At 71.6% G+C, this 49,362-nt stretch carries 47 protein-coding genes (1 of these 47 running past the window's edge); 6 read left to right on the top strand and 41 right to left on the bottom strand.

Annotated features, from left to right (window positions below; all coding sequences use genetic code 11):
• From ACZ51S_RS24465 to pyrR, 13 genes are all read right to left on the bottom strand, one after another.
• Positions 1-320: S-adenosylmethionine synthetase N-terminal domain-containing protein (locus tag ACZ51S_RS24465; RefSeq protein ID WP_468961966.1), on the bottom strand; the 320-nt coding region annotated here is incomplete at its 3' end.
• A gap of 196 nt (positions 321-516) precedes the next feature.
• Positions 517-1,755 carry a bifunctional phosphopantothenoylcysteine decarboxylase/phosphopantothenate--cysteine ligase CoaBC gene (gene coaBC / locus ACZ51S_RS24460; RefSeq protein WP_468804477.1) on the bottom strand — a complete coding sequence of 413 codons (1,239 nt, stop codon included), beginning with the start codon at positions 1,753-1,755 and terminating at the stop codon, positions 517-519.
• 97 nt (positions 1,756-1,852) lie between these two features.
• The gene (rpoZ, locus tag ACZ51S_RS24455) at positions 1,853-2,125 is read right to left on the bottom strand and encodes a DNA-directed RNA polymerase subunit omega (RefSeq protein WP_004948662.1); all 273 of its coding nucleotides are present in this window, start codon (positions 2,123-2,125) and stop codon (positions 1,853-1,855) included.
• A gap of 42 nt (positions 2,126-2,167) precedes the next feature.
• Positions 2,168-2,731 (bottom strand): guanylate kinase, encoded by a 564-nt coding sequence (gmk, locus tag ACZ51S_RS24450; RefSeq protein WP_266578270.1) that lies wholly within the window; start codon positions 2,729-2,731, stop codon positions 2,168-2,170.
• Positions 2,732-2,792: 61 nt separating this feature from the next.
• On the bottom strand, positions 2,793-3,116 hold the full coding sequence (locus tag ACZ51S_RS24445) for an integration host factor (protein WP_361607391.1): 324 nt from the start codon (positions 3,114-3,116) through the stop codon (positions 2,793-2,795).
• 282 nt (positions 3,117-3,398) lie between these two features.
• Entirely contained in the window at positions 3,399-4,241 is an 843-nt protein-coding gene (gene pyrF, locus ACZ51S_RS24440; protein WP_468477025.1) for an orotidine-5'-phosphate decarboxylase, read from the bottom strand.
• Positions 4,238-5,347 (bottom strand): quinone-dependent dihydroorotate dehydrogenase, encoded by a 1,110-nt coding sequence (locus tag ACZ51S_RS24435; RefSeq protein WP_468961965.1) that lies wholly within the window; start codon positions 5,345-5,347, stop codon positions 4,238-4,240. Before ACZ51S_RS24435 ends, pyrF begins: the two co-directional genes overlap by 4 nt.
• An 87-nt stretch (positions 5,348-5,434) precedes the next feature.
• Positions 5,435-8,743 carry a carbamoyl-phosphate synthase large subunit gene (gene carB / locus ACZ51S_RS24430; RefSeq protein ID WP_468961963.1) on the bottom strand — a complete coding sequence of 1,103 codons (3,309 nt, stop codon included), beginning with the start codon at positions 8,741-8,743 and terminating at the stop codon, positions 5,435-5,437.
• Positions 8,736-9,878, bottom strand: a complete 1,143-nt coding sequence (carA, locus tag ACZ51S_RS24425) for a glutamine-hydrolyzing carbamoyl-phosphate synthase small subunit (protein WP_468477028.1) — start codon at positions 9,876-9,878, stop codon at positions 8,736-8,738. Before carA ends, carB begins: the two co-directional genes overlap by 8 nt.
• Positions 9,875-10,456 (bottom strand): PH-like domain-containing protein, encoded by a 582-nt coding sequence (locus ACZ51S_RS24420; protein WP_468477029.1) that lies wholly within the window; start codon positions 10,454-10,456, stop codon positions 9,875-9,877. Before ACZ51S_RS24420 ends, carA begins: the two co-directional genes overlap by 4 nt.
• Positions 10,453-11,739 (bottom strand): dihydroorotase, encoded by a 1,287-nt coding sequence (locus tag ACZ51S_RS24415; protein ID WP_468961961.1) that lies wholly within the window; start codon positions 11,737-11,739, stop codon positions 10,453-10,455. Before ACZ51S_RS24415 ends, ACZ51S_RS24420 begins: the two co-directional genes overlap by 4 nt.
• A 2-nt stretch (positions 11,740-11,741) precedes the next feature.
• Entirely contained in the window at positions 11,742-12,731 is a 990-nt protein-coding gene (locus ACZ51S_RS24410; RefSeq protein ID WP_468961959.1) for an aspartate carbamoyltransferase catalytic subunit, read from the bottom strand.
• 109 nt (positions 12,732-12,840) lie between these two features.
• Complete coding sequence (gene pyrR, locus ACZ51S_RS24405) at positions 12,841-13,428, bottom strand: bifunctional pyr operon transcriptional regulator/uracil phosphoribosyltransferase PyrR (protein ID WP_468477031.1); 588 nt, start codon at positions 13,426-13,428, stop codon at positions 12,841-12,843.
• 249 nt (positions 13,429-13,677) lie between these two features.
• Between pyrR and bldD the strand changes: the two genes are divergently transcribed.
• The gene (bldD, locus tag ACZ51S_RS24400; RefSeq protein WP_007263032.1) at positions 13,678-14,178 is read left to right on the top strand and encodes a transcriptional regulator BldD; all 501 of its coding nucleotides are present in this window, start codon (positions 13,678-13,680) and stop codon (positions 14,176-14,178) included.
• 215 nt (positions 14,179-14,393) lie between these two features.
• Here the strand turns inward: bldD and nusB are convergent, their stop codons facing one another.
• The 14 genes from nusB to ACZ51S_RS24330 all read right to left on the bottom strand — a co-directional run bounded on the left by nusB (position 14,394) and on the right by ACZ51S_RS24330 (position 27,534).
• Positions 14,394-14,825: a transcription antitermination factor NusB gene (nusB, locus tag ACZ51S_RS24395; RefSeq protein WP_388944520.1), complete on the bottom strand. Its 432-nt coding sequence runs from the start codon at positions 14,823-14,825 to the stop codon at positions 14,394-14,396.
• Between the two features lie 2 nt (positions 14,826-14,827).
• Positions 14,828-15,394 (bottom strand): elongation factor P, encoded by a 567-nt coding sequence (efp, locus tag ACZ51S_RS24390; RefSeq protein ID WP_352215843.1) that lies wholly within the window; start codon positions 15,392-15,394, stop codon positions 14,828-14,830.
• 59 nt (positions 15,395-15,453) lie between these two features.
• Positions 15,454-16,560 (bottom strand): M24 family metallopeptidase, encoded by a 1,107-nt coding sequence (locus ACZ51S_RS24385; protein WP_468476326.1) that lies wholly within the window; start codon positions 16,558-16,560, stop codon positions 15,454-15,456.
• A gap of 94 nt (positions 16,561-16,654) precedes the next feature.
• The gene (locus tag ACZ51S_RS24380; protein WP_388944513.1) at positions 16,655-17,389 is read right to left on the bottom strand and encodes an AAA family ATPase; all 735 of its coding nucleotides are present in this window, start codon (positions 17,387-17,389) and stop codon (positions 16,655-16,657) included.
• 46 nt (positions 17,390-17,435) lie between these two features.
• The gene (aroQ, locus tag ACZ51S_RS24375; protein ID WP_362463026.1) at positions 17,436-17,876 is read right to left on the bottom strand and encodes a type II 3-dehydroquinate dehydratase; all 441 of its coding nucleotides are present in this window, start codon (positions 17,874-17,876) and stop codon (positions 17,436-17,438) included.
• A complete protein-coding gene (aroB, locus tag ACZ51S_RS24370; protein ID WP_388944507.1) occupies positions 17,873-18,964 on the bottom strand; it encodes a 3-dehydroquinate synthase in 1,092 nt (363 codons plus the stop codon). Before aroB ends, aroQ begins: the two co-directional genes overlap by 4 nt.
• Positions 18,961-19,479, bottom strand: coding sequence for a shikimate kinase (locus ACZ51S_RS24365; protein ID WP_468961957.1), 519 nt, complete (start codon positions 19,477-19,479; stop codon positions 18,961-18,963). Before ACZ51S_RS24365 ends, aroB begins: the two co-directional genes overlap by 4 nt.
• Positions 19,476-20,660 carry a chorismate synthase gene (aroC, locus tag ACZ51S_RS24360; RefSeq protein ID WP_467891557.1) on the bottom strand — a complete coding sequence of 395 codons (1,185 nt, stop codon included), beginning with the start codon at positions 20,658-20,660 and terminating at the stop codon, positions 19,476-19,478. The genes ACZ51S_RS24365 and aroC overlap by 4 nt, the downstream gene beginning before the upstream one ends.
• 235 nt (positions 20,661-20,895) lie before the next feature.
• Complete coding sequence (locus tag ACZ51S_RS24355) at positions 20,896-21,723, bottom strand: shikimate dehydrogenase (protein ID WP_468804462.1); 828 nt, start codon at positions 21,721-21,723, stop codon at positions 20,896-20,898.
• 7 nt (positions 21,724-21,730) lie between these two features.
• Positions 21,731-23,464 (bottom strand): endolytic transglycosylase MltG, encoded by a 1,734-nt coding sequence (gene mltG, locus ACZ51S_RS24350; protein ID WP_468961955.1) that lies wholly within the window; start codon positions 23,462-23,464, stop codon positions 21,731-21,733.
• 128 nt (positions 23,465-23,592) lie between these two features.
• Positions 23,593-24,063, bottom strand: a complete 471-nt coding sequence (ruvX, locus tag ACZ51S_RS24345; protein ID WP_388944493.1) for a Holliday junction resolvase RuvX — start codon at positions 24,061-24,063, stop codon at positions 23,593-23,595.
• Positions 24,064-24,065: 2 nt separating this feature from the next.
• Positions 24,066-26,735 (bottom strand): alanine--tRNA ligase, encoded by a 2,670-nt coding sequence (gene alaS / locus ACZ51S_RS24340; RefSeq protein ID WP_468476329.1) that lies wholly within the window; start codon positions 26,733-26,735, stop codon positions 24,066-24,068.
• Complete coding sequence (locus tag ACZ51S_RS24335; RefSeq protein WP_388944487.1) at positions 26,735-27,097, bottom strand: DUF6167 family protein; 363 nt, start codon at positions 27,095-27,097, stop codon at positions 26,735-26,737. Before ACZ51S_RS24335 ends, alaS begins: the two co-directional genes overlap by 1 nt.
• A gap of 8 nt (positions 27,098-27,105) precedes the next feature.
• The gene (locus ACZ51S_RS24330) at positions 27,106-27,534 is read right to left on the bottom strand and encodes a DUF948 domain-containing protein (protein WP_388944484.1); all 429 of its coding nucleotides are present in this window, start codon (positions 27,532-27,534) and stop codon (positions 27,106-27,108) included.
• A gap of 163 nt (positions 27,535-27,697) precedes the next feature.
• Here ACZ51S_RS24330 and ACZ51S_RS24325 point away from each other — a divergent pair, with 163 nt between their 5' ends.
• Positions 27,698-29,860, top strand: a complete 2,163-nt coding sequence (locus ACZ51S_RS24325; protein ID WP_468961953.1) for an ATP-binding protein — start codon at positions 27,698-27,700, stop codon at positions 29,858-29,860.
• Positions 29,861-29,877: 17 nt separating this feature from the next.
• Here ACZ51S_RS24325 and rpsD read toward each other — a convergent pair whose 3' ends face one another.
• A complete protein-coding gene (gene rpsD / locus ACZ51S_RS24320; RefSeq protein WP_007263048.1) occupies positions 29,878-30,489 on the bottom strand; it encodes a 30S ribosomal protein S4 in 612 nt (203 codons plus the stop codon).
• Between the two features lie 55 nt (positions 30,490-30,544).
• Here rpsD and ACZ51S_RS24315 point away from each other — a divergent pair, with 55 nt between their 5' ends.
• The gene (locus ACZ51S_RS24315; RefSeq protein WP_468476332.1) at positions 30,545-31,444 is read left to right on the top strand and encodes a DUF2470 domain-containing protein; all 900 of its coding nucleotides are present in this window, start codon (positions 30,545-30,547) and stop codon (positions 31,442-31,444) included.
• Between the two features lie 2 nt (positions 31,445-31,446).
• Here ACZ51S_RS24315 and ACZ51S_RS24310 read toward each other — a convergent pair whose 3' ends face one another.
• From ACZ51S_RS24310 to ACZ51S_RS24295, 4 genes are all read right to left on the bottom strand, one after another.
• The gene (locus ACZ51S_RS24310) at positions 31,447-32,811 is read right to left on the bottom strand and encodes a replication-associated recombination protein A (protein WP_468476333.1); all 1,365 of its coding nucleotides are present in this window, start codon (positions 32,809-32,811) and stop codon (positions 31,447-31,449) included.
• A 40-nt stretch (positions 32,812-32,851) separates the two neighbouring features.
• A complete protein-coding gene (locus tag ACZ51S_RS24305; RefSeq protein ID WP_388944470.1) occupies positions 32,852-33,466 on the bottom strand; it encodes a vitamin K epoxide reductase family protein in 615 nt (204 codons plus the stop codon).
• Positions 33,467-33,623: 157 nt separating this feature from the next.
• Positions 33,624-34,883 carry a histidine--tRNA ligase gene (gene hisS / locus ACZ51S_RS24300; RefSeq protein WP_468961951.1) on the bottom strand — a complete coding sequence of 420 codons (1,260 nt, stop codon included), beginning with the start codon at positions 34,881-34,883 and terminating at the stop codon, positions 33,624-33,626.
• Positions 34,884-34,891: 8 nt separating this feature from the next.
• A complete protein-coding gene (locus ACZ51S_RS24295) occupies positions 34,892-35,602 on the bottom strand; it encodes an MBL fold metallo-hydrolase (protein ID WP_467891583.1) in 711 nt (236 codons plus the stop codon).
• 152 nt (positions 35,603-35,754) lie between these two features.
• Between ACZ51S_RS24295 and ACZ51S_RS24290 the strand changes: the two genes are divergently transcribed.
• The 3 genes from ACZ51S_RS24290 (at position 35,755) to ACZ51S_RS24280 (ending at position 39,450) form a co-directional block, all read left to right on the top strand.
• Positions 35,755-36,537 (top strand): peptidylprolyl isomerase, encoded by a 783-nt coding sequence (locus tag ACZ51S_RS24290; RefSeq protein WP_388944461.1) that lies wholly within the window; start codon positions 35,755-35,757, stop codon positions 36,535-36,537.
• A gap of 186 nt (positions 36,538-36,723) precedes the next feature.
• Complete coding sequence (locus tag ACZ51S_RS24285; RefSeq protein WP_468803363.1) at positions 36,724-37,953, top strand: DUF349 domain-containing protein; 1,230 nt, start codon at positions 36,724-36,726, stop codon at positions 37,951-37,953.
• Positions 37,954-38,205: 252 nt separating this feature from the next.
• On the top strand, positions 38,206-39,450 hold the full coding sequence (locus ACZ51S_RS24280; RefSeq protein WP_468476337.1) for a glycosyltransferase family 39 protein: 1,245 nt from the start codon (positions 38,206-38,208) through the stop codon (positions 39,448-39,450).
• A gap of 77 nt (positions 39,451-39,527) precedes the next feature.
• On the opposite strand, the gene ACZ51S_RS24275 is transcribed toward ACZ51S_RS24280, so the two are convergent.
• From ACZ51S_RS24275 to ACZ51S_RS24235, 9 genes are all read right to left on the bottom strand, one after another.
• The gene (locus ACZ51S_RS24275) at positions 39,528-41,951 is read right to left on the bottom strand and encodes a RelA/SpoT family protein (protein WP_388944453.1); all 2,424 of its coding nucleotides are present in this window, start codon (positions 41,949-41,951) and stop codon (positions 39,528-39,530) included.
• Positions 41,952-42,183: 232 nt separating this feature from the next.
• On the bottom strand, positions 42,184-42,738 hold the full coding sequence (locus tag ACZ51S_RS24270; RefSeq protein WP_468476338.1) for an adenine phosphoribosyltransferase: 555 nt from the start codon (positions 42,736-42,738) through the stop codon (positions 42,184-42,186).
• Positions 42,735-43,793 carry a protein translocase subunit SecF gene (secF, locus tag ACZ51S_RS24265; RefSeq protein WP_388944448.1) on the bottom strand — a complete coding sequence of 353 codons (1,059 nt, stop codon included), beginning with the start codon at positions 43,791-43,793 and terminating at the stop codon, positions 42,735-42,737. The genes ACZ51S_RS24270 and secF overlap by 4 nt, the downstream gene beginning before the upstream one ends.
• Before the next feature lie 3 nt (positions 43,794-43,796).
• Positions 43,797-45,608 carry a protein translocase subunit SecD gene (gene secD / locus ACZ51S_RS24260; RefSeq protein ID WP_468476339.1) on the bottom strand — a complete coding sequence of 604 codons (1,812 nt, stop codon included), beginning with the start codon at positions 45,606-45,608 and terminating at the stop codon, positions 43,797-43,799.
• A 150-nt stretch (positions 45,609-45,758) separates the two neighbouring features.
• Positions 45,759-46,202: a preprotein translocase subunit YajC gene (yajC, locus tag ACZ51S_RS24255; protein ID WP_388944442.1), complete on the bottom strand. Its 444-nt coding sequence runs from the start codon at positions 46,200-46,202 to the stop codon at positions 45,759-45,761.
• Between the two features lie 164 nt (positions 46,203-46,366).
• On the bottom strand, positions 46,367-47,443 hold the full coding sequence (gene ruvB, locus ACZ51S_RS24250) for a Holliday junction branch migration DNA helicase RuvB (protein ID WP_467891602.1): 1,077 nt from the start codon (positions 47,441-47,443) through the stop codon (positions 46,367-46,369).
• 148 nt (positions 47,444-47,591) lie between these two features.
• The gene (ruvA, locus tag ACZ51S_RS24245; RefSeq protein WP_388944436.1) at positions 47,592-48,215 is read right to left on the bottom strand and encodes a Holliday junction branch migration protein RuvA; all 624 of its coding nucleotides are present in this window, start codon (positions 48,213-48,215) and stop codon (positions 47,592-47,594) included.
• On the bottom strand, positions 48,212-48,820 hold the full coding sequence (ruvC, locus tag ACZ51S_RS24240) for a crossover junction endodeoxyribonuclease RuvC (RefSeq protein ID WP_468961948.1): 609 nt from the start codon (positions 48,818-48,820) through the stop codon (positions 48,212-48,214). The genes ruvA and ruvC overlap by 4 nt, the downstream gene beginning before the upstream one ends.
• A 128-nt stretch (positions 48,821-48,948) precedes the next feature.
• Positions 48,949-49,362, bottom strand: the 3' portion of a protein-coding gene (locus ACZ51S_RS24235) for a YebC/PmpR family DNA-binding transcriptional regulator (protein ID WP_125817794.1). 339 nt of this gene lie beyond the right edge of the window; only the last 414 of its 753 coding nucleotides appear in the window; its start codon lies beyond the right edge, outside the window — the gene reads right to left on this strand; it ends in the stop codon at positions 48,949-48,951.

Raw genomic sequence — 49,362 nt, 5'->3', positions numbered from 1 at the left:
ACACCCTGCGCGATGTCCGGGGACTGCGCGCCGATGGACACCGACACGCCGCAGGAGGCTCCGTCGAAGCCCTTCTCGGACGAGTCGTAGCCGATCTCGAGGATCTTGTCGCGGACGAGCTGGGCGATCGGCGCGTAGGCCTTGGTCGTCACCTCGCCCGCGATGTGCACGAGACCGGTGGTGATGAGAGTCTCCACGGCCACACGCGAGGTCGGGTCCTCGGTGAGGAGCGCGTCGAGGATCGTGTCGCTGATCTGGTCAGCGATCTTGTCGGGGTGACCCTCGGTCACGGACTCGGAGGTGAACAGGCGACGGGACACAACGCTCCCTGGGGTTGCAGCGGCTGCTGGCTGATCATTTGGCGGAACCACACCGGGGGCTGCGCCCGATCACGTTCCAAGTGTGCAGTTTATCGGTCGCCACCGTTCGCCGGACCACCCGTCTCGCCCTATGGGAGCCGTGTGACCTGCGGCACTCCATTCTGACGTACGGATCTACCGGCGAGAAGGGAAACGCTCAGGCACGGTGGAGGTCACGCCGGGGCGCGAGCCTCGGGGCGACCTGGTCCCAGATGGCGTCCGCCAGAGCTTCCTTCGGACCATGGGGCACGGCAGTCTCCGTCCCGTCCGAAGCGAGGATGACGGCCTCGTTCTCCTCGGAACCGAAGGTCTTGGTCTCGCCCACCTCGTTGACCACGAGGAGGTCGCACCCCTTGCGCCGGAGTTTGGCCCGGCCGTTCGCGAGCACGTCGTCCGTCTCGGCGGCGAAGCCCACGACGATCTGGCCCTCCCGGGCCCGCTCGGCGGAGATCTCCGCGAGGACGTCGGGGTTCCGTACGAGGGCCACGGGCTCGGGGTCCTGCCCGTCCTGCTTCTTGATCTTGCCGTCGGCGTACCGGGCCGGCCGGAAGTCTGCCACGGCCGCGGCCATCACCACGGCGTCGGCGTCCGCGGCGGCCTTGAGCACCGCCTCGCGCAGCTGGAGGGCCGTGCCCACCCGTACGACGTCCACCCCGGCGGGGTCGGGCAGCGCGGTGTTGGCGGCCACCAGGGTGACCCGGGCGCCGCGCGCGGCGGCGGTGCGGGCGAGGGCGTAGCCCTGCTTGCCGGAGGAGCGGTTGCCGAGGAAGCGCACCGGGTCCAGGGGCTCGCGGGTGCCGCCGGCGCTGACGACCACGTGCCGCCCGGCGAGGTCGGGCCCGGCCGCGCCGCGGGTGCGGTGCCCGCGCAGGACGTGACGGCAGACCTCGAAGATCTCGTCCGGGTCGGGCAGCCGGCCCTTGCCGGTGTCCTTGCCGGTCAGCCGGCCGACGGCGGGCTCGATGACGACGGCACCGCGCCGGCGCAGCGTGGCGACGTTCTCCTGGGTGGCGGGGTGCTCCCACATCTCGGTGTGCATCGCGGGCGCGAAGACCACCGGGCAGCGGGCGGTGAGCAGGGTGTTCGTGAGGAGGTCGTCGGCCAGCCCGTGGGCGGCCTTGGCCAGCATGTCGGCGGTGGCCGGGGCGACGACGACGAGGTCGGCCTCCTGGCCGATGCGCACGTGGGGCACCTCGTGGACGGTCTCCCAGACCTCCGTGGAGGCCGGGTTCCCGGAGAGCGCGGCCCAGGTGGCCTCGCCGACGAAGTTCAGGGACGCCGCGGTCGGCACCACCCGTACGTCGTGCCCGGACTCGGTCAGCCGGCGCAGCAGCTCGCAGGCCTTGTAGGCGGCGATCCCGCCGCTGACGCCCAGCACGACCTTCGGCTTGTCCACCACGCACTCCCCTTGACGATTCGCGTACGACACCTATGACACACCACAGGCCCGGCAGATGTTCTGCCGGGCCTGTGGTGAAGGAATTCTCGCTGCCCTACTGGGCCGGGGCCTCGATGGCCTCGGAGGTCAGCAGACCCGCGTTGATCTCGCGCAGCGCGATCGAAAGCGGCTTCTCGTGGACGTGGGTGTCCACCAGGGGGCCGACGTACTCGAGCAGGCCCTCACCGAGCTGCGAGTAGTACGCGTTGATCTGACGCGCACGCTTGGCCGCGTAGATCACGAGGCTGTACTTCGAGTCCGTGGCCTCGAGCAGCTCGTCGATCGGCGGGTTGATGATGCCCTCGGGCGCGGTGATGGAAGAGGACACGCTCTACCTTCCGAAGATGGGTGAAGATCGAAACAAATTCGATCAAACAACTTTCATCAAGGCTAGCAGCTCACGTGCCACGTCCTCGACGGAGGTGTTCACCAGGGTGGTGTCGAACTCGGACTCGGCAGCGAGTTCGATCTTGGCGCTCTCCAGCCGGCGCTCGATGACCTCGGGCGACTCGGTGCCGCGGCCGGTGAGGCGGCGGACCAGTTCGTCCCAGCTCGGCGGGGCCAGGAAGACCAGCTGCGCGTCGGGCTTGGACTCGCGGACGAGCCGGGCGCCCTGCAGGTCGATCTCCAGCAGTACCGGTTCGCCGTTGTCCAGGCGTTCCAGTACCGCGCCGCGCGGTGTGCCGTAGCGGTTGCCCGCGAACTCGGCCCACTCCAGCAGCTCGCCGTTGGCGATCAGCTTGTCGAACTCGTCGTCGTTGACGAAGAAGTAGTGGACTCCGTGTCGCTCACCGGGCCGCGGCTTGCGGGTGGTGGCCGACACCGAGAGCCATACCTCGGGGTGGACCTTGCGCATATGCGCGACGACCGTGCTCTTGCCGACCCCCGAGGGGCCGGAGAGCACGGTCAGCCGCGGACGAACCTCTGCTGCCATAGAGCGATTATCCAGGTTCTCGGGACTGCCTGAGAACGCCGGGAGCACTTCGGGCAGCGCCTCAGGCGCTGCTACCGCCGAACTCGCGCTCCAGAGAGGCGATCTGGTTGGAGCCGAGACCTCGGACACGCCGGGACTCGGAGATGCCGAGGCGCTCCATGATCTGCTTGGCGCGGACCTTGCCGACGCCGGGCAGCGACTCGAGAAGGGCGGAGACCTTCATCTTTCCGATGACGTCGTTCTCCTGACCCGTCTTGATGACGTCGTGGAGGGAGGCGCCGGAGTGCTTGAGTCGATTCTTCACCTCGGCCCGCTCCCGGCGAGCCGCGGCGGCCTTTTCGAGCGCTGCTGCGCGCTGTTCAGGGGTAAGGGGCGGAAGAGCCACGCCTACGTCACCTCGGATGTCGAACTGTCGGATACGGACGGCGGGGAGCCCGTGGGCACCACGCCGGGTGAGGTCCCGAACAGCGATGGAATTCGCTCGCTGCTCGTTCACCCTGGTCGGAGACTAGCGGCCAAGGCCGCTCCAGTCAGCGAGAACGGACGAAAAGTCCTGGTCAGCCTCCACTGAACCGTACATCACGGACATACCACCCTGGTTTTGTCCGGGGAAAGACGTTCGAATTTCGAGATCCCGTGTCACGCGTCCGGTCCCGTACCCCGGGGATCAGCCCGCGACGGCCTCCCGCACCTCCTCGGCGAAGCGCTTCGCCGAGGCGCGCAGGGCGGCGGCGTCCGGACCGTGCTTCAGGACCCCGCGGGAGACGTTCGGGACCACGTTGGCGACGGCGGAGCCGAAGACCGCCGGGAGGTCCGCCGCGGTCGCGCCCTGCGCGCCGATGCCCGGGGCCAGCAGCGGGCCGTTGATGTCCAGGTCGAAGGAGGACAGGTCGCCCAGCGTGGCACCGACCACCGCGCCGAAGGAGCCCATGGGCTCGGCGCCCGCGTTCTCCGCCGCCAGGTGGGCCAGCATGGTCGCGCCGATCGAACGGCCGTCCTCGCGGACCGCGCGCTGGACCTCCGCGCCCTCCGGGTTGGAGGTCAGGGCCAGGACGAAGAGGCCGGCGCCCGAGCGTCGGGCCAGCTCCACGGCCGGGGCGAGCGAGCCGTAGCCGAGGTATGGGGAGACCGTCAGGGCGTCCGAGAACAGCGGGGAGGCGGGGTCCAGGAAGGCGGAGGCGTACGCGGCCATCGTGGAGCCGATGTCACCGCGCTTGGCGTCCATGACCACCAGGGTCCCGGCGGCCCGGGCGTCCGCGACGGTCCGCTCCAGCACCGCGACGCCCTTCGAGCCGAAGCGCTCGAAGAAGGCGGCCTGCGGCTTGAAGACGGCGACGGACTCGGCCAGGGCCTCGACGACCGTGCGGGAGAACCGCTCCAGACCGGCGATGTCGTCCCCCAGGCCCCAGGAGGCCAGCAGGGCGGCGTGCGGGTCGATCCCCACGCACAGGGGGCCCCGGGAGTCCATGGCGGCGCGCAGCCGGGTTCCGAAGGGGGTCACAGGGCTCACAGCGCGGCCTTTCGGGTCTCCGCACCCACGGCTTCGGCCAGGGTCGCGTACGGGCTGGCGGCCAGGCGCGCGGCCAGGCCCTTGTGGATGGCGCGGGCGTAGAACGGGCCCTCGTAGACGAAGGCGCTGTAGCCCTGGATCAGGGTGGCTCCCGCCAGGATCCGCTGCCAGGCGTCCTCGGCGTTCTCGATGCCCCCGACGCCCACCAGGACCAGGCGGTCGCCGACGCGCGCGTACAGGCGGCGCAGGACCTCCAGGGAGCGCTCCTTGACCGGGGCGCCGGACAGCCCGCCGGTCTCCTTGACCAGGGCGGGGTCGGACTTCAGGCCGAGGCCCTCGCGGGCGATGGTGGTGTTGGTGGCGATGATGCCGTCCAGACCCAGCTCCAGGGCGAGGTCGGCGACCGCGTCGACGTCCTCGTCCGCGAGGTCGGGGGCGATCTTGACCAGCAGCGGCACCCGGCGGTCGGTGACCGCGCGGTCGGCGGCTTCCCGCACCGCGGTCAGCAGCGGCCGCAGGGACTCCGTGGCCTGGAGGTTGCGCAGGCCCGGGGTGTTCGGCGAGGAGACGTTGACGACCAGGTAGTCCGCGTGGCGGGCCAGGCGCTCGGTGGAGACCACGTAGTCGGCGGCCGCCTCGGCCTCCGGAACCACCTTGGTCTTGCCGATGTTGACGCCCACGACCGTCCGGAAGACCGGGTTGCGGGCGCCGAGGCGGGCGGCGACGGCGGCCGAGCCCTCGTTGTTGAAGCCCATGCGGTTGATCAGCGCCCGGTCGGGGACCAGGCGGAAGAGGCGCTTCTTGGGGTTGCCGGGCTGCGCCTGGCCGGTGACGGTGCCGATCTCGATGTGGTCGAAGCCGAGCATCGCCATGCCGTCGATGGCGACGGCGTTCTTGTCGAAGCCGGCCGCGAGCCCGAAGGGGCCGTGCATCCGCAGACCGAGCGCCTCCGTGCGCAGGGACGCATAACGGGGCGCCAGGACGGCCGCGACGAAGGTGCGCAGCACCGGGACGCGGGCGGCGAGGCGGATCCACCGGAAGGCCGTGTAATGGGCCCGCTCGGGGTCCATCCGCTTGAAGACCAGGTTGAAGAACAGTTTGTACATCGTCCGAAAAGTCCCTTCTGCGCTCAAGAAGAGGGGGACACCCGGCGCGGTTCGCGCGTCCGGTGTCCCCCTCTCCGCTACGGGCTGCTAGTCGCGGGCGGCGTTCAGGTGCTCCGCGTGCTCCTGGAGGGAGCGCACGCCGACGTCACCGCGGCTGAGCGCGTCGATGCCCTGCACGGCGGCGGCGAGCGCCTGGACCGTGGTCAGGCACGGGACGCTGCGCGCCACGGCGGCCGTACGGATCTCGTATCCGTCGAGGCGGCCGCCGGTGCCGTACGGGGTGTTGACGATCAGGTCGACCTGGCCGTCGTGGATCAGCTGGACGATGGTCTTCTCGCCGTCCGGGCCCTCGCCCTCGCTGAGCTTGCGCACCACGGTGGCGTTGATGCCGTTGCGGCGCAGCACCTCGGCGGTGCCGGAGGTGGCGAGCAGCTCGAAGCCGTGGGCGACGAGCTCGCGGGCCGGGAAGATCATCGAGCGCTTGTCGCGGTTGGCGACGGAGATGAACGCGCGGCCCTTGGTCGGCAGCGGGCCGTAGGCGCCGGCCTGCGACTTGGCGTAGGCCGTGCCGAAGACCGTGTCGATGCCCATGACCTCGCCGGTGGAGCGCATCTCCGGACCGAGGACGGTGTCCACGCCGCGGCCGTGGATGTCGCGGAAGCGCGACCACGGCATGACGGCTTCCTTGACGGAGATCGGCGCGTCCAGCGGCAGGGTGCCGCCGTCGCCGGTCTTGGGCAGCATGCCCTCGGCGCGCAGTTCGGCGATGGTGGCGCCGAGCGAGATGCGGGCGGCGGCCTTGGCGAGCGGGACGGCGGTCGCCTTCGAGGTGAAGGGGACGGTCCGGGAGGCGCGGGGGTTGGCCTCCAGGACGTAGAGGATGTCGCCCGCCATCGCGAACTGGATGTTGATCAGGCCGCGGACGCCGACGCCCTTGGCGATGGCCTCGGTGGAGGCGCGCAGGCGCTTGATGTCGAAGCCGCCGAGGGTGATCGGGGGCAGGGCGCAGGCCGAGTCGCCGGAGTGGATGCCGGCCTCCTCGATGTGCTCCATGACGCCGCCGAGGTAGAGCTCGGTGCCGTCGTAGAGGGCGTCGACGTCGATCTCGATCGCGTCGTCGAGGAAGCGGTCGACCAGCACGGGACGGGTCGGGGAGATCTCGGTGGACTCCGCGATGTACGACTCCAGGCGGGTCTCGTCGTAGACGATCTCCATGCCCCGGCCGCCGAGCACGTAGGACGGGCGGACCAGGACCGGGTAGCCGATCTCGTCGGCGATCGCCTTGGCCCCCGCGAAGGTGGTGGCGGTGCCGTGCTTGGGCGCGGGCAGGCCCGCGTCGGCGAGGACCTGGCCGAAGGCGCCGCGGTCCTCGGCGGCGTGGATGGCCTCCGGGGAGGTGCCGACGACCGGGACGCCGTTGTCCTTGAGCGCCTGGGCGAGGCCCAGCGGGGTCTGGCCGCCGAGCTGGACGACCACACCGGCGATCGGTCCGGCCAGCGACTCGGCGTGGACGATCTCCAGCACGTCCTCGAGCGTCAGCGGCTCGAAGTACAGGCGGTCGGAGGTGTCGTAGTCCGTCGAGACGGTCTCGGGGTTGCAGTTGACCATCACGGTCTCGTAGCCGGCCTCGCTGAGGGCGAAGGAGGCGTGGACGCAGGAGTAGTCGAACTCGATGCCCTGGCCGATGCGGTTCGGGCCGGAGCCCAGGATGATCACCGCGGGCTTCTCGCGCGGGGCGACCTCGGACTCCTCGTCGTAGGAGGAGTAGAAGTACGGGGTCTTCGCGGCGAACTCGGCGGCGCAGGTGTCGACCGTCTTGTAGACCGGGCGGACGCCCAGCGCGTGGCGGACCTCGCGGACGACGTCCTCGCGCAGGCCGCGGATCTCCGCGATCTGGGCGTCGGAGAAGCCGTGGCGCTTGGCCTCGGCGAGCAGCTCGGGGTCGAGCTTCTCGGCGGCGGCGAGGTCGTCCGCGATCTCCTTGATCAGGAAGAGCTGGTCGACGAACCAGGGGTCGATCTTCGTGGACTCGAAGACCTCTTCCTGGGTGGCGCCGGCGCGGATGGCCTGCATGACGGTGTTGATGCGGCCGTCGGTCGGGCGGACCGCGGTGGCCAGCAGCTCCTCCTTGTCGCCGGGCTCGCCGACGAAGGTGAACTGGGAGCCCTTCTTCTCGAGGGAGCGCAGGGCCTTCTGGAGGGCCTCGGTGAAGTTGCGGCCGATGGCCATGGCCTCGCCCACCGACTTCATGGTGGTGGTGAGGGTGGCGTCGGCGGCCGGGAACTTCTCGAAGGCGAAGCGCGGGGCCTTCACGACGACGTAGTCGAGGGTCGGCTCGAAGGAGGCCGGGGTCTTCTCGGTGATGTCGTTCGGGACCTCGTCCAGCGTGTAGCCGATGGCCAGCTTCGCGGCGATCTTGGCGATCGGGAAGCCGGTGGCCTTCGAGGCGAGCGCGGAGGAGCGGGAGACGCGCGGGTTCATCTCGATGACGATGACGCGGCCGTCGTCCGGGTTGATCGCGAACTGGATGTTGCAGCCGCCGGTGTCGACGCCGACCTCGCGGATGATCGCGATGCCGATGTCGCGCAGCCGCTGGTACTCGCGGTCGGTGAGCGTCATCGCCGGGGCGACGGTGATCGAGTCACCGGTGTGCACGCCCATCGGGTCGAAGTTCTCGATGGAGCAGACGACGACCACGTTGTCCTTGGTGTCGCGCATCAGCTCCAGCTCGTACTCCTTCCAGCCGAGGATGGACTCCTCCAGGAGCACCTCGGTGGTCGGGGAGAGCGTGAGGCCCTGGCCGGCGATGCGGCGCAGCTCCTCCTCGTCGTGGGCGAAGCCGGAGCCGGCGCCGCCCATGGTGAAGGAGGGGCGCACGACGACGGGGTAGCCGCCGAGGGTGTCGACGCCCTTGAGGACGTCGTCCATCGAGTGGCAGATCACCGAACGGGCGGACTCGCCGTAGCCGATCTTGCCCTTGACGGCCTCGACGACGCCCTTGAAGAGGTCGCGGTCCTCGCCCTTGTTGATGGCCTCGACGTTGGCGCCGATGAGCTCGACGCCGTACTTCTCCAGCACCCCCTGCTCGTGCATGGAGATGGCCGTGTTGAGCGCGGTCTGGCCGCCGAGGGTCGGGAGCAGCGCGTCGGGGCGCTCCTTCGCGATGATCTTCTCGACGAACTCGGGGGTGATCGGCTCGACGTACGTGGCGTCGGCGATCTCCGGGTCGGTCATGATCGTCGCGGGGTTGGAGTTGACCAGGATGACCCTCAGGCCCTCGGCCTTGAGGATGCGGCAGGCCTGGGTGCCGGAGTAGTCGAACTCGGCGGCCTGGCCGATGACGATCGGGCCGGAGCCGATGACCAGGACGGACTGGATATCGGTGCGCTTAGGCACGCTCGGCCTCCATCAGAGATACGAAGCGGTCGAAGAGGTACGCGGCGTCGTGCGGGCCGGCGGCCGCCTCGGGGTGGTACTGGACGGAGAAGGCCGGCTGGTCGAGCAGCTGGAGGCCTTCCACGACGTTGTCGTTCAGGCAGACGTGGGAGACCTCGGCGCGGCCGTAGGCGGTCTCGGACACCTGGTCGAGGGGCGCGTCGACGGCGAAGCCGTGGTTGTGCGCGGTGATCTCGACCTTGCCGGTGGTGCGGTCCTGGACCGGCTGGTTGATGCCGCGGTGGCCGTACTTCAGCTTGTAGGTGCCGAAGCCGAGGGCGCGGCCGAGGATCTGGTTGCCGAAGCAGATGCCGAAGAGCGGGGTCTTGCGGGCGAGGACGCCCTGCATGACGGAGACCGCGTGGTCGGCGGTGGCCGGGTCGCCGGGGCCGTTGGAAAAGAACACGCCGTCCGGGGAGACGGCGTAGACGTCCTCGACGGTGGCGGTGGCGGGGAGCACGTGCACCTCGATGCCGCGCTCGGCCATCCGGTGCGGGGTCATGCCCTTGATGCCGAGGTCCACCGCGGCGACGGTGAACTTCTTCTCGCCGATGGCGGGGACGACGTACGTCTCCTTGGTGGCGACCTCGGCGGAGAGGTCGGCGCCCTTCATCTGCGGGGCTTCCAGGACGCGGGCCAGCAGGGCCGCGTCGTCGGCGACGGCCTCGCCCGAGAAGATGCCGACGCGCATGGCGCCGCGCTCGCGCAGGTGTCGGGTCAGGGCGCGGGTGTCGATGCCGGAGATCCCGACGACGCCCTGCCCGGCCAGCTCCTCGTCCAGCGAACGCCGGGAGCGCCAGTTGGAGGGGACGCGCGCGGGGTCGCGTACGACGTAGCCGGACACCCAGATGCGGGAGGACTCGGGGTCCTCGTCGTTCACACCGGTGTTGCCCACGTGGGGGGCGGTCATCACGACGACCTGCCGGTGGTACGACGGGTCGGTCAGGGTCTCCTGGTAGCCGGTCATGCCGGTGGAGAACACGGCCTCGCCGAAGGTCTCCCCCACGGCGCCGTAGGCGCGGCCGCGGAAGATCCGACCGTCCTCCAGGACGAGTACGGCGGGAGCTTTGGCTGCTCCCCTGGTGGAGGTCGTCATCGTTCGGCGCCTTCCGTCGTGGTGGTTGAGTTCATGAGGTTGATCGCTTCGACCCAGGCGGCGTGCTCGGCGGCCCGGTCGGAGCGGAATCCGGAGTCGATCAGCTTGTCGCCGTGCGCCCAGGTGACGACGAGCAGGCCGCCCTCGGTGAGTACCTTGCCCGCGATTCCCTTGTCGAGGCGGGCGCCGCGCAGCTGCGCGGCCGGTACGAAGAAGTCGGTTGCCCCCGGACGGACCACGTCCAGGCCCGCGTCGGTGAGGGTGAGCTCGACCCGGCTGCGGACTCCGAGCCCGTGGGCGACGATCCGGTCGAGCCACTGCCCGGCGGTGGTGGACCCGTGGTACCGGCCGGTCAGGGCCAGCCGGTGCTCGGGAAGACCGCCGGGGGTGGCGGGCAGCTCCGGCAGATCGCTCTGCAGGGCGCCGCGCCATTTCCAGCCCTGCCGCATCAGCCAGTACACGAACGCGATGAAGACGAGCAGGCCGAGCACCCACGCCAGGCGGGGGCCCCAGTCCGTCACCTCCGCCGACTGTCGTTCGGCGGCCTCGGCGGCCAGTTGGATCACTGCAGGTGTCACGCCAGTTTCCCGTCCACGACCGTTGCCCGGCCCCGCAGGAAGGTGTGAGTGACGCGTCCCGGCAGCTCACGGCCCTCGTAAGGCGTGTTGCGGCTGCGGGAGGCGAAGAGTGCGGGGTCCACGACACCACGGTACGAGGTATCGACCAAGGTCAGGTTCGCGGGTTCACCTGCCGAGACGGGCCGGCCGTGCCCCGCGAGGCCGCCGATGCGCGCCGGGGCGTGCGACATCCGCTCCGCGACGCCCGTCCAGTCGAGCAGTCCGGTCTCCACCATCGTCTGCTGGACGACGGAGAGCGCGGTCTCCAGGCCCACCATGCCCATGGCGGCGGCGGCCCACTCGCAGTCCTTGTCCTCGTGCGGGTGCGGGGCGTGGTCCGTGGCGACGATGTCGATCGTGCCGTCGGCGAGCGCCTCGCGCAGGGCCATCACGTCGCGCTCGGTGCGCAGCGGCGGGTTGACCTTGTAGACCGGGTTGTACGAGCGCACGAGCTCGTCGGTGAGGAGCAGGTGGTGCGGGGTGACCTCGGCGGTGACGTCGATGCCGCGGGACTTGGCCCAGCGGACGATCTCGACGGAGCCGGCGGTGGAGAGGTGGCAGATGTGCACGCGGGAGCCGACGTGCTCGGCGAGCAGCACGTCGCGGGCGATGATCGACTCCTCGGCGACGGCCGGCCAGCCGCCGAGTCCCAGCTCGGCCGAGACGATGCCCTCGTTCATCTGGGCGCCCTCGGTGAGGCGGGGCTCCTGGGCGTGCTGGGCGACGACGCCGCCGAAGGCCTTCACGTACTCCAGGGCGCGGCGCATGATCACGGCGTCGTCCACGCACTTGCCGTCGTCGGAGAAGACGGTGACGCGGGCGGCGGACTCGTGCATGGCGCCCAGCTCGGAGAGCTTCTTGCCCTCCAGGCCGACGGTGACGGCGCCGATGGGCTGTACGTCGCAGTAGCCGGACTCCTTGCCCAGGCGCCACACCTGCTCGACGACGCCGGCGGTGTCGGCGACGGGGAAGGTGTTGGCCATGGCGAAGACGGCCGTGTAGCCGCCGGAGGCGGCCGCGCGGGTGCCGGTGAGGACGGTCTCGGAGTCCTCGCGGCCGGGCTCGCGCAGGTGGGTGTGGAGGTCGACGAGGCCCGGGAGGAGGACCTGACCCTCGGCCTCGATGAGCTGGGCGCCCTCGACGGACAGCCCGGTGCCGACCTCGGCGATGGTCTCGCCGTCGATCAGGACGTCCTGCGCCTCGCCGCCGAGGACCTTCGCGCCGCGGATAAGGATCTTGCTCATGGTTACTTGTTCTCCTCGGTACGGGCGGCGGCGGGGGTGGTGACGGCGGGCTCGGAGCCTCCGAGCAGCAGGTACAGGACGGCCATGCGGATCGAGACGCCGTTGGCGACCTGCTCGACGACCGTGCAGCGGTCGGAGTCGGCGACCTCGGCGGTGATCTCCATGCCGCGGACCATGGGGCCGGGGTGCATCACGATGGCGTGCTCCGGCATCCGGGCCATCCGGGCGGCGTCCAGCCCGTAGCGGCGCGAGTACTCGCGCTCGGTCGGGAAGAAGGCGGCGTTCATCCGCTCACGCTGCACACGCAGCATCATGACCGCGTCCGACTTCGGCAGCACCTCGTTGAGGCTGTACGAGATCTCGCAGGGCCAGTTCTCGACGCCGACCGGCACCAGGGTCGGCGGGGCCACCAGGGTGACCTCGGCGCCGAGGGTGTGCAGCAGGTCGACGTTGGAGCGGGCCACGCGGCTGTGCAGGACGTCGCCGACGAGGGTGATCCGGCGGCCGTCCAGGCCCTTGCCGAGCCCCGCGTCGCGGCCGACCAGGCGGCGGCGCATGGTGAACGCGTCGAGGAGGGCCTGGGTGGGGTGCTGGTGGGTGCCGTCGCCGGCGTTGATCACCGGGGCGTCGATCCAGCCGGAGTTCGCGAGCCGGTAGGGGGCGCCGGAGGCGTGGTGGCGGATGACCACGGCGTCCACGCCCATGGCGGCCAGGGTCTGGGCCGTGTCCTTGAGGGACTCGCCCTTGGAGACGCTGGAGCCCTTCGCGGCGAAGTTGATGACGTCGGCGGAGAGGCGCTTCTCGGCTGCTTCGAAGGAGATCCGGGTACGGGTCGAGTCCTCGAAGAACAGGTTGCAGATGGTGAGGCCGCGCAGGGTGGGCAGCTTCTTGATCGGCCGGTCGGCGACGCGGGCCATCTCCTCGGCGGTGTCGAGGATCAGGATGGCGTCGTCGCGCGTGAGGTCGGCGGCCGAGATGAGGTGGCGCTTCATCTGGGTGCTCCGTAAGTCGGGAGGGCAGGCAGGCGGGGCTGACGGTGGTGCGGCAGGGCAGGGCAGGGCTCGGCGCGGGCTCCCGCGAGGGGTCCCGTACGCGCGGGGGTTACTGCCCTGCTGCCCGGGCGGTCCGCTGGCCGAGCAGCACGGCGTCGCGGCCGTCCTCCTCCTGGAGCTGGACCCTGACGGTCTCGCGCAGCGAGGTGGGCAGGTTCTTGCCCACGTAGTCGGCGCGGATCGGGAGTTCGCGGTGACCGCGGTCGACGAGGACCGCGAGCTGGACGGCGCGGGGGCGGCCGATGTCGCCGAGCGCGTCGAGGGCCGCCCGGATGGTGCGGCCGGAGAAGAGGACGTCGTCGAGGAGGACCACCAGGCGGCCGTCGATGCCGTCGCCCGGGATCTCGGTGCGGCCGATCGCCCGGGCGGGCTTCAGGCGCAGGTCGTCGCGGTACATGGTGATGTCGAGGGAGCCGACCGGGATCTTCGTCCCGGTGATCTCCTCCAGCTTGGCGGCCAGCCGGCGGGCCAGGTACACACCGCGGGTGGGAATGCCGAGGAGCACCACGTCGTCGGCGCCCTTGGCGCGTTCGACGATCTCGTGGGCGATACGCGTCAGGACCCGGGCGATGTCCTGCGCCTCCAGAACGGGGCGCATCTCTTCATCGGCCGAGACCTGGGAAGTCGTGCTGTCCATGAAAAGGACCTCCTTCTCCGCCTCACGGGACGGACCTTAAAGGACGTCTGATGTACGCCGACCACGGTACCAGGGGCGGGCGCCCGGCTCCGCACCGGACCCCGGTGATCCCGCTCGTAAGTGGGCGGGGAAGAGCATTCGGCTTGACGCATCCACGTAACGCTGCGTAACCTCACAGTGAGTTACCAGCCGCGCGGCGGAGCCGCATGGTCTCCATGTAGTCACAGCGTCACAGCGTCCGGGAGCGTTATGTCCAGCGAATACGCCAAACAGCTCGGGGCCAAGCTCCGCGCCATCCGCACCCAGCAGGGCCTCTCCCTCCATGGTGTCGAGGAGAAGTCGCAGGGCCGTTGGAAGGCCGTGGTGGTCGGTTCCTACGAGCGCGGGGACCGCGCCGTGACCGTCCAGCGCCTCGCCGAGCTGGCGGACTTCTACGGGGTTCCGGTCCAGGAACTGCTGCCGGGCACGACCCCCGGCGGTGCGGCCGAGCCGCCGCCGAAGCTGCGCCTCGACCTGGAGCGCCTGGCGGGCGTCCCCGCCGAGAAGGCCGGCCCGCTCCAGCGCTACGCCGCGACCATCCAGAGCCAGCGCGGCGACTACAACGGCAAGGTGCTGTCGATCCGCCAGGACGACCTGCGCACCCTGGCCGTCATCTACGACCAGTCCCCCTCGGTCCTGACCGAGCAGCTCATCAGCTGGGGCGTCCTCGACGCCGACGCGCGTCGCGCCGTGGCCCACGAGGACATCTAGTCCCGGGGGCCGTCCCGGCCCAGCAGAAACGTTACCGGCGGGTGCCGGCGCCCCAGGGCGCCGGCACCCGCCGGTTTTTTCATCGGCCGGGCGGCGGCAGGCGCGGCGGAGGGCGGTGCCGGGCCCGGTGCCGCACGCGGCCGGCCGCAAAAACGGCGGAGGGCCCGGGGCGCTCAGCGCGCCGCGGGCCCTCCGCTCAGCCGTCCGCCCCGGGGTTACTCGCCCCGGCGCAGGCTCGGCTTCAGGTCCTTGAAGCGGGCCAGCAGGCCGTTCACGAACGCGGGCGAGTCGTCCGTGGAGAACTCCTTGGCCAGCTGCACGGCCTCGTCGATCGCCACGGCGTCCGGGGTCTCGTCGACCCAGATCAGCTCGAAGGCGCCCAGCCGCAGGATGTTCCGGTCGACGACCGGCATGCGGTCGAGCTCCCAGTCCACGGCGTAGGTGACGATCAGGTCGTCGATGCGGTTCACCTTGTCGGCGTAGCCCTCGACGAGGTCCATCGTGAAGGCGTTGACCGGCGGCTGCCGGTCGTCGGACCGCGCGTGGCGGATCCAGTCCGCGAGGACCTCGCGCACGGACACGCCGCGCTGGTCGGCCTCGAAGAGGATCTGGAAGGCGCGCTTGCGCGCGTTGCTCCGGGCAGCCACGGTTAGCTGTTCACCCGGCCGAGGTAGTCGGAGGTGCGGGTGTCGACCTTGACCTTCTCGCCGGTGTTGACGAAGAGCGGGACCTGGATCTCGTGGCCGGTCTCCAGGCGGGCCGGCTTGGTGCCGCCGGTGGAGCGGTCGCCCTGGACGCCCGGGTCGGTGTGCTCGATGACCAGCTCGACGGCGGCCGGGAGCTCGACGTAGAGGACCGAGCCCTCGTGCTGGGCGACGGAGGCGGTGAAGCCCTCGATGAGGAAGTTGGCGGCGTCGCCGACGGCCTTCTTGTCGACCATCAGCTGGTCGTAGGTCTGCATGTCCATGAAGACGAAGTACTCGCCGTCCATGTACGAGAACTGCATGTCACGCCGGTCGATCGTGGCGGTCTCGACCTTCGTGCCGGCGTTGAAGGTCTTGTCGACGACCTTGCCGGAGAGCACGTGCTTGAGCTTGGTGCGCACGAAGGCCGGGCCCTTGCCGGGCTTGACGTGCTGGAACTCGACGACGGACCAGAGCTGGTCACCGTCGAGCTTGAGCACCATGCCGTTCTTGAGGTCGTTCGTGGAAGCCACGGTTGCGGAATCTCCTGCACTGGAAGACCACGGATGCGCGCACGGTCCGGCGTCGCGGACTAGAGCGCGAGCAGCTCCTTGGTCGTAATGGTGAGTAGCTCGGGACCGCCGTCCGCCTCGGGGCGCACGACGAGCGTGTCATCGATCCGGACACCTCCCCGGCCGGGGAGGTGAACCCCCGGTTCGACGGTGACCGGCACGCAAGCGTCCAGTTTACCCATTGCCGTAGGTGCAAGCTGCGGGTCCTCGTCGATTTCGAGACCGACCCCGTGCCCCATCCACCCGGCGAGGGCCTCACCGTGCCCCGCCGAGTCCAGTACGGACCGTGCCGCGTGGTCCACGTCGCGGTACGCGGCCCCCGGCACCAGGGCCTGCCGGCCCGCCCGCTGGGCGGCGAAGACCAGGTCGTACAGCTCGATCTGCCAGTCGGCGGGAGTGGTGCCGATCACGAAGGTGCGGCCGATCTCGCAGCGGTAGCCGCGGTAGCCGGCGCCGAGGCAGACCGAGAGGAAGTCGCCCTCCTCCACCCTCCGGTCCGAGGGCCGGTGCCGGGAGCGGCCCGAGTGGGGGCCGGTGCCGACGGACGTCGGGAACGCCGGGCCGTCCGCGCCGTGGTCGACGAGGCGGCGCTCCAGCTCCAGGGCCAGGTGGCGTTCGGTCCGGCCCACGAGGATCGACTCCAGCAGCTCGCCGAGGGCCTGGTCGGCGATCTCGGCGGCGATCCGCAGGCAGGCGATCTCCTCCTCGTCCTTCACCAGCCGCTGCTGCTCCACGGCCGAACCGAGGTCGGCCAGCCGCAGCCGGGGCGCGACCGAGTGCAGGGCCCGGTGCCGGGCGACGGTCAGGTGGTGCTCCTCGACGGCGAGGGAGTCGGCCCGGACGGAGGCGGCCAGATCGGCGGCGGCCACGGCCGGATCGGCTCCGGGCGCGGGCAGGACGGACACGCGCAGGCCCTCGTCGAGCCGTCCCTCGTCCACCTCCCCGGTGGGCGCCCCGGGGCAGAACAGCACGTCCTCGGCGGGCCCGACCAGCATGACGGCGCCAAGCGGGGACGCCCCGGCGAGGTAGCGGACGTTCGCTGGACGCGTGACCAGTGCGGCGGCATTGCCCGCGGCGGCGCAGCGCTCGCGGAGCAGGCCCCTGCGGGCCGCGTACACGTCTGACATGTCTTCGAGCCTACGAGCGCCACGCGCATCCGGCCCGGCGAGCGCGGCCGGACGGGGCCGGGTCCACGCCCACGGCCGCGGCGCCGCGGCGGCGCTACCAGCGGGGCGGGCTCGTCATCGCCCGGGCGAGGGCCTCGTCCAGGGCCCGCGCGGTGCCCTCGACGTCGAGGTGGGAGTTGTCGATGATCGGCAGCCCGGAGCCGTACCAGCCGGCCATCCGGCCGTGGATGCGGGCGACCTCCTCGTCGGAGAGCCGGCGGTTGCCGGAGCGGGCCGCGTTGCGGTCGAGGACCACGTCCAGCCCGGGCAGCAGGACGACCGGCAGCAGCGCCGGCCCCACGTGCCGTTTCCAGCCGCCCAGGCCGACCACGGGCCGGTCGGGGAAGACCGCGTCGTCGAGGATGCAGGAGATGCCGTTGGCCAGGAAGTTGCGGGCGGCGAAGCCGCAGGTGCGGCGGGCGAGGCGGTACTGGGCCTCGGAGTGCTCGTTCCAGCCGGCCTGCGGGTCGGCGAAGCCCGAGCAGACCCATTCGCGGACGTCGTCCAGGCTGATGTGCGCGGTCGGCACCGGGCGGGTGCCCGCCCAGTGCCGGGCCACGGTCGTCTTGCCGGCCCCGGCCGGCCCTATGAGCAGTACGGCGAGCACGGCCCCGCCGGTGCCGGGCGCGGGCGCGCCCGGCCCGGGGGCCGCGGCGGGAGGCAGCGGGATGTGCCCCGTCGCTTCGGGGACCGGCGTCACCGGCCAGCCCTGGGCAGGGGGTATCGGCGGCTGCGGGGGAACCGCCGGGTGCTGTCCCGTCGGACCCCAGCCCCCCACTCCGTGCTGCATCCGCGCCACTCCGTCTCGTTCAGGCGACTGATGCGAGAACGTTATCTCAGGCCGTGACTTCCTCCGCCAGCGCACGCAGCGCCAGCCGGTAGGAGCCCAGCCCGAAGCCCGCGACGGTGCCGGTCGCCACGGCCGCGATGACCGAGGTGTGCCGGAACTCCTCCCGGGCGTACGGGTTGGAGATGTGCACCTCGATCAGCGGTGCGGTCCGCTGGGCGGCCGCGTCCCGCATGGCGTACGAGTAGTGCGTGAAGGCACCCGGGTTGATGACGACCGGGATCCTGCCGTCGGCCGCCTCGTGCAGCCAGCGCACCAGCTCGCCCTCGTCGTTGGTCTCGCGGACCTCCACGTCGAAGCCGAGCTCCGCGCCCAGGGCGCGGCAGCTCTCCACGAGACCGGCGTACGAGGTGGCCCCGTACACGTCGGGCTCGCGGGACCCGAGCCGGCCCAGGTTCGGGCCGTTCAGGACCAGCACCCGGCGGCTCACGCGGAGACCTCGCCGTAGGCGGCGACGAGGTGGGCCGGGTCGGGGCCCTCCAGCACGGTGGGCTTGGCCAGCCCGTCCAGGACGATGAAGCGCAGCAGGTTGCCGCGGGACTTCTTGTCGACCTGCATGGTCTGGAGCAGCTTGGTCCACTGGTCGCCGCGGTAGGTCAGCGGCAGGCCCACCGAGGCGAGCACCGCCTTGTGGCGGTCGGCCGTGGCGTCGTCCAGCCGCCCGGCCAGCCGGCCGAGCTCGGCGGCGAAGACCATGCCGACGGAGACCGCCGCACCGTGCCGCCACTTGTAGCGCTCGTTCTTCTCGATGGCGTGAGCGAGGGTGTGGCCGTAGTTGAGGATCTCCCGCAGCCCCGACTCCTTGAGGTCGCTGGAGACCACGTCGGCCTTGACCTGGATGGAGCGGCGGATCAGCTCGGCCGTGTGCGGGCCGGCGGGCGTACGGGCCGCCGCCGGGTCCTCCTCGATCAGGTCGAGGATCACCGGGTCGGAGATGAATCCGGCCTTGATGACCTCGGCCAGGCCGCTGACGTAGTCGTTGACCGGCAGCGACTCCAGCGCGGCGAGGTCGCAGAGCACCCCGGCCGGCGGGTGGAAGGCCCCGACGAGGTTCTTGCCCTCGGCGGTGTTGATGCCGGTCTTGCCGCCGACGGCCGCGTCCACCATCGCGAGGACGGTGGTCGGCACGGCGATCCAGCGCACCCCGCGCAGCCAGCTGGCCGCGACGAAGCCCGCCAGGTCGGTGGTGGCGCCGCCGCCGACGCCGACGATGACGTCGGTGCGGGTGAAGTTGGACTGGCCGAGCGCCTTCCAGCAGTACGCGGCCACCTCGACGGTCTTGGCCTCCTCGGCGTTCGGCACCTGGATGGCGACCGCCTCGTAGCCCTGCTCCGCCAGGTCCGCGCGCAGTGCCTCGCCGGTCTCGGCCAGCGCCTCGGGGTGGATCACGGCGACCCGCTGGGCCTTCGGGCCGATCAGGCCGCCCAGCTCGCCGAGCAGCTGCCGGCCGACCAGCACGTCGTACGCGTCGTGTCCGGCACTGGCGCCGACGTGGATCCGCGTCACCTGGTCTGTCATACGTCCTTCAACTCCAGAGCGTCGAGGACCGCCTGGGCGACCTCTTCGGGGGTGCGGTCGTCGGTGGCCACCACGACGCGCGCGACTTCGGTGTACAGGTGGCGCCTGGCCTCCATCAGCTCGCGCCACTGGCGGCGCGGGTTGACGGCGAGCAGCGGGCGGGCGGCGCCGAGCCCGACGCGGCGCACGGCCTCCTCGACGCCCATCGACAGGTAGGCGACGGGCAGCCCGCTCAGCAGGGCGCGGGTGCCCTCGTCGAGGACGGCGCCGCCGCCGAGGGCGAGGACTCCGGTGTGCTCGGCGACGGCGGCGGCCACGGCCTCGCGTTCCAGCTCACGGAAGTACGGCTCGCCCTCGTCGACGAAGATGTCGGAGATCTCCCGGCCCTGGGCCGCGACGATGTCCGCGTCGGTGTCCCGGTAGGGGACGCCGAGCCGGCGGGCGAGCAGGCCGCCCACCGTGGACTTGCCGGAGCCCATGGGGCCGACGAGTACGACCCGGGGGCCGCCGGTCACCGGATCTGCAGGTTGTCGAGGTACGACCGGACGTTGCGTCGGGTCTCGGGGACCGAGTCGCCGCCGAACTTCTCGACCACGGCGTCGGCCAGCACCAGCGCCACCATGGCCTCGGCGACGATGCCCGCGGCGGGCACGGCACAGACGTCGGAACGCTGGTGGTGGGCCACGGTGGCCTCGCCGGTGGCGACGTCGACGGTGGCCAGGGCGCGCGGCACGGTCGCGATGGGCTTCATCGCGGCGCGCACGCGCAGCAGCTCGCCGGTGGTCAGGCCGCCCTCGGTGCCGCCGGAGCGGCCGGAGGTGCGCTTGAGGCCCTCGGGGGTGGAGACGATCTCGTCGTGCGCCTTCGAGCCGGGCACGCGGGCCAGCTCGAAGCCGTCGCCGACCTCGACGCCCTTGATGGCCTGGATGCCCATGAGCGCGGCGGCGAGACGGGCGTCGAGGCGGCGGTCCCAGTGGACGTGGGAGCCGAGGCCGACGGGCACGCCGTACGCGAGCACCTCGACGACGCCGCCGAGGGTGTCGCCGTCCTTGTGGGCCTGGTCGATCTCGGCGACCATCGCCTTCGACGCGTCGGCGTCGAGGCAGCGCACCGGGTCGGCGTCGAGCTTCTCGACGTCGGCGGGGGTCGGGTAGACGCCGTAGGGGGCCTTGGCCGAGGCCAGCTCCACCACGTGCGAGACGATCTCGATGCCGGCGGCCTCCTTGATGAAGGACCGGGCGATGGCGCCGAGGGCGACGCGTGCGGCCGTCTCGCGGGCGCTGGCGCGCTCCAGGATCGGGCGGGCCTCGTCGAAGCCGTACTTCTGCATGCCCGCGAGGTCGGCGTGGCCGGGGCGGGGGCGGGTCAGCGGCGCGTTGCGGCCGGTGTCCTTGAGCAGCGAGGGGTCGACCGGGTCGGCCGACATCACCGTCTCCCACTTGGGCCACTCGGTGTTCCCGACCATGACCGCGACCGGGGAGCCCAGGGACAGCCCGTGGCGGACGCCGCCGAGGAAGGTGATCTCGTCCTGCTCGAACTTCATGCGGGCACCGCGGCCATAGCCGAGCCGGCGCCTCGCCAGGTGGTCGGCCACCAGCTCGGTGGTGACCGGGACGCCGGCGGGAAGGCCCTCCAGCGTCGCGACCAGGGCCGGTCCGTGCGACTCTCCCGCGGTCAGCCAACGCAACCTGCTCAACGATGCTCCTCATGCTCGCGCCTGGTACAGCGGCGGCGCGTCCCCGGGGCCCTCCCGGCGGTGGCCGGGCGGAGCGCGGACGGGACCGCCATACCCGAATCCTCCCACGTCCGGGCCGTCGAGCCGATCTCGGTCCAGCTGACGGACTGGGGGTCCCCCAGCGGTGGCCGGGGAGGGTACGCGGCGATGGTGGCGGGTACGGCTATCCGCTTCCTACGCGCGGGCGCGCGGGACGTCAGTGGCGGGCGCGCAGGGCCGCTTCCCCGGCGGCCCGCATGGCCGCCAGCGGGCCGGGGGTGCGGCCGGTCATCTGCTCGACCTGGAGCACGGCCTGGTGGACGAGCAGGTCGAGGCCGCCGAGGAGGGTGCCGCCGCGTCCGGACCACGAGGCGGCCAGGGCGGTGGGCCAGGGGTCGTAGAGGACGTCGAAGAGGGTGCCGGGCGCCGCGGGGACGGCCGTGGCCAGCTCGTCCGTGGCGCCGGCCGGGGTGGTGGCGATCACCAGCGGGGCTCCGAGCGCCTGCGCCGCGTCCGACCAGTCGGCGGTGCGCACGTCGACGCCGAGCCGCTCGCCCCACCGGAGCATCTCGTCGGCGCGGGCGCGCGAGCGGACGTACGCGGTGACCTCGCCGGCGCAGATCCGGGCGAGGGCGGCGAGCGCCGAGGAGGCGGTGGCGCCCGCCCCCAGGACGGCGGCGGCGGGCACCTCGTCGACGCCGCGCTCGTGCAGCGCGGCGACGATCCCGGGGATGTCGGTGTTGTCGCCGAGGCGGCGGCCGTCCTCGGTGAGGACGACCGTGTTGACGGCCTCCACCGAGGCGGCGGTGTCACTGATCCCGTCGAGCAGCGGGATGACCGCCCGCTTGAGCGGCATGGTCAGCGACAGCCCGGCCCACTCGGGGCCGAGGCCGGCCACGAAGGCGGGCAGCGCGGCCTCGTCGATCTCGAACCGGTCGTAGGTCCAGTCGTCGAGGCCGAGCTCCCGGTACGCGGCGCGGTGCAGCACCGGTGAGAGGGAGTGCTCGATGGGCGAACCCAGCACCGCGGCCCGTATCCGTGACATGTCCTGCCTACCCGCCGTTCTTCTTCTGCGCCTGGCGCTCCTGGAACTCCGCGACGAGCTTCAGGTGCTCGTCGTAGGTCTTGGTGAAGGTCGTCTTGTCGCCGTCGACCGACACGAAGAACATCCATCCGCCGTGGTCGGGGTCGAGCGTAGCGCTCACCGCCTCCGCGCCGGGGTTCCCGATCGGGCCGGGCGGCAGTCCCCTGACGAAGTGGGTGTTGTACGGGTGGTCGAAGGCCTGGGCTTCCTTCAGGTTGAAGTTGATCTCGCTCTGGTTCTTGACGTAGTTGTACGTCGAGTCGAACTGGAGCTTCTGGTTCGTGACGTCGTTGGTCTTCTTGAGGCGGTTGTAGACCACCTCGGCCATCTTGCGGAAGTCGTCGTGGTTCTTGCCCTCGGCGTTGACGAGGCTGGCGACGGTGACCACCTGGAGCGGGCTGTCCAGGCCCAGTTCCTTGGCCTTGCCCTCGATCCCCATCTCCAGGTACTTGTCGGCGGAGTGCTTGACCATCTGCCGGAGCAGCGACTCGGGGGTGCTGTCCTTGCTGAGGTCGTAGCGCATGGGGAACAGGAAGCCCTCGAGCGGGTCGATGGCCTTCGGGTTGTTGGCCGCCCAGGCCGGCAGGCCGAGGTTCTTGGCCTCCCGCAGGGCGATGTCCTTCGTGGTGCCGTCCGGCTTGCCGAGCTTCTTGTCGATCGCCTCGTACACCTTGGAGTTGCGCATGCCCTCGGTGACGGTGAGGACGCTCAGCTTGCTGGGGTCGATCATCACGGCGACGGCGGCCGCCGCCGACATGCGCTTCTTCAGCGGGTAGACGCCGGGCTGGATCGACTTGCCCTTGGGGTTGGCGGTGGCGGCGTCGACGAAGGCCTGGGCGCTGGCGACCACGCCGGCCTGCTTGAGGATCCGGCCCATCTGGCCCAGGCCGGCGCTCTTGGGGATCTCCACGTCGACCGTCTCGCCGCTGCCCTCGCCCGCGAAGTCCTCGGCCGCGCCGAAGCGGTCCTTCAGGTACGTGTAGCCGTAGTAGCCACCGCCGCCGACGACGCCGATGATCACCACGGCGGCGAGCAGACAGGCGGTGCCGCTGCGCTTCTTCTGCTTGCCGCCCTTGCCGCCCTTGGCCCGGCCGCCGGCGCGGCGCCCGCGCGCGGGCGGCTCGTCGCCGCCGGCCGCGGGGAGGATCTCCTCCTCGGGCTCCTCGGCGAGCGGCTCCTCGACCGGATCCGGTTCCAGGTGGCGCAGGCCGGGCGGCTGCGGAGGCGGGTACGCCTCGGGGGTGGTGTACAGGTCGGGGGCCTCACCGGGGTAGGTCCCGACGGCCTGCTGGGCGTACGGGTCCGCGCCCGCGTACGGGTCGACCTGTACGGCGGCGGCCGCGTACTGGCCCTGGCCGGTGTCCCAGCCCTGGCCGCCGCCCCCGCCGTCGTACGCCGGCTGAGGGGCCATCGGCTGGGGCGCCAATGGCTGCCCCATCTGCTGAGGGGCCATCTGCTGAGGCGCCATCTGCTGGTACTGGACCTGCTGGGCGTAGCCCTGCTCGTCGTACTGCTGCGGGTACTGCCCCGTGTGCTGCTGCTGGTAGTGCGGCTCCTGCGGCTGCGCGTACTGCTGCTGCGGGTCGCCGGCGTAGGGCACCTGCGCCTGCTGCGTCTGGTGCGCGGTCCACCCCTGGTCCCCGTACAACGGGTCCCCGGGGTGCCACGGTTCGGAGCCACCGCCCCGGCCATACTCAGTCATCGGTCCCCTAGAGCCGCGAGACGAAGGCCGCGGCTTACGTCGGCCGCGACACCCGGTTCCGCCTCTTTGGTGGTGAGCGACGGCTGTTCGAATGCCGTCTCATCGCGCGGAACGTTACCGTATCGCGATCAGACAACCACTTCGACGCACTCACCGGGCGGATTACCTGATACCCGTTCGGTCTCAAGAGCGTTCTGGAGGATGACCACAGCGGCCGCCTGGTCGATGACCGACCGGCCCTTCTTCGCGTTGCGCCCGGAGGCCCGCAGGCCCTGGGCGGCGGTGACCGTCGTCATCCGCTCGTCCACCAGACGCACGGTCACCGGCTTGATTCCCTTGGCCAGTTCGTTCGCGAATGCGCGCACCTTGGCCGCGGCCGGCCCCTCCCGCCCGCTGAGCGAGCGGGGGAGGCCGACCACGACTTCGAGGGGCTCGTACTCCTCGACGAGCTGCCGCAGCCGCCGGTGGGCGAAGGGGACGTCCCGGCCCGGGACGGTCTCCACCGGCGTGGCGAGCACCCCGTCGGGGTCGCAGGAGGCGACCCCGATCCGGGCGTCTCCGACATCGATGGCCAGTCGGCGGCCGCGGCGCAGGCTCATCGTCAGGCCGTCTCTGCCACGAGGCGCTCGACGGCCGCGATGGCCTCGGGCACGGCGCCCGGGTTCTGGCCGCCGCCCTGGGCCACGTCGGGCTTGCCGCCACCGCCGCCGCCGAGGGTCTTGGCGGCGGCGCGGACCAGGTCACCGGCCTTGAGGCCGCGCTCGCGGGCCGCCTCGTTGGTGGCGATGACGGTCAGCGGGCGGTCGTTCGCCACGGTGAACAGCGCGACGACGGCCGGCCGGTCGCCCTGGATGCGGCCGCGGACGTCGAGGACCAGCTTGCGCAGGTCGTCGGCGCCCGTGCCGTCCGGCACCTGGCCGACGACGAGGGCGACACCCCGGATGTCCTGGGCGTTGGAGGCGAGACCGGCGGCGGCCTGGAGGACCTTCTCCGCGCGGAACTTCTCGATCTCCTTCTCGGCGTCCTTCAGCTTGCCGAGCATGGAGGCGATCTTCTCCGGCAGCTCTTCCGGACGGCCCTTGACCAGCTCCTGGAGCTGGGCGACGACCGTGTGCTCCTTGGCGAGGAAGTTGTACGCGTCGACGCCGACCAGGGCCTCGACGCGGCGCACGCCGGAGCCGATGGAGGACTCGCCGAGCAGCTTCACCAGACCCAGCTGGGAGGTGTTGCCGACGTGGGTGCCGCCGCACAGCTCCTTGGAGAAGTCGCCGATGGTGACGACGCGGACCCGCTCGCCGTACTTCTCGCCGAACTCGGCGATGGCGCCCTGCTTCTTGGCCTCGTCGATGCTCATGATCTCGGCGGTGACGTCGAGCTCGCGGGAGAGCACGTCGTTGATCTTCTGCTCGACGTCGGTGAGGACCGTGCCGGGGACGGCGTTCGGGGAGCCGAAGTCGAAGCGGAAGCGGCCGGGGCTGTTCTCGGAGCCGGCCTGGGCGGCCGTCGGGCCGAGGGCGTCGCGCAGCGCCTGGTGGGTCAGGTGGGTGGCCGAGTGGGCGCGGGCGATGGCCCGGCGGCGCTTGACGTCGATGGCGGCGTACGCGGAGGCGCCCACCGTCACCTCGCCGACCTGGACGGAGCCCTTGTGCACGGAGACGCCGGGGACGGGCTGCTGCACGTCGCGGACCTCGATGACGGCGCCGGTGTCGAGCTTGATGCGGCCCTGGTCGGCGAGCTGGCCGCCGCCCTCGGCGTAGAAGGGGGTGCGGTCGAGGACGACCTCGACCTCGTCGCCCTCGGAGGCGGCGGGCGAGGAGACGCCGTTGACCAGCAGGCCGACGATGGTGGACTCGCCCTGGGTGGTGGCGTAGCCGGTGAACTCGGTGGCGCCGGAGCCGTCGGCGATCTCCCGGTAGGCCGACATGTCGGCGTGGCCGGTCTTCTTGGCCTTGGCGTCGGCCTTGGCGCGGTCGCGCTGCTCCTGCATCAGGCGGCGGAAGCCCGGCTCGTCCACGGAGAGGCCCTGCTCGGCGGCCATCTCCAGGGTGAGGTCGATCGGGAAGCCCCAGGTGTCGTGGAGCAGGAACGCCTTGTCGCCGGAGAGGACCGTGCCGCCGGCGGCCTTGGTCTCGGTCACGGCGGTGTCGAGGATGTTGGTGCCGCCCTTGAGGGCCTTCAGGAAGGCGGCCTCCTCGGCGAGGGCGACGGTCTCGATGCGCTTGCGGTCGGTGACGAGCTCGGGGTACTGCTGCCCCATCGTGTCGATCACGACGTCGATCAGGTCCTGGACGACCGGGCCCGTGGCGCCCATGAGGCGCATGTTGCGGATGGCGCGGCGCATGATGCGGCGCAGCACGTAGCCGCGGCCCTCGTTGCCGGGGGTGACGCCGTCGCCGATGAGCATGACGGAGGTGCGCATGTGGTCGGCGACCACGCGCATCGAGACGTCGGTGTGCTGCGCGGCGCCGTACTGCACGCCGGTGAGCTCGGTGGCCTTGTCCATGACCACGCGCAGGGTGTCGGTCTCGTACATGTTCTGCACGCCCTGCAGGATCATCGCGAGGCGTTCGAGGCCGAGGCCGGTGTCGATGTTCTTCGACGGGAGGTCGCCGAGGATCGGGAAGTCCTCCTTCCCGTCGCCGGCGCCGCGCTCGTACTGCATGAAGACCAGGTTCCAGATCTCCACGTAGCGCTCGTCGTTGACGGCCGGGCCGCCCTCGACGCCGAATTCCGGGCCGCGGTCGTAGTTGATCTCGGAGCAGGGGCCGCAGGGGCCGGGGACGCCCATGGACCAGAAGTTGTCCTTCTTGCCCAGGCGCTGGATGCGCTCGGCGGGAACGCCGATCACGTCGCGCCAGATCGTCTCGGCCTCGTCGTCGTCGAGGTAGACCGTGATCCAGAGCTTCTCGGGCTCCAGGCCGTAGCCGCCGTCCGCCACGGAGCTGGTCAGCAGCTCCCAGGCGTACTTGATGGCGCCTTCCTTGAAGTAGTCCCCGAAGGAGAAGTTGCCGCACATCTGGAAGAACGTGCCGTGGCGGGTGGTCTTGCCGACCTCTTCGATGTCCGGCGTACGGACGCACTTCTGCACGCTGGTGGCCCGGGGGGCGGGGGGCTTGGTCTCGCCGAGGAAGTACGGCTTGAAGGGGACCATGCCCGCGTTGACCAGCAGCAGAGTCGGGTCGTCCGCGATGAGCGACGCCGAAGGGACAACGGTGTGACCGCGCTCCTCGAAGAAGCTCAGCCAGCGGCGGCGGATTTCAGCCGACTCCATCAGTGGTCCTCATTCCGGTTGGGCGTGACCGTCGATTTGCTCGAACGGTGGGTGTTCTGGTCGTTCTGGTGGTGCGCGATGGCCCGCAGCCGCCGCGGCCCGGGGAGGGCGGTGACGTTGTCGGGCATCCCGGGGTCCTGGTGCAGCCCCAGTGCGTCGTTCAGCTCGTCCTCGCGCTGGGTCATTCCCGCCCGGACGTCGAGGGCGAATTCCTTGAGGCGGTGCCCGGCCTCCACGGCCTTGTCCGCGGCCTGGGCGGCGAGGCTCTCCGGGGTCAGCTTCTTCAGCTGCCGGTTGACCTTGGTGGTGGCCCACACGCCGGCGGCGGCGCCTGCGGTGAACCAGAAGGCTCGGCGGAACATCGGCGGTCTCAGCCCTTCTGTTTCCGGCGCCGGGCCGACGGCACCGTACGGCCGACGATCACGGTTCGCCGGGTGGTCTTCTGCGGGGCGTCCTCCGTGCGGCCCAGCGCCTTGCGCACGCCGTAGCCGAAGGCCGCGACCTTGACCAGGGGGCCGCCGAAGGTGGTGGCGACGGTGGAGGACAGCGCGGAGGCGTTGGAGGTGACCTCCTGGACGTCGCTCGCGATGGCGTCGACCCGGTCGAGCTGGGTGCGCGCGGAGCGGACGGTGGTCGAGGCGTCGGCCAGCAGCGGGACGGCCTGCTCGGTGACGTCGGCCACGAGCTTGGTGGCCGCGCGGAGCACCTGCGCGAGCCGCACCAGGACCACGGCGAGGAAGGACACCAGGATGGCCCAGAAGACGGCCACGAGGATGCCGGCCACCTCTCCACCGGACACGTTGCACCGCTCCCTGATCTGCTTGCCTACGGATTGAACTACGGAGAAAAGTCTTCCTCCGACCCTATCGCGCCGGAGATCCGCCGCAGTACCGGAATTCCGGGTCCGGCGCACGCCCGCACGGACCCGCCTTGTACGCGGCGCGTCCGGAACAGTACTCTCCGTGTCCCATGCGCGACCCACCCGACGAGTGACGCCGGGCAATCTTCCCTCGGAGCTCAGTTCCTTCGTCGGGCGGGGTGCCGAACTGGCCGCGGTCGCACGGCTCCTGGAGTCGTCCCGGCTGGTCACCGTCACGGGGATGGGCGGCGTGGGGAAGTCCCGGCTGGCGCTGGCCGCGGCCCGGGCGGCCGCCGACGAGCAGCAGGAACGCTACTGCGACGGCGTATGGCTGGCCGAGCTGTCCGCCCTGCGCGATCCGGCGCTGCTGGAGTTCACCCTGGCCGAGGCCCTCGACCTCACCGACCACTCCGTCCGCCCGCCCCGCACGGTCCTGGCCGAACACCTGGCCGGTCGCCGTCTCCTGCTGGTCCTCGACGGGTACGAACAGCTGGTCGACGAGGCGGCCGCCCTGCTGGGCGGGCTGCTGCGCCGCTCCCCCGGCCTGCGGGTGCTGGCGGCCGGCCGGCGCCCGCTCGGCCTGGACGGGGAGGCGCTCTTCCCGCTGGCCCCGCCCGCCCCCGCGGAGGCCGTGGCCCTGCTGGCCGAACGGGCCGCGGCCGCCGACCCCGGCTTCGCGGTGACGGCGGCCGTCCGGCCGGCCCTCACCGAGCTGTGCGCCCGGCTCGACGGGATCCCACTGGCCCTGGAGCTGGCGGCGGCCCGGCTGCGGGTGCTCTCCCCGGAGCAGGTCCTGGCCCGGCTGGAGGACCGGTTCGCGCTGCTGACCGGCGGGGCGCGCGGGGCGCTGCCGCGGCACCGGGCGCTGCGGACGGCGATCGGGTGGAGCCACGAGCTGTGCACCCCGGCGGAGCGGCTCCTGTGGGCCCGGCTGTCGGTGTTCGCCGGGCGGTTCGACCTGGACGCCGCGGAGTACGTGTGCTCGGGCCCGGACCTGCCGGCGGACAGCGTGCTCGACCTGGTCGGGGAACTGCTCGCGCAGTCGGTGTTGGCGCGGGAGGAGACGCCGGCGGGGGTGCGCTACCGGATGCTGGAGACCGTACGGCTGTACGGGGCCGGGTGGCTGGAGTCGCTCGGTGACGCCGGGCGGCTGCGGCGGCGCCACCGGGACTGGTACGTGGGGCTGGCCACGTGGTGCGAGCTGGACTGGTTCGGCCCGCGCCAGCAGGAGGTGGCCGCGCTGGTGGAGGCGGAGCTGCCGAATCTGCGCCTGGCCCTGGAGTGCTGCCTGGAGGAGCCCGGGGAGCAGCACCTGGGGCAGTACCTGGCGGGGACCCTGTGGTTCTACTGGGCGGGCTGCGGCCGGCTCACCGAGGGCCGGCACTGGCTGGCGCGCAGCCTGGAGTCCGGGCCGGGGCAGGCCGGTGAGGACGAGGAGTACGAGGGCTCGCGGCTGAAGGCCCTGTGGGTGCTGGGGTACGTGGCGGCCCTCCAGGGTGACGCGGTGGCCTCGATCGGCGCGCTCCACGAGTGCCGGGACCGCGCGGAGCTCACGGGGAACCGGGTGGCGGCCGCGTACGCGGTGCACCGGCTGGGGTGCCTGGCACTGGTCTCGGACGAGATGGCGCGGGCCGGGGAGCTGCTGGGCGAGGCGCTGGAGCGCTACCGGGAGGCCGGGGAGCTGAACAGCAACGTGCTGATGTGCCAGGTGGAGCTGGCGATGGCGCGGGCCTTCCAGGGGGACCTGGCGGGCGCGGTCGCGCTGTGCGAGGAGGTCCGGGACGTCTGCCTGGAACGCGGGGAGCGCTGGACGAAGGCGTACGCCCTGTACGTGCTGGCGTACGCGGCCCTGGACGAGGGGGACCCGGCCCGTGCCCGGCGGCTGCTGACCGAGTGCGTGACGGTGAACCACACCTTCCGCGACCTGGTCGGGCTCGTGCTGGCGGTGGAGCTGCTGGCGCTGGTCACGGTCACCGAGGGGGCAGCGGCCGAGGCTGCGGTGCTCCAGGGAGCGGCGGAGCCGATGTGGGACGGGGTCGGCCTGCGTCTTTTCGGGTCGGGGTACTTCAACGCGCCCCGGCTGCTGTGCCAGGAGCGGGCCGGTGAGGTGCTGGGCCCGGAGCGGTACGCGGCGTACGCGGACGAGGGGCGGCAGCTGACGCTGGAGGCGCTGGTGCTGCGGGCGCAGTGGGTTGCCGGGCCGCGCCGGGGAACGGAAAGGCCCGCCGCCCCCCGGAGGGGACGGCGGGCCGATACCAGCCTGTGAGGGCTACGGCCGCCGGATCAGCGGGCGTAGTACTCGACGACGAGCTGCTCGTCGCAGATGACCGGGATTTCCTTGCGGTTCGGGTCGCGGTCGAGGCGGAAGGCCAGGGCCTTCAGGTTGACCTGCAGGTAGCGCGGGGTCTCGCCCTCACCGGCGTAGCCACCCTCGCGGGCGACCTGGAAGGGGTGCTTCTCGCGGCTGCGCTCGCGCACGGTGATGACGTCGTCCGGACGGACACGGAACGACGGCTTGTCGACCTTGCCACCGTTGACCTCGATGTGGCCGTGGACGACCATCTGGCGGGCCTGGTAGATGGTGCGGGCGATGCCGGCACGCAGGACCAGGGCGTCCAGACGACGCTCGAGCTCGACGACCAGCGCCTCGCCCGTCTTGCCCTCGGCCTTCTTCGCGCGGTCGTACGCGCGGGCCATCTGGCGCTCGGAGATGTCGTACTGGGCGCGCAGACGCTGCTTCTCGAGCAGACGGACCTTGTAGTCCGAGTTCTGCTTGCGGCCACGGCCGTGCTCGCCCGGCGGGTAGGGGCGGGCCTCGAAGTACTTGACGGCCTTCGGCGTCAGGGCGATGCCGAGGGCACGGGACTTCTTGACCTTGGGTCGCTTCTGGTTCACGTGGAACCTACCTCCATGTAAGTTAGGTGAGGCTTACCTTAGCGAGGAGGACGTAATGTCTCGACCACATGGGATCCCCCTGCCCAGTGCGCGCCGCAGTTCGGGTTCCAACGAAACGGAATCCGCTTTCGACGACGATAGGCAAGGTCAGCCGCGTCCCAGGGAAGGCGTTCGGCAGCTCACCGGAGCCGAACGCGTACGAACCCTCGTAGAGTCCAACGCCTCAGTATCCCTCACGCTGCCGGGTGCTCCTGACCAGGCCGAGTGGTGGACAGGGGTGCCGGCCGCGCGGACCGTCACCCCGGACGGGGACGTGATCCTCCTGGTATCAGGGGAATCCGCGGCTGCCAGGGCTGCCGCTCACGCCCAGGACGACGACCTCACCGCCGTGATCGAGATCACGGATGTGGCGCCGGTGTCCGTGCCCCATCGTATCCGAGGCCGCGCCCGGCTCTCCGGGTGGCTGACCACGGTGCGCGGGGAGGCCCGCGCTGCCTGCGCGGCGCTGCTCGTGGAGCGGCGGCCGGTGGGCGAGCTGCTGGGCCTGAGCGAGACGCAGGACCCGCCGTACGCCGGCCGCCCCGCCTGGACGATGCTGCGCCTGGAGGTCGGCGAGATCTCGCTGGACGACCTGTGGGGCACCGGCCCGGTGGACCCCGACGAGCTGGCGGCGGCCGAGCCCGACCCGCTGGCCGCCCACGAAACCGAGCTGCTCCAGCACCTCGCCTCCGCCCACGCCGACCGCGTCGCCGACCTGTGCGCGCTGCTGGGCCCGCGCGCGGCGGCCGGGACGACCGCCGTCCCGCTGGCCCTGGACCGGCTCGGGCTGCGCGTGCGCTTCAGCCGGGGCCCCGGCCGGACCTCCTTCGACGCCCGGTTCGACTTCCCCGAGCCGGTGGCCGACGTCTGCGGACTGCGCCGCGCGATGCGCGCCCTGTTCGCCGCCGCGCGCTGAGGTCACGCGGAGGAGGGGCCGCCGCCCCGCAGCCGTTCCCGGACCTTGTCCACCACGTCCGCGTAGCGCGCCTCGGCGCCGTACCGCGTCGGCTCGTAGTACCGCTTGCCGTGGATCTCGTCCGGGGCGTACTGCTGCGCGGCGATGGCGCCCGGCACGTCGTGCGGGTAGACGTAGCCCACCGCGTGCCCCAGTTTCGCCGCGCCCTTGTAGTGCCCGTCCCGCAGGTGCGCCGGAACCGCCCCGGCCAGCCCGGCCCGTACGTCGGCCAGCGCGGCGCCGATCGCGGTCGTGGCGGTGTTCGACTTCGGGGCGAGGGCCAGCGCGATCGTGGCGTGCGACAGGGTCAGCGCGGCCTCCGGGAAGCCGATCATCGCCACCGCCTGGGCCGCCGCCACCGCCAGCGGCAGGGCAGTCGGGTCCGCGAGGCCGATGTCCTCGCTCGCGGAGATCATCAGGCGCCGGGCGATGAACCGGGGGTCCTCCCCCGCCTCGATCATCCGGGCCAGGTAGTGCAGCGCCGCGTCCACGTCCGAGCCCCGGATCGACTTGATCAGGGCGCTCGCCACGTCGTAGTGCTGGTCGCCGTCCCGGTCGTAGCGGACGGCCGCCCGGTCGACGGCCTCCTCCAGGGTCTGGAGGGTGATCTCCTCCTCGCCCTTGGCGATGGCCGAGCCGGCCCCGGCCTCCAGCGCGGTCAGCGCCCGGCGGGCATCGCCGCCGGCGATGCGCAGCAGGTGCGCCTCCGCCTCGGCCGGCAGGGACACCGCCCCGCCCAGCCCCCGCTCCTCCGTCAGCGCGCGCCGCAGCAACGCGCTCAGGTCCTCGTCGGTCAGTGGTTCCAGCGTGAGGAGCAGCGAGCGCGACAGCAGCGGGGAGATGATCGAGAAGTACGGGTTCTCGGTGGTCGCCGCGATCAGGGTGACCCAGCGGTTCTCCACGGCGGGCAGCAGCGAGTCCTGCTGCGCCTTGCTGAACCGGTGGATCTCGTCCAGGAAGAGGACGGTCTCCTTGCCGTAGCCGCCGGCGGCGCGCTTGGCGCCCTCGATGACGGCCCGGACCTCCTTGACCCCCGCCGTGATCGCCGACAGCTCGACGAACCGCTTCTTCGTGGCCTGGCTGACCACGTAGGCGAGGGTGGTCTTGCCGATGCCGGGCGGTCCCCAGAGGATCACCGACGAGGCTCCGGCCGGCCCCCCGGCGCCCTCCCCCACCAGGCGGCGCAGCGGCGAGCCGGGCTTCAGCAGGTGCTGCTGGCCGACGACCTCGTCCAGGTTGCGCGGGCGCATGCGGACGGCGAGCGGGGAGCTCGCGGGGTCCTTCTCCTGGCGGTCCTCGGCGGCGGCGGTGAAGAGATCTGGTTCCACACCGGAAGCCTAAGCGAGCCCACCGACAGGGCGGCCGCGCTCAGGAGGTCCAGAAGTCCCACCAGCGGGTCAGGATCAGCATGCCGATGATCCCGATGTGCAGCACCGGCAGCACCCAGGTGAACTCGTCGAGGAAGCCGCGCAGCCAGCCGGGGGCGGGCAGCAGGCCCTGGCGCACGGTGTGGGAGGTGACGTACCAGAACATCAGGATGGTGGCGGCCCAGGCCAGGCAGCACCACAGGCAGAGCGAGTTGATGTTGTACAGCGACTGGTACATCAGCCAGGTGCAGAATCCGACGCCGAAGAGGGTGCCGGCGTTCAGGGCCAGCCAGTACCAGCGGCCGAACCGGGCCCCGGCCAGCAGGCTCATGCCGACGCAGATCACGATCCCGTAGGCGACCAGGCCCAGCATCGGGTTGGGGAAGCCGAAGACGGCCGCCTGCTCGCTCTTCATGATGTTGCCGCAGGAGACGATCGGGTTCAGGGAGCAGCCGGGGGTGAAGTTCGGGTCCTCGAGCAGCTTGAACTTGTCGATGGTGATCACCCAGGCGGCCAGCAGGCCCGCCGCTCCGGTTGTCACCAGCAGCCAGGCCAGTGCCCGGCTCGCGCCGACGGTCCGCGCAGCGGTGTCCGCGCCTGCGCCTGTTGTCGTCATCCCGATCCCGCCCGCTCCGCGTCCGCAAGGTCATCAAGCAGGGCCATTGTGCCGTACGGGGGCGTCCGCCATCCGTTCGGCGGAGATAAGGACGGTCCGGAAACGCCGGTGGCGGGGCGGGGATCCTTCCCCGCCCCGCCACCAAAGGACGCTGGTGTCAGGCCAGCCGGGCCCGTACCTCGGCGACGACGTCGGCGACCGCCACGGCGGTCTGCTCCCCGGACTCCAGGTCCTTGAGCTGGACCACGCCCTCGGCGAGGTCGCGGTCGCCCGCGACGATCGCGAAGCGCGCGCCGCTGCGGTTCGCGTCCTTCATGGCGCCCTTGAGGCCCTTGCCCCCGTACGACATGTCGGCCGCGACGCCGGCCTTGCGCAACTCGGTCACCAGGGCGAACACGGCCGGCTTGGCCTCGCCCAGCGCCACCGCGAACACGGCCGTGGAGGCCGGGATGTCCAGCTCCACGCCCTCGGCCTCGAGCGCGAGCACGGTCCGGTCCACGCCGAGCGCCCAGCCGACCGACGGCAGTGCCGGTCCGCCGATCATCTCCGACAGGCCGTCGTAACGGCCGCCGCCGCCCACCGCGGACTGCGAGCCCAGGCCGTCGTGGACGAACTCGAAGGTGGTGCGGGTGTAGTAGTCGAGGCCGCGCACGAGCTTCTCGTCGTCCTCGAAGGCGACACCGGCGGCCGAGACCAGGGTGCGGACCTCCTCGTGGTACGCCTTGCACGCGTCGCACAGGTAGTCGCGCAGCACCGGCGCGCCCACCAGCTGCTTCTGCACCTCGGGCCGCTTGTCGTCGAGGACGCGCAGCGGGTTGATCTCGGCCCGGCGGACGGTCTCCTCGTCGAGGTCCAGGCCGCGCAGGAAGGTCTGCAGCGCCTCCCGGTACACCGGGCGGCACTCCTTGTCGCCGAGCGAGTTCAGCAGGATGCGGAAGTCGCGCAGGCCCAGCGAGCGGTACGCCTGGTCGGCGAGGATGATCAGCTCGGCGTCCAGTGCCGGGTCCTCGGCGCCGATGGCCTCCGCCCCGACCTGCGAGAAGTGGCGGTAGCGGCCCGCCTGGGCGCGCTCGTAGCGGTAGTACGAACCGGAGTACCAGAGCTTGACGGGCAGGCCGCCGAGCTTGTGCAGGTTGCCCTGGAGGGCGGCTCGCAGCACCGAGGCGGTGCCCTCCGGGCGCAGGGCGAGCTCGTCGCCCCCCTTCGTCGTGAGGGTGTACATCTCTTTGCTGACGATGTCGGTGGACTCGCCGACACCGCGCGAGAACAGCTTGACGTCCTCGAACCCGGGGGTCTCGACGTAGCCGTAGCCCGAGTTCTTCAGGGGCGCGGCGATCGCCTCGCGGACCGCCAGGAAGGTGGCGGACCGGGGCGGCAGCAGGTCGTACGTGCCCTTGGGGGCCTTGAAGGTGCTCACGAAACTCGTCACATTCCTCGTCGTGGGGCGGCGGTGTCGCCCCCCGGGCCGGCGGCGACCTCCCGCAGGTACGGGTTGGTCGCGCGCTCGCGGCCGATGGTGGTCTGGGGACCGTGGCCGGACAGCACCACCGTCGAGTCGTCCAGCGGCAGGCACACGCGGGCCAGCGACTGGAGCATCTCGGCGTGGGAGCCGCCGGGCAGGTCGGTGCGTCCGATGGAGCCGGCGAAGAGCAGGTCGCCCGAGAAGAAGACCGGCGGGACGTCGGCCTGCTCGGGCATCCGGAAGGTCACCGACCCCTTGGTATGCCCGGGCGCGTGCGCCACCGAGAACTCCATCCCGGCCAGCTTGAGCCGGCTGCCGTCGGTGAGCTCGCGGACGTCGTCCGGCTCTCCCACGGTCAGCTCCCCCATGAGCGGCATGCCGATGGAACGGCCGAGGGCCTTCTCCGGGTCGCTCATCATGTAGCGGTCCTCGGGGTGGATCCAGGCCGGCACGTCGTGTGCTCCGCACACCGGGACCACCGAGGCCACATGATCGATGTGGCCATGGGTGAGGACGACCGCGACGGGCTTGAGACGGTGCTTCCTCAGCGTCTCCTCGACTCCTTGGGCGGCCTGGTGGCCCGGGTCGATGATGACGCACTCCTCACCGGCGGCGGGGGCGACCAGGTAGCAGTTGGTGCCCCAGGCCCCGGCGGGGAATCCGGCAATCAGCACGTTCGTCCTCAATCGTCGTCCGGCGGGAGGCAGCGGATCGGAATCTGCTGCTCAGAGCCTACCGGCGGCCTTCATTACACAGCGAACCCATATACGGTACGGCCTAACCCAGCCCGGACAGCGATATCAGAGACGCACAAGGAGACGACCCGGTGGTCACGAGCGATCAGCGTCGGCGACAGCTCGCCAGGGAGAAGTACGAGCGCCAGCAGAAGCGCCGCGCGGAGGCCCGCCGCAAGTCGCGGCAGCGCCTGGCGGTCATCGGCGCGGCCGCGGCCGTGGTGATCGCCACGCTGGTCGGCCTCGTCGTGGGCGGTGTCTTCGACGGCGAGGACACGAAGGACGCGGCGGCCGACCCCTCGTCGTCCCCGTCGGCGCCCACGCCGAAGAAGTCCCCTTCCCCCGCGATGGCCATCGACGACAAGGCGAAGTACACCTTCGGCCTGAAGACCAGCGCGGGCGACGTCACGTTCGAGATGGACGCGGCGAAGACGCCCCAGACGGTCAACTCGTTCAAGTCGCTCGCCGACAAGGGCTTCTTCGACAAGACCAAGTGCCACCGCCTGGTGACCGGCGGGATCTTCGTCCTGCAGTGCGGCGACCCGGAGGGCACCGGCATGGGCGGCCCCGGTTACAACATCCCGGACGAGAACCTGGACGCCCTGGGCAAGCCGAACGAGCAGGGCCAGGTGATCTACCCGGCCGGCACGGTGGCGATGGCCAACACCGGCCGCCCCGGCACCGGCGGCAGCCAGTTCTTCCTGGTCTACAAGGACAGCCCGCTCGCCCCGTCCTACACCCCCTTCGGCAAGATCGACGCGGCCGGACTGAAGGTGCTGGAGGAGGTCGCCAAGGCCGGGACCGCCGACGGGGCCCAGGACGGGGCCCCCAAGACCCCGGTGACCATCGAGAAGGGCACCGTCACCAAGAACTGACGGGCGGCGCGGCCCCGGGGCGGCGGCCCGCCGCCCGTACGCCGATATTCCGTCGTGCGGGATGCGGACAGCCGGCCCGGCGGTCGCCTATGTTGGCGTTGTGCAGGGCGGGCGCTGCCCGCCCCAGGAAACTGTGGACGATGCCCGGGGGCGTACCCCCGGCGGGCATCAGGTGGAGGAGGCGCTGTGAGCAGCGACCCGTGGGGCCGAGTCGACGAGACCGGCACCGTGTACGTGCGTACTTCCGAGGGCGAGCAGGTCGTCGGCTCGTGGCAGGCGGGCACCCCCGAGGAGGCCCTGGCCTACTTCGAGCGCAAGTACGAGGGCTTGGTGGTCGAGATCGGCCTCCTCGAACGGCGGGTGCGGACCACCGATCTGTCCGCCAAGGACGCCCATACGGCCATCGAGCACCTGCGGACGCAGGTGGACGAGCACCACGCCGTCGGTGACCTCGACGCGCTGCGCGTCCGGCTCGACAAGCTGGCGGCGACGGTGGACTCGCGGCGCGAGGAGCGCAAGGTCCAGAAGGCCAAGCAGGCGGACGAGGCCCGTTCGGCCAAGGAGGCCCTGGTCACCGAGGCGGAGCAGCTGGCGCAGAGCGACCAGTGGCGCAGTGCCGGTGAGCGGCTGCGCGCCCTCGTGGACATCTGGAAGGGTCTGCCCCGGCTCGACCGCAAGTCGGACGACGAGCTGTGGCACCGCTTCTCGCACGCCCGCTCCGCCTTCTCCAAGCGCCGCAAGGCGCACTTCGCCGCGCTCGACGCCCAGCGCGAGGACGCCCGCAAGGCCAAGGAGAAGCTGGTCGCGGAGGCCGAGGCGCTGTCGAAGTCGACGGACTGGGGTCCGACGGCCGCCCGCTACCGCGAGCTGATGGACAGCTGGAAGGCGGCGGGCCGGGCGCAGCGCGAGGCCGAGGACGACCTGTGGAACCGTTTCCGCGGTGCGCAGGACGTGTTCTTCGCGGCGCGCAGCGAGGTCTTCGCGGAGCGTGACGCCGAGCAGGTCGAGAACCTGAAGCTGAAGGAGGAGCTGGCCGTCGAGGCGGAGAAGCTCCTCCCGGTGACGGACCTGAAGGCGGCCCGGGCCGCGTTCCGCTCCGTCAACGAGCGCTGGGAGGCCATCGGCCACGTGCCGCGCGACGCCCGTCCCAAGGTCGAGGGCCGGATGCACGCCGTGGAGCGGGCCATCCAGGAGGCCGAGGAGGGCGAGTGGCGCCGTACGAACCCGGAGGCGCGGGCTCGCGCCGCCGGGCTGACGGGGCAGCTCCAGGCGGCCGTCGACAAGCTGCGTGAGCAGATCGACGCGGCGCGCGCGGCCGGCAACAACGCGAAGGCGGACAAGCTCTCCCGCGAGCTGGAGGGCCGGCAGGCCCTGCTGGACCAGGCGCTGAAGGGCCTGGAGGAGTTCGGCGGCTGACGCCGGCCGTTCGTGCGGACGGGCACCACCGGTTCGGTCCGGTGGTGCCCGTCCGGCGTTCCGGGGCGAGCGGTGGCCGGGGCCTTCCCGGTCCCTCGGCCGGGGGCTCGCGCGTGCCGTTCGCGGGCCCTGTCCGCGCGTCCCGTTCGTCGTGCGGTTCGGACGCGGGCCGCGCGTCCGTCACACCTGACGCATGTGTACCGTTGTACGGTGCCGCCCCGGCGGCTCTCTGCCGGGCGACCAGGATCGATTGTGACGCACACCCATATACGCGCTGATGTCCCAGACCCCCTTCTCGCTGCCCGGCCCGCCGGCGACAAGAGGGGACGGGGACCCCGGGGGGCCGGACGACGCGTACTCGCCGCCCTGAAGCGCGCCCGGAAGGCACTGCTGATCCACATCGCGCTGCGCGCCACCGGGCTGGCCGTGATGGCCGTCTGGGCCCACCGCGAGGGCATGGGGCTGCTGGAGGTCCTGGGCGGGCGCTGGGACTCCGACTTCTACCTGCACATCGCCGAGCACGGTCTCACGACGGAGATGCCCGCGTCCTGCGCCCCGGTGGGGCCGGGCTGCCACATGGCGTTCTTCCCCGTCTACCCGATGCTGGTGCGGTGGACCGCGAACGTCACGCAGCTGCCCGTCATGTGGGCGGCGATCGGGGTGGCGCTGTTCGCGTCGGTGATCGCCGCGTGGGGGATCTTCGCCGTCACGGACAAGATCTACGGACGCCGGGTCGCCCTCTTCACCTGCGCCCTGTTCGCGATCGTGCCGACGGCGCTGGTCCAGTCGATGGCGTACACCGAGCCGGTGTTCATCGCCCTGTCGGTGTGGGCGATGTACGCGGTGATGGCGAAGTCCTGGTTGACGGCCGGTGTGCTGGCCTTCTTCGCCGGAGCCACCCGGCCCTCCGGGTCCGCGATCGTCGCGGCCGTGGTGCTGGCGGGCGTCTGGGAGTACGTGCAGTGGCGCCGCAAGCGGCGTGCGCAGCGTCCGGCCGTGGGCCGGATCGTCGTGGCCTCGCTGATCGCCCCGCTGGGCTGGTTCGGGTACGTGGGCTACGTGGGCCTGCACTTCGGCCGCTGGGACGGCTACTTCGAGCTGCAGCGCCGGTGGGGGTCCGTCTACGACGGCGGTCTCTACACCCTCAACGAGCTGAAGCGGACCTTCACCGAGGGGCACATCACCCTCAACCACCTGGTGGTCTCGCTGACGGTGGTCACGGCCGTGGTGCTGTTCGTCCTGATGACGCGCAGGCGCCGGCCCCCGGTGGTCCTGTGGGTCTTCGCGGCCATGATCATGCTGATGGCGCTGGGCGGCGCGGGCTTCTACTCCTCGAAGATGCGCTTCATCATGCCGGCCTTCCCGCTGCTGTTCCCCTTCGCGCTGGCCCTGGCCCGGGCCCGCAGGAGCACCGTGGTGTGGATCGTCGGTTCGGCCACCGCCGTCTCCGCCTTCTTCGGCGGCAATCTCAACTTCGTCTGGTGGGGCTGCCCCTGATCCGGCTGCCGCCCGGTACGCCCGTGGGCGCCGTCCCCTCGGGGGGCGGCGCCCACGGGCGTGTCCGGCGTCGTGGCCTACGGCCGGCGGGCCGAGGTGACGCGGTAGACGTCGTAGACGCCCTCGACGCCCCGTACGGCCTTCAGGACGTGGCCCAGGTGCTTCGGGTCGCCCATCTCGAAGGTGAACCGGGAGGTGGCCACCCGGTCGCGGGAGGTCTGCACGGCCGCGGAGAGGATGTTCACGTGCTGGTCCGACAGGACCCGGGTGACGTCCGACAGCAGGCGTGACCGGTCGAGCGCCTCGACCTGGATGGCGACCAGGAAGACGGAGGACTGGGTCGGCGCCCACTCCACCTCCAGCATCCGCTCGGGCTGCTGGGAGAGGGAGTCGACGTTGACGCAGTCGGCGCGGTGAACCGATACGCCGCTGCCCCGCGTGACGAAGCCGATGATCGGGTCGCCCGGCACCGGGGTGCAGCAGCGGGCCAGCTTCACCCACACGTCGTCGACGCCCTTGACGACCACACCGGGGTCGGCGTTGCCGCGCCGCTTGCCGCGGGCGCGCGACGGCGGGACGCTCTCCTCGATGTCCTCGTTGGCGGCCTCCTCGCCGCCGAGGGCCTGCACCAGCTTCTGCACGACGCCCTGCGCGGCCACGTGGCCCTCGCCGATCGCCGCGTACAGGGAAGAGATGTCCGGGTAGCGCATCTCGTGCGCCAGGGTGACCAGGGAGTCGCCCGTCAGGATCCGCTGGATCGGCAGGTTCTGCTTGCGCATGGCCCGCGCGATGGCGTCCTTGCCGTGCTCGATGGCCTCGTCGCGGCGCTCCTTGGAGAACCAGGCCCGGATCTTGTTGCGGGCCCGGGGGGACTTCACGAAGCCGAGCCAGTCCCGGGAGGGGCCCGCGCCCTCGGCCTTGGAGGTGAACACCTCGACCAGGTCGCCGTTGTCCAGGGTCGATTCGAGCGGGACGAGCCGCCCGTTGACCCGCGCGCCGATGGTGCGGTGGCCGACCTCGGTGTGGACCGCGTACGCGAAGTCCACGGAGGTCGCGCCGGCGGGCAGCGCGATGACGTCGCCCTTGGGGGTGAAGACGAAGACCTCGTTGCGGGAGAGGTCGAAGCGCAGCGAGTCCAGGAACTCGCCCGGGTCCTCGGTCTCCTTCTGCCAGTCGAGCAGCTGGCGCAGCCAGGCCATGTCGTTGACCGTGTCGTGGCCGGCGCTGCCCTTGGCGGCCTGCGGGACGTCGGTGCGGACCTTCGAGGCCCCGGCGACGGTCTGCTGCTTGTACTTCCAGTGCGCGGCGATGCCGTACTCGGCGCGGCGGTGCATGTCGAAGGTGCGGATCTGGAGCTCGACCGGCTTGCCGCTGGGCCCGATGACCGTCGTGTGGAGCGACTGGTACATGTTGAACTTGGGCATCGCGATGTAGTCCTTGAACCGGCCGGGGACCGGGTTCCAGCGCGCGTGCACCGTGCCGAGGGCGGCGTAGCAGTCCCGGACGGTGTCCACGAGGACGCGGATGCCCACCAGGTCGTAGATCTCCGCGAAGTCACGGCCGCGGACGATCATCTTCTGGTAGACGCTGTAGTAGTGCTTGGGTCTGCCGGTGACGGTGGCCTTGATCCGGGCCGCGCGCAGGTCGGCCTGCACCTCGTCGGTGACGACGGCCAGGTACTCGTCGCGCTTGGGGGCCCGCTCGGCGACGAGCCGCACGATCTCGTCGTACATCTTGGGGTAGAGGATCGCGAAGGCGAGGTCTTCGAGCTCCCACTTGATCGTGTTCATGCCGAGGCGGTGGGCCAGCGGCGCGTAGATCTCGAGGGTCTCGCGGGCCTTCTTCTCCTGCTTCTCCCGCTTGAGGTAGCGCATGGTGCGCATGTTGTGCAGGCGGTCGGCGAGCTTGATGACCAGGACGCGCGGGTCCTTGGCCATGGCGACGACCATCTTGCGCACGGTCTCGGCCTGCGCGGCCTCGCCGAACTTGACCCGGTCCAGCTTGGTGACGCCGTCGACGAGGAGGGCGACCGCGTCGCCGAAGTCGCGGCGGAGCTGCTCCAGGCCGTACTCGGTGTCCTCGACGGTGTCGTGCAGCAGGCCCGCCATCAGGGTGGCGGGGTCCATGCCCAGCTCGGCGAGGATGGTGGTCACCGCGAGCGGGTGGGTGATGTACGGGTCGCCGCTCTTGCGCTTCTGGCCGCGGTGCCAGCGTTCGGCGACCTGGTAGGCCTGCTCGATCTGGCGCAGCGTCGCCGTTTCGATCTTCGGGTCATTGCTGCGGACTATGCGGAGCAGAGGTTCCAGTACCGGGTTGTACGGGTTGGAACGCTGCACGCCGAGGCGCGCCAGCCTGGCGCGCACGCGGTTGGAGGACCCGGCCGGCCTGGCCGGCACGGGCTTGACCGGCGGGGCCGGCGGGGGCGTGGCCGCGGCCGCCGCGGCCCGCTCGGCCTGCGGGTCGGGCTGTGCGGCGGAGAGTGGCTGGACCTCGTCTGGCAAGAGCGCTCCTCTGGGGGTCCCCCCGGACGGCGTCCGGGGGAGGATCCGGGGGCCCGGGCAGGTCCGGATAACCCATGGTAGCGAGGGTTGCGCCGCCCTGTTCTCCGTGGTCGCTCCCCGGGACACCGCCCCCGGGCCCGCACGGCCCGGGCCTGCGGCGGCCGGCCCCGCACACGGAAGCGGCGGGTCCCCGGGTGTCCCGGGAACCCGCCGCTCACGTCAGGCAGTGGGATCAGATCACGATCAGGGCGTCCAGCGGGGCGCCCGCCAGGGCGGGGGCCAGCTTGGCCCGCCCCGGGAGGAAGGACAGCTCCATCAGGACCGCCACGCCGGCGACCTCGGCACCGGCCCGCCGGATCAGCTCCAGCGAGGCCTCGGCGGTGCCGCCGGTGGCGAGGACGTCGTCGATGACCATGACCCGGTCACCCGCCGACAGGTCCTCCGCGTGGACCTCGATCTCGGCGGTGCCGTACTCCAGCTCGTACGACTGCCCGAGCGTGGCGCCCGGGAGCTTGCCGGCCTTGCGTACGGGCACGAAGCCGATGCCCGCCTGTACGGCGACCGGGGCCGCGAGGATGAACCCGCGCGCCTCCAGGCCGACGATCTTCGTCGCCCCGTACCGGACCGCCAGCTCCACCAGCGCCTCCGTCAGCGCCGCGAAGGCCTTCGGGTCGGCGAGCAGCGGGGTGATGTCCTTGAACACCACTCCGGGCTTCGGGTAGTCCGGGACGTCCTTGATGCGGCCGAGCAGCAGCTCGCGCAGTTCGGGAGTGGAGGCCGCGGTCACCGGCGCCGCCTCCCCTGGCCGCCCTGGGCCACGACCTGCGCGGAGTCCTCCGGCTCGGCGTCCGCGTCGGCGTCCTCGCCCTTGGCGCCGCCGGCGGCGCGCTTCGCGAGCACCCGCTTGGTCAGCGCCTTCATCGCCGGCTCGCGCTCCTTCAGGTCCACGACCAGCGGGGTCGCGATGAAGATGGAGGAGTACGCGCCGGCCGCGAGGCCGACGAACAGCGACAGCGAGATGTCGTTGAGCATGCCCGCGCCCAGGAAGCCACCGCCGATGAAGAGCAGGCCGGCGACCGGGAGCAGTGCGACGACGGTCGTGTTGATCGAGCGGACCAGCGTGCCGTTGATGCTGCGGTTGGCGATCTCGCTGAAGGTGTAGCGGGTCTGCTTGGTGATGTCCTTCGAGCCCTCCTTGAGACCGTCGAAGACGACGACGGTGTCGTAGAGGGAGTAGCCGAGGATGGTGAGCAGACCGATCACGGTGCCCGGGGTGACCTCGAAGCCGACCAGCGCGTACACGCCGACGGTGATGGTGAGGTCGTGGATCAGCGCGATGAGCGCGGCCACGGCCATCCGCCACTCGAAGGCGATGGCCAGGTAGATCACCACGAGGATCATGAAGACGCCGAGGCCGGTCCAGGCCTTGTTGGCGATCTGCTCGCCCCAGCTCGGGCCGACCAGGTCGGCGTTGATCTGGGCCGCGTCGACCTTGAGCTCGGTGCCGAGCTGCTTCTTCACGGACGCGGCGGAGTCGGTGTCCAGACCGGAGATCTGGATGCGCAGGCCGCCGGTGCCGAGCTCCTGGACGATCGCGTCGTGCCCCGAGGCCTTCTCCGCGCTCTCCGTCGCCTTGGCGACGGAGACGGTGGTCTTCGGGGTGGTGAAGACGGCCCCGCCCTTGAACTCGATGCCCATGTTGAGGCCCTGGACGGCCAGGGCCACGATCGCCGTGATGGTGATCAGGATGGAAACGCCGTACCAGAGAAAGCGCTTGCCGACGAAGTCGTAGCCGACATCACCGCGGTACAGCTTGGCGCCGAGATCTCCCAGCTTCGACATCTCTCACGCCTCCTTTGCGTCGACGGGGGCGGGAACGGGCGCGCTGCGGCGGGACCGGCGCAGCGGCGGCTTGGCGCCGAGCCGCTGCGGGTCGAGCCCGGACCACGGGTGCCCGCTGGAGAAGAACTTCGTGCGGGCCATCAGGGTCATGATCGGCTTGGTGAACAGGAACACCACGACCACGTCGAGGAGGGTGGTCAGACCCAGGGTGAAGGCGAAGCCCTGGACCTTGCCGACGGTGACGATGAAGAGCACCGCGGCGGCGAGGAACGACACGAAGTCGGAGACCAGGATCGTGCGGCGGGCACGCGGCCAGGCGCGCTCGACGGCCGGACGCAGGGTGCGGCCCTCGCGGATCTCGTCGCGGATGCGCTCGAAGTACACGATGAACGAGTCGGCGGTGATGCCGATCGCGACGATCGCGCCGCAGACGGCGGGCAGGTTCAGGGCGAAGCCGATGCCCTTGCCCAGCAGCGCCATGATCGTGTAGGTGAGGACCGCGGACACCATGAGGCTGACGATGGCGATGAAGGCCAGACCGCGGTAGTACACGAGCAGGTAGATCACCACGAGCGCGAGGCCGATGGCGCCGGCGATGAGGCCGGCCTTCAGCTGCTCGCCGCCGAGCGCGGCGGTGACGGTGGTGACGCTGTCCTCCTGGAAGGACAGCGGCAGGGCGCCGTACGAGAGCATGTTGCCCAGGTCCTGCGCGGACTGCTGGGTGAAGCCGCCGGAGATCTCGGCGTTGCCGCCGGTCAGCGCCTGGCTGACGGACGGGTCGGAGATGACCTCGCCGTCGAGCACGATCGCGAACTGGTTCTGCGGGGACTGCTTGGTGGCCAGCTCACCGGTGATCTTGGCGAACTTGTCGGCGCCCTTGTCGGTGAACTGCATGGTGACGATCCACTGACCGCGCTGCTGGTCGATGACGCCCTGGGCGTCCTTCACGTCCTGGCCGTTGACCTGGGCCGGACCCAGGAGCCACTTGCCCCAGACGGTGCCGCGCTGACCGCAGGCGATCATCGGCTCCTCGGGCTTGACGCCCTTGCCGGCGGCGGCGCGCTGGTCCTCCTTGGTGCAGTCCAGCGCGGCGAACTTCGCCTGCAGGTCCGCCGCGGCCGGGTCGGCCGACGGGGTCGGAGCGGGAGCCGGGGCCGAGGCGGGGGGCGTGGCCTTGTTGTCGTCTGCCTTCTTCGACTCGCTCGCCGACGGCGAGGGAGTGGGGGTGCCCGGGGCCTTGAGGGCCTCGCTGAGCACACGGCCCTGGGAAGTGGCGCTGGACGACGGGGTGGCCGACGCGGAGGGCTTGGAGCCCTCGGACTTCGGGGCGCCGGAACCGCTCGCGGAGGGGCTCGCGGAGGGGTTCGCGGGCGTGCTCGGCTTCGGCTCGGGAGCGACGGGAGCGCCGTCGGCGAACGCCAGCACGGGGCGGAAGTACAGCTGGGCGGTGGTACCGACCTGCTCGCGGGCCTGCTGCTCGTTCGTCCCCTTGGGGATGTTCACGATGATGTGGTCGCGGCCCTGGGTCTGGACCTCCGACTCCGAGACGCCGAGACCGTTGACGCGGCGCTCGATGATGCCGACCGCCGTGTTCATGTTGGTCTCGTTGACGGCGTCCGGCTTGCCGGGCTCGCTCTTGGCCTTGAGCGTGATGCTCGTACCACCGGCGAGGTCGATGCCCAGACGGGGCGTCGTCTGCTTCGTGAGGAACATCCCCGCGGTGAGCGCCACCATCGCGATCAGGATGAAGGCCAGGGCGCGCCCCGGCCTCCCCTGAGCCCCCGTGGGCCGCCGGCCCTTCTTCGGTGCTGCCACCTTGTCGTATCTCCCTGTCCAACCGTCCCGCGCCGGGTCAGCGCGCGGACGGCCACGAAATGTGTGGTGGGGACCCCTGCCCCCCGCAGAAGTTCACTGCGGGAACCGCGGCGGATGCCGGTCGGACACCGCCGCGGCCCCTGCCGGACGCTACTTGGCGCCGGGCTCGCCGTCGGTCTTGCCGTCCTTCGGCTCGTCGTCGCCCTTGGGCTCGTCCTTCTTGCCCAGGTCGAGCTTGGGGGCGTCGCCCTCGGTCAGCGAGGAGGCGTCGTCGGGGACGACCGGGGCGTCCTCCTCCGGAGTCTCGGAGAAGCCGTGGACGATCCGGTTGTACTCGGCGTCCTCCAGCACGGCGCCGATGGCGTTCTTCGCGTAGACCGCGTGGACACCGGGGGCCACCTCGAGGGTGACGGTGTCCTCGCCGATCTCCTTGACGGTGGCGTACATGCCGCCGATCGTGCGCACGCCGGTGCCGGTCGTCATCTGGTCACGCATCTGAGCGGCCTGGGCCTGCTTCTTCTTTGCGGACCGGGTCATCAGGAACATCGCCCCGATGAGCACGATGAACGGGAGCAAGAAGCTGATGTTGTTCACGGGACGAGGATCCTTCGCACGGCCGCGCCGGGGAGCGGCCATTTCTACGGGGGTGGGCACGCCGACCCGAAGGGTCGGCATCGGCGGAGTCTAGGCGAGTCCGCACCGATGGAACAACGCCCAGCATGGCACCGCAGTTCCTGACCGGTCGAACCTCCGCGCCGTCAGGCCCCGAACAGGCCCTGTTGTCCGCTTGATCCACGGCCGCCCGGCTGCGGCGGGACGAGCCCCAGGTGGGCCCATGCCGCGGGGGTCGCGACCCGGCCGCGCGGGGTGCGGGCGAGGAGCCCCTCCCTGACGAGGAAGGGCTCGGCGACCTCCTCGACCGTCTCGCGCTCCTCCCCCACGGCGACGGCGAGGGTGGACAGCCCGACGGGCCCGCCGCCGAACAGCTTGAGCAGGGCCTCCAGCACGGCCCGGTCCAGCCGGTCCAGTCCGCGCGCGTCCACCTCGTACACCTGGAGGGCGGTGGCGGCCACCTCGCGGGTGATCACTCCGTCGGCCCTCACCTGCGCGTAGTCGCGGACGCGGCGCAGCAGCCGGTTGGCGATGCGGGGGGTGCCGCGGGAGCGGCCGGCGATCTCGGCGGCCCCGGCGGTGTCGATCTCCACGTCGAGGAGGCCGGCGGAGCGCCGGATGACGCGTTCCAGCTCGGCGGGGGCGTAGAACTCCATGTGCCCGGTGAAGCCGAAGCGGTCCCGCAGGGGCGGCGGGAGCAGGCCGGCGCGGGTGGTGGCCCCGACGAGGGTGAAGGGCGGCAGCTCCAGCGGGATGGCGGTGGCTCCGGGGCCCTTGCCGACGATCACGTCGACGCGGAAGTCCTCCATGGCCATGTACAGCATCTCCTCGGCGGGCCGGGACATGCGGTGGATCTCGTCGAGGAAGAGGACCTCCCCCTCCTGGAGGGAGGACAGGATCGCGGCGAGGTCTCCGGCGTGCTGGATGGCGGGGCCGGAGGTGATCCGGATGGGCGCCCCCATCTCGGCGGCGATGATCATGGAGAGGGTGGTCTTGCCGAGGCCGGGCGCGCCGGACAGCAGGACGTGGTCGGCGGTGGCGCCGCGCTGGCGGGCGGCCTTCAGCACGAGGTCCAGCTGCTGGCGGACCTTCTCCTGGCCGACGAACTCGCCGAGGTCCTTCGGGCGCAGCGCGGCCTCGACGGCGGTGTCCTCCCCGTCGGCCGCCGCGGTGACCAGCCTGTCGGGCTCGGAAGTGCCGGTGTCGTCGTCGTCCCAGTTCACGGTGGTCAGTCTGCCTTCTCCGTCGTTGCGTTGGTCAATCCGGGCCCCGCCGTCACCCCCGCGCCCGCCCGGCCCCGCCGGGGGCCGTTCCACCGCGGCGGCGGGCGCGGAGCGTTCGTACGGGGTCCGGCACGCGCTCCGCGCCGGCTCAGCGGGCCCGGCTGAGGGACTGCAGCGCCGCCCGCAGGAGCTGCGGGACGGGGGCCGAGCCGCCGGCGGCGATGGCGGCCTCGGCCTGCGGCGTCACCGCGGACACGGCCTCGTCGGCCTCCCGCGCGGCATAGCCGAGGCCGATCAGCGCGGCGGTCAGCTGCTCGGTCCAGGGGGCGGGTCCCGACGCGGGCGCGCGCTGGGCTCCGACCACCGGGCCGGGGGCGCCCAGCTTGTCCTTCAGCTCCAGCAGCAGCTTCTGCGCGCCCTTCGGCCCGATCCCCGGGACCGCCGTCAACGCCTTCGCGTCCCCCGAGGCGAAGGCCGCCCGCAGCGCGTCCGGGCTGTGCACGCCGAGCATCGCCTGGGCCACCCGCGGGCCGACGCCGCTCGCGGTCTGGAGCAGCTCGAAGACCTGGCGTTCGTCGTCGTCGGCGAAGCCGTACAGGGTCAGCGAGTCCTCCCGTACGACCAGCGAGGTGGCCAGCCGCGCCTGCTCGCCCACCCGCAGTCCGGCGATGGTGCCGGGCGTGCACTGCACGGCCATCCCCACGCCCCCGACCTCGATCACGGCCAGGGTGGGGGTGAGCGCGGCGACCTGGCCGCTGACGAAGGCGATCATCGGGTACGGCCTTTCGGGGCGTTCGGGGTCCTGCCCGCGTTCGGGGCGCTCGGCGCGTGGACGGCGTTCAGGGCGTGCGCGGCGCGCGCGCCGGTGGCGTGCCGGGCCACCGCCTGCTGGAGGCGGTTCTGGGCGGGGGCCCGCCAGATGTGGCAGATGGCGAGGGCCAGGGCGTCGGCGGCATCGGCCGGTCTGGGCGGTTCGGTGAGCCGCAGCAGCCGGGTCACCATCGCCCCGACCTGCGCCTTGTCGGCGCGACCGCTGCCGGTGACGGCGGCCTTGACCTCGCTCGGGGTGTGCAGCGCGACCGGTATCCCGCGGCGCGCGGCGCACAGCATGGCGACGGCGCTGGCCTGGGCGGTGCCCATGACGGTGCGGACGTTGTGCTGGCTGAAAACCCGCTCCACCGCCACGCATTCGGGCCGGTGGGTATCGAGCCACTCCTCGATGCCGGCCTCGATCGCGACGAGCCGGTCCCCCAGCTCCGCGTCGGCGGGCGTCCGTACGACCCCGACGCCGATCATGGTCAGGGGCCGTCCGGCGACCCCCTCGACCACGCCGACACCGCATCGCGTCAGCCCCGGGTCCACGCCCAGTACGCGCACGCGCGCCCCCTCCTCCGACCACCGTTCACCTGTCGGTGCAGGCTATCCGCCCCCACTGACAAAGCGGCGGGCCGACAGGGTGTGTCCTGTCGGCCCGCCGGAGGGAGAGCGGGAAGGCGCGGCGCCGGTCAGGCGTCGACCTTCTCCATGACCTCGTCCGAGACGTCGAAGTTGGCGAAGACGTTCTGCACGTCGTCGCTGTCCTCCAGCGCGTCGATCAGCTTGAAGATCTTGCGCGCGCCCTCTTCGTCGAGTTCGACCTGCATGGTCGGGACGAAGCTGGAGTCGGCCGAGTCGTAGTCGATGCCGGCTTCCTGGAGCGCGGTACGGACCGCGACCAGGTCGGTGGCCTCGCTGATGATCTCCCAGGTGTCGCCGTTGTCGTTGACCTCTTCGGCACCGGCGTCCAGGACCGCGCCCAGGACGTCGTCCTCGGAGAGGTCGGCCTTGGGCAGGAGGATGACGCCCTTGCGGTTGAACAGGTACGAGACCGAGCCCGGGTCGGCCATGGAGCCGCCGTTGCGGGTCATGGCGACGCGGAC

The sequence above is a fragment of the Streptomyces sp. NPDC034043 genome (genome assembly GCF_055575675.1).
This window is presented reverse-complemented; position numbering and strand designations above follow the sequence as displayed.

Bases quoted from the DNA above. Each gene is read 5' to 3' on its own strand.
- aroB (WP_388944507.1), bottom strand. From the start codon at position 18,964: ATGACAGACCAGGTGACGCGGATCCACGTCGGCGCCAGTGCCGGACAC.
- alaS (WP_468476329.1), bottom strand. From the start codon at position 26,735: ATGGAGTCGGCTGAAATCCGCCGCCGCTGGCTGAGCTTCTTCGAGGAG.
- pyrR (WP_468477031.1), bottom strand. From the start codon at position 13,428: ATGGACAGCACGACTTCCCAGGTCTCGGCCGATGAAGAGATGCGCCCC.
- ACZ51S_RS24305 (WP_388944470.1), bottom strand. From the start codon at position 33,466: ATGACGACAACAGGCGCAGGCGCGGACACCGCTGCGCGGACCGTCGGC.
- ACZ51S_RS24435 (WP_468961965.1), bottom strand. From the start codon at position 5,347: ATGTACAAACTGTTCTTCAACCTGGTCTTCAAGCGGATGGACCCCGAG.
- ACZ51S_RS24410 (WP_468961959.1), bottom strand. From the start codon at position 12,731: ATGAAGCGCCACCTCATCTCGGCCGCCGACCTCACGCGCGACGACGCC.
- ACZ51S_RS24335 (WP_388944487.1), bottom strand. From the start codon at position 27,097: ATGTTCCGCCGAGCCTTCTGGTTCACCGCAGGCGCCGCCGCCGGCGTG.
- secF (WP_388944448.1), bottom strand. From the start codon at position 43,793: ATGTCGAAGCTGGGAGATCTCGGCGCCAAGCTGTACCGCGGTGATGTC.
- ACZ51S_RS24315 (WP_468476332.1), top strand. From the start codon at position 30,545: ATGTCTCGACCACATGGGATCCCCCTGCCCAGTGCGCGCCGCAGTTCG.
- carA (WP_468477028.1), bottom strand. From the start codon at position 9,878: ATGACGACCTCCACCAGGGGAGCAGCCAAAGCTCCCGCCGTACTCGTC.
- bldD (WP_007263032.1), top strand. From the start codon at position 13,678: ATGTCCAGCGAATACGCCAAACAGCTCGGGGCCAAGCTCCGCGCCATC.
- ACZ51S_RS24380 (WP_388944513.1), bottom strand. From the start codon at position 17,389: ATGCAGCACGGAGTGGGGGGCTGGGGTCCGACGGGACAGCACCCGGCG.
- ruvA (WP_388944436.1), bottom strand. From the start codon at position 48,215: ATGATCGCCTTCGTCAGCGGCCAGGTCGCCGCGCTCACCCCCACCCTG.
- ruvX (WP_388944493.1), bottom strand. From the start codon at position 24,063: ATGAGCCTGCGCCGCGGCCGCCGACTGGCCATCGATGTCGGAGACGCC.
- ACZ51S_RS24385 (WP_468476326.1), bottom strand. From the start codon at position 16,560: ATGTCAGACGTGTACGCGGCCCGCAGGGGCCTGCTCCGCGAGCGCTGC.
- ACZ51S_RS24415 (WP_468961961.1), bottom strand. From the start codon at position 11,739: ATGAGCAAGATCCTTATCCGCGGCGCGAAGGTCCTCGGCGGCGAGGCG.
- mltG (WP_468961955.1), bottom strand. From the start codon at position 23,464: ATGACTGAGTATGGCCGGGGCGGTGGCTCCGAACCGTGGCACCCCGGG.
- ACZ51S_RS24355 (WP_468804462.1), bottom strand. From the start codon at position 21,723: ATGTCACGGATACGGGCCGCGGTGCTGGGTTCGCCCATCGAGCACTCC.
- gmk (WP_266578270.1), bottom strand. From the start codon at position 2,731: ATGGCAGCAGAGGTTCGTCCGCGGCTGACCGTGCTCTCCGGCCCCTCG.